This is a genomic window from Streptomyces sp. Tek67B01, from assembly GCF_055231995.1.
In genome coordinates, this window is record NZ_JBUYUY010000001.1 from 1986000 (window position 1) to 2043670 (window position 57671).

43 protein-coding genes (2 of these 43 cut by a window edge) are annotated in these 57671 nt (G+C 71.9%); 10 read left to right on the forward strand and 33 right to left on the reverse strand.

Translation table 11 applies throughout. From position 1 onward, the window contains the following. Nucleotides 1-984: the 3' portion of a sensor histidine kinase gene (locus ACV7NM_RS08800; protein ID WP_463409775.1), read on the forward strand. It extends 633 nt beyond the left edge of the window; the window shows 984 of its 1617 coding nt (coding positions 634-1617); its start codon lies off the left edge, out of view; its stop codon occupies nucleotides 982-984. Beyond that, nucleotides 981-1685, forward strand: a complete 705-nt coding sequence (locus tag ACV7NM_RS08805; RefSeq protein ID WP_463409776.1) for a DUF7342 family protein — start codon at nucleotides 981-983, stop codon at nucleotides 1683-1685. The genes ACV7NM_RS08800 and ACV7NM_RS08805 overlap by 4 nt, the downstream gene beginning before the upstream one ends. Nucleotides 1686-1690: 5 nt before the next feature. On the opposite strand, the gene ACV7NM_RS08810 is transcribed toward ACV7NM_RS08805, so the two are convergent. The 3 genes from ACV7NM_RS08810 to ACV7NM_RS08820 form a co-directional block, all read right to left on the reverse strand. Beyond that, nucleotides 1691-3283, reverse strand: a complete 1593-nt coding sequence (locus ACV7NM_RS08810; protein ID WP_463409777.1) for a solute symporter family protein — start codon at nucleotides 3281-3283, stop codon at nucleotides 1691-1693. Continuing rightward, a complete protein-coding gene (locus ACV7NM_RS08815; RefSeq protein WP_463409778.1) occupies nucleotides 3280-3765 on the reverse strand; it encodes a DUF485 domain-containing protein in 486 nt (161 codons plus the stop codon). Before ACV7NM_RS08815 ends, ACV7NM_RS08810 begins: the two co-directional genes overlap by 4 nt. 157 nt (nucleotides 3766-3922) lie before the next feature. Next, entirely contained in the window at nucleotides 3923-6043 is a 2121-nt protein-coding gene (locus tag ACV7NM_RS08820; protein ID WP_463409779.1) for a DNA gyrase/topoisomerase IV subunit B, read from the reverse strand. Between the two features lie 446 nt (nucleotides 6044-6489). On the opposite strand from ACV7NM_RS08820, the gene ACV7NM_RS08825 reads away from it, so the two are divergent. After that, nucleotides 6490-6726 carry a DUF7455 domain-containing protein gene (locus tag ACV7NM_RS08825; RefSeq protein ID WP_373914121.1) on the forward strand — a complete coding sequence of 79 codons (237 nt, stop codon included), beginning with the start codon at nucleotides 6490-6492 and terminating at the stop codon, nucleotides 6724-6726. A gap of 158 nt (nucleotides 6727-6884) precedes the next feature. Here the strand turns inward: ACV7NM_RS08825 and ACV7NM_RS08830 are convergent, their stop codons facing one another. The 7 genes from ACV7NM_RS08830 to ACV7NM_RS08860 form a co-directional block, all read right to left on the reverse strand. Continuing rightward, the gene (locus ACV7NM_RS08830; RefSeq protein ID WP_463409780.1) at nucleotides 6885-7802 is read right to left on the reverse strand and encodes a serine protease; all 918 of its coding nucleotides are present in this window, start codon (nucleotides 7800-7802) and stop codon (nucleotides 6885-6887) included. Nucleotides 7803-7914: 112 nt separating this feature from the next. Further along, entirely contained in the window at nucleotides 7915-9489 is a 1575-nt protein-coding gene (locus ACV7NM_RS08835; RefSeq protein ID WP_463409781.1) for an RNA polymerase sigma factor, read from the reverse strand. 353 nt (nucleotides 9490-9842) lie between these two features. Continuing rightward, nucleotides 9843-10784, reverse strand: coding sequence for a FadR/GntR family transcriptional regulator (locus ACV7NM_RS08840; protein WP_463409782.1), 942 nt, complete (start codon nucleotides 10782-10784; stop codon nucleotides 9843-9845). Between the two features lie 151 nt (nucleotides 10785-10935). Further along, the gene (locus ACV7NM_RS08845; RefSeq protein WP_463409783.1) at nucleotides 10936-12909 is read right to left on the reverse strand and encodes an ATP-binding cassette domain-containing protein; all 1974 of its coding nucleotides are present in this window, start codon (nucleotides 12907-12909) and stop codon (nucleotides 10936-10938) included. Between the two features lie 335 nt (nucleotides 12910-13244). After that, on the reverse strand, nucleotides 13245-13991 hold the full coding sequence (locus tag ACV7NM_RS08850) for an NUDIX hydrolase (protein WP_463409784.1): 747 nt from the start codon (nucleotides 13989-13991) through the stop codon (nucleotides 13245-13247). Between the two features lie 69 nt (nucleotides 13992-14060). Next, nucleotides 14061-16028, reverse strand: a complete 1968-nt coding sequence (locus tag ACV7NM_RS08855; RefSeq protein WP_463409785.1) for a glycogen debranching N-terminal domain-containing protein — start codon at nucleotides 16026-16028, stop codon at nucleotides 14061-14063. A 533-nt stretch (nucleotides 16029-16561) separates the two neighbouring features. Next, complete coding sequence (locus ACV7NM_RS08860) at nucleotides 16562-17824, reverse strand: DUF4192 domain-containing protein (RefSeq protein WP_463409786.1); 1263 nt, start codon at nucleotides 17822-17824, stop codon at nucleotides 16562-16564. 124 nt (nucleotides 17825-17948) lie between these two features. On the opposite strand from ACV7NM_RS08860, the gene ACV7NM_RS08865 reads away from it, so the two are divergent. Both ACV7NM_RS08865 and ACV7NM_RS08870 read left to right on the forward strand, forming a co-directional pair. Beyond that, the gene (locus tag ACV7NM_RS08865; RefSeq protein WP_463409787.1) at nucleotides 17949-20108 is read left to right on the forward strand and encodes a RecQ family ATP-dependent DNA helicase; all 2160 of its coding nucleotides are present in this window, start codon (nucleotides 17949-17951) and stop codon (nucleotides 20106-20108) included. A gap of 214 nt (nucleotides 20109-20322) precedes the next feature. After that, nucleotides 20323-20952 carry a hypothetical protein gene (locus ACV7NM_RS08870; protein ID WP_463409788.1) on the forward strand — a complete coding sequence of 210 codons (630 nt, stop codon included), beginning with the start codon at nucleotides 20323-20325 and terminating at the stop codon, nucleotides 20950-20952. Between the two features lie 185 nt (nucleotides 20953-21137). Here ACV7NM_RS08870 and ACV7NM_RS08875 read toward each other — a convergent pair whose 3' ends face one another. The 3 genes from ACV7NM_RS08875 to ACV7NM_RS08885 form a co-directional block, all read right to left on the reverse strand. After that, on the reverse strand, nucleotides 21138-21794 hold the full coding sequence (locus ACV7NM_RS08875; protein ID WP_463409789.1) for a hypothetical protein: 657 nt from the start codon (nucleotides 21792-21794) through the stop codon (nucleotides 21138-21140). Between the two features lie 59 nt (nucleotides 21795-21853). Further along, a complete protein-coding gene (locus ACV7NM_RS08880; protein WP_463409790.1) occupies nucleotides 21854-22561 on the reverse strand; it encodes a ribonuclease HII in 708 nt (235 codons plus the stop codon). Nucleotides 22562-22643: 82 nt separating this feature from the next. Continuing rightward, complete coding sequence (locus ACV7NM_RS08885) at nucleotides 22644-23246, reverse strand: TetR/AcrR family transcriptional regulator (RefSeq protein ID WP_463409791.1); 603 nt, start codon at nucleotides 23244-23246, stop codon at nucleotides 22644-22646. Between the two features lie 106 nt (nucleotides 23247-23352). Between ACV7NM_RS08885 and ACV7NM_RS08890 the strand changes: the two genes are divergently transcribed. Further along, nucleotides 23353-24939, forward strand: coding sequence for an MFS transporter (locus tag ACV7NM_RS08890; RefSeq protein WP_463409792.1), 1587 nt, complete (start codon nucleotides 23353-23355; stop codon nucleotides 24937-24939). Nucleotides 24940-25022: 83 nt separating this feature from the next. On the opposite strand, the gene ACV7NM_RS08895 is transcribed toward ACV7NM_RS08890, so the two are convergent. The 6 genes from ACV7NM_RS08895 to nrdR form a co-directional block, all read right to left on the reverse strand. Next, a complete protein-coding gene (locus ACV7NM_RS08895; protein ID WP_463409793.1) occupies nucleotides 25023-25937 on the reverse strand; it encodes an ADP-ribosylglycohydrolase family protein in 915 nt (304 codons plus the stop codon). Nucleotides 25938-25948: 11 nt separating this feature from the next. Then, the gene (locus tag ACV7NM_RS08900) at nucleotides 25949-26608 is read right to left on the reverse strand and encodes a histidine phosphatase family protein (protein ID WP_463409794.1); all 660 of its coding nucleotides are present in this window, start codon (nucleotides 26606-26608) and stop codon (nucleotides 25949-25951) included. A gap of 72 nt (nucleotides 26609-26680) precedes the next feature. Beyond that, on the reverse strand, nucleotides 26681-27286 hold the full coding sequence (locus tag ACV7NM_RS08905; RefSeq protein WP_136212557.1) for a YdbC family protein: 606 nt from the start codon (nucleotides 27284-27286) through the stop codon (nucleotides 26681-26683). Between the two features lie 32 nt (nucleotides 27287-27318). After that, on the reverse strand, nucleotides 27319-28167 hold the full coding sequence (locus ACV7NM_RS08910) for an arylamine N-acetyltransferase family protein (protein WP_463409795.1): 849 nt from the start codon (nucleotides 28165-28167) through the stop codon (nucleotides 27319-27321). Between the two features lie 216 nt (nucleotides 28168-28383). Continuing rightward, nucleotides 28384-31281: a vitamin B12-dependent ribonucleotide reductase gene (locus ACV7NM_RS08915; protein WP_463409796.1), complete on the reverse strand. Its 2898-nt coding sequence runs from the start codon at nucleotides 31279-31281 to the stop codon at nucleotides 28384-28386. Between the two features lie 144 nt (nucleotides 31282-31425). Then, entirely contained in the window at nucleotides 31426-31941 is a 516-nt protein-coding gene (gene nrdR / locus ACV7NM_RS08920; RefSeq protein ID WP_136212708.1) for a transcriptional regulator NrdR, read from the reverse strand. A 469-nt stretch (nucleotides 31942-32410) separates the two neighbouring features. Here nrdR and lexA point away from each other — a divergent pair, with 469 nt between their 5' ends. After that, nucleotides 32411-33202, forward strand: coding sequence for a transcriptional repressor LexA (gene lexA / locus ACV7NM_RS08925; RefSeq protein WP_463409797.1), 792 nt, complete (start codon nucleotides 32411-32413; stop codon nucleotides 33200-33202). A 78-nt stretch (nucleotides 33203-33280) separates the two neighbouring features. Here lexA and ACV7NM_RS08930 read toward each other — a convergent pair whose 3' ends face one another. The 5 genes from ACV7NM_RS08930 to ACV7NM_RS08950 all read right to left on the reverse strand — a co-directional run bounded on the left by ACV7NM_RS08930 (nucleotide 33281) and on the right by ACV7NM_RS08950 (nucleotide 42361). After that, nucleotides 33281-35251 (reverse strand): ATP-dependent DNA helicase, encoded by a 1971-nt coding sequence (locus tag ACV7NM_RS08930; RefSeq protein ID WP_463409798.1) that lies wholly within the window; start codon nucleotides 35249-35251, stop codon nucleotides 33281-33283. Between the two features lie 52 nt (nucleotides 35252-35303). Further along, nucleotides 35304-37286, reverse strand: a complete 1983-nt coding sequence (locus ACV7NM_RS08935; protein WP_463409799.1) for an IucA/IucC family protein — start codon at nucleotides 37284-37286, stop codon at nucleotides 35304-35306. A 96-nt stretch (nucleotides 37287-37382) separates the two neighbouring features. Continuing rightward, entirely contained in the window at nucleotides 37383-38072 is a 690-nt protein-coding gene (locus ACV7NM_RS08940) for a GNAT family N-acetyltransferase (protein ID WP_463409800.1), read from the reverse strand. A gap of 213 nt (nucleotides 38073-38285) precedes the next feature. After that, complete coding sequence (locus tag ACV7NM_RS08945) at nucleotides 38286-40391, reverse strand: IucA/IucC family protein (protein ID WP_463413876.1); 2106 nt, start codon at nucleotides 40389-40391, stop codon at nucleotides 38286-38288. A gap of 680 nt (nucleotides 40392-41071) precedes the next feature. Continuing rightward, on the reverse strand, nucleotides 41072-42361 hold the full coding sequence (locus ACV7NM_RS08950) for a diaminobutyrate--2-oxoglutarate transaminase family protein (RefSeq protein WP_463413877.1): 1290 nt from the start codon (nucleotides 42359-42361) through the stop codon (nucleotides 41072-41074). Between the two features lie 428 nt (nucleotides 42362-42789). On the opposite strand from ACV7NM_RS08950, the gene ACV7NM_RS08955 reads away from it, so the two are divergent. Beyond that, nucleotides 42790-43968 carry a trypsin-like serine peptidase gene (locus tag ACV7NM_RS08955; protein WP_463409801.1) on the forward strand — a complete coding sequence of 393 codons (1179 nt, stop codon included), beginning with the start codon at nucleotides 42790-42792 and terminating at the stop codon, nucleotides 43966-43968. Between the two features lie 103 nt (nucleotides 43969-44071). Here the strand turns inward: ACV7NM_RS08955 and hflX are convergent, their stop codons facing one another. From hflX to miaA, 6 genes are all read right to left on the reverse strand, one after another. Next, nucleotides 44072-45577, reverse strand: a complete 1506-nt coding sequence (gene hflX, locus ACV7NM_RS08960; RefSeq protein WP_463409802.1) for a GTPase HflX — start codon at nucleotides 45575-45577, stop codon at nucleotides 44072-44074. Nucleotides 45578-45802: 225 nt separating this feature from the next. After that, complete coding sequence (locus ACV7NM_RS08965) at nucleotides 45803-47395, reverse strand: M1 family metallopeptidase (RefSeq protein ID WP_463409803.1); 1593 nt, start codon at nucleotides 47393-47395, stop codon at nucleotides 45803-45805. A gap of 192 nt (nucleotides 47396-47587) precedes the next feature. Beyond that, nucleotides 47588-49675 carry a RelA/SpoT family protein gene (locus ACV7NM_RS08970; protein WP_463409804.1) on the reverse strand — a complete coding sequence of 696 codons (2088 nt, stop codon included), beginning with the start codon at nucleotides 49673-49675 and terminating at the stop codon, nucleotides 47588-47590. A 140-nt stretch (nucleotides 49676-49815) separates the two neighbouring features. Next, complete coding sequence (dapF, locus tag ACV7NM_RS08975) at nucleotides 49816-50691, reverse strand: diaminopimelate epimerase (RefSeq protein WP_463409805.1); 876 nt, start codon at nucleotides 50689-50691, stop codon at nucleotides 49816-49818. Nucleotides 50692-50714: 23 nt separating this feature from the next. Next, nucleotides 50715-51362 (reverse strand): hypothetical protein, encoded by a 648-nt coding sequence (locus ACV7NM_RS08980; protein ID WP_463413878.1) that lies wholly within the window; start codon nucleotides 51360-51362, stop codon nucleotides 50715-50717. 111 nt (nucleotides 51363-51473) lie between these two features. Beyond that, nucleotides 51474-52412, reverse strand: coding sequence for a tRNA (adenosine(37)-N6)-dimethylallyltransferase MiaA (gene miaA / locus ACV7NM_RS08985; RefSeq protein WP_463409806.1), 939 nt, complete (start codon nucleotides 52410-52412; stop codon nucleotides 51474-51476). A 395-nt stretch (nucleotides 52413-52807) separates the two neighbouring features. Between miaA and ACV7NM_RS08990 the strand changes: the two genes are divergently transcribed. Continuing rightward, complete coding sequence (locus ACV7NM_RS08990; RefSeq protein WP_463409807.1) at nucleotides 52808-53053, forward strand: antitoxin; 246 nt, start codon at nucleotides 52808-52810, stop codon at nucleotides 53051-53053. Nucleotides 53054-53227: 174 nt separating this feature from the next. On the opposite strand, the gene ACV7NM_RS08995 is transcribed toward ACV7NM_RS08990, so the two are convergent. Next, nucleotides 53228-53953, reverse strand: a complete 726-nt coding sequence (locus ACV7NM_RS08995) for a class III extradiol ring-cleavage dioxygenase family protein (protein ID WP_463409808.1) — start codon at nucleotides 53951-53953, stop codon at nucleotides 53228-53230. Between the two features lie 144 nt (nucleotides 53954-54097). Further along, on the reverse strand, nucleotides 54098-55621 hold the full coding sequence (gene miaB, locus ACV7NM_RS09000; RefSeq protein WP_463409809.1) for a tRNA (N6-isopentenyl adenosine(37)-C2)-methylthiotransferase MiaB: 1524 nt from the start codon (nucleotides 55619-55621) through the stop codon (nucleotides 54098-54100). Between the two features lie 122 nt (nucleotides 55622-55743). On the opposite strand from miaB, the gene ACV7NM_RS09005 reads away from it, so the two are divergent. Further along, nucleotides 55744-56739 carry a TAXI family TRAP transporter solute-binding subunit gene (locus ACV7NM_RS09005; RefSeq protein WP_463409810.1) on the forward strand — a complete coding sequence of 332 codons (996 nt, stop codon included), beginning with the start codon at nucleotides 55744-55746 and terminating at the stop codon, nucleotides 56737-56739. Here the strand turns inward: ACV7NM_RS09005 and ACV7NM_RS09010 are convergent. Next, nucleotides 56729-57671 carry the 3' portion of an ROK family protein gene (locus tag ACV7NM_RS09010; protein WP_463409811.1) on the reverse strand. It continues 68 nt past the right edge of the window, so the window shows 943 of its 1011 coding nt (coding positions 69-1011); its start codon lies off the right edge, out of view; it ends in the stop codon at nucleotides 56729-56731. The two genes, ACV7NM_RS09005 and ACV7NM_RS09010, sit on opposite strands and share 11 nt — an antisense overlap.

Below are 57671 nucleotides of genomic sequence, written 5' to 3' on the forward strand. Positions count from 1 at the left end.
GACCTGGCCTTCTCCGATATCTCCGCCCTGCTCGCCGAGCGCGAGGCGATGCTGCACTCCATCCGCGAAGGCGTGATCGCCCTCGACCGCGCCGGCCGTGTACGCCTGGTCAACGACGAGGCCGCCCGGCTGCTGGGCCTCTCGCCGCACTCCGTCGACGCCTTGGCGGGACACGCTCTGGACGACGTACTCGGCGCCGGCCGCACCACCGACGTCCTCGCCGGCCGCGTCACCGGCCGCGACCTGCTGACCGTGCAGGGCGCCCGGGTGCTCGTGGCCAACCGGATGCCGACCGAGGACGGCGGCGCCGTCGCCACCCTGCGGGACCGCACCGAGCTGGAGCACCTCGCCCGGGAGCTCGACTCCACCCAGGGCCTGATCGAAGCCCTGCGCGCGCAGGACCACGAGCACGCCAACCGGCTCCACACCCTCCTCGGCCTGCTGGAGCTCGGCCTCCACGACGAGGCAGCACAGTTCGTGACCGAGGTCGCCGGAGTGCACCGCAGCACCGCCGAACAGGTCACGGAGAAGGTCCGCGACCCGCTGCTGGCCGCGCTCCTCGTGGGCAAGGGGGCGGTCGCCGCCGAGCGGGGCGTCTCCCTGCGCCTCGCCGACCGCACCTTGCTCCCGGACCGCCTCGTCGATCCGGGCGGCCTCGTCACCATCACGGGCAATCTGGTGGACAACGCCCTGGACGCCGCCGCCGGCTCGACAGCGCCCTGGGTCGAGGTCGAGCTGCGCGCCGAGGGGCGTTCGGCGCTGCTCCACGTCCGGGACAGCGGCCCCGGCATCCCCGCCGGCCACAGCGAGGAGATATTCACCGAGGGCTGGTCGACCAAGCAGCCCTCGGCCCACCGCGAGCGCGGACTCGGGCTCGCCTTGGTGCGCCGTCTGGCGGAGCGGCAGGGTGGCGCGGTCCGGGCCGGCGGGACAGCGGACGGAGGGGCGGAGTTCTCCGTCGTACTCCCGGAGGCCCTGCGATGAACGAGACCCCGATGCACGTATTGGTCGTCGACGACGACGTGCGTGTTGCCCTGATCAACGCGGCGTACGTGGCGAAGGTTCCCGGGTTCCGGGTGTCCGCCCACGTCCATTCGGCGGCCGAGGCCCTGGAGTTCCTGGAGTCCCATCCGGTCGATCTGATCCTCCTCGACCACTACCTCCCCGACGAGAACGGCCTGGACCTGGTGCGCCGCCTGCGCCAGCACGGCCACCGCACCGACGTCATCATGGTCACCGCTGCCCGTGACCTGGCCACCGTCCAGGCGGCCATGCGCCTCGGCGCCCTCCAGTACCTCGTCAAACCCTTCACATTCGCCGGGCTTCGCACCCGGCTGGAGGCGTACCGGGCCCTGCGGCGCGCCCTGGAGGCCGGTGGCGAGGCCGAACAGGCTGAGGTGGACCGCCTCTTCGGCGCCCTGGCCGCGGCCGAGAGCCCCAACGACCTCCCCAAGGGCCACTCCCCCACCACCGCCGAACTCGTCCGGCAGGTGCTGCGCACCGCAGCCGGACCGCTGTCCACCCAACAGATCGCCGACCGCGCGGGCATCAGCCGCCAGACCGCCCAGCGCTACCTCAAGCTGCTGGACCGCTCAGGCCGGGTCACGCTCGCCCTGCGCTACGGCGAGACGGGCCGCCCCGAGCACCGCTACAGCTGGCGCCCTCAAGACCCCGGCCCGACGTGAGCGCGTCACACGGCGCCGGCACCGGTCAGCGACCGGACCTCCGTCTCCGCGTGCTTCGCCGCGTCCGGTGCCTCCGCCGAGGTGAGCGTGCCCAGCCAGCCCGCGAGGAACCCGAGCGGGATCGACACGATCCCCGGGTTCTGGAGCGGGAAGTACTGGAAGTCCACTCCGGGGAACAGGGACTGCGGGCTGCCCGAGACCACCGGGGACAGCACGACCAGCAGCACCGCCGGCACCAGCCCCCCGTAAACGGACCAGACCGCCCCTCGCGTGGTGAACTCGCGCCAGAACAGGGAGTACAACAGCACGGGTAGGTTCGCGGACGCGGCCACCGCGAAGGCCAACCCGACCAGGAACGCCACGTTCAGGTCCTGGGCCAGCAGTCCCAGGCCGATCGCCACCGCTCCGATCCCGACGGCCGCGACCTTGGCCACCGCCACCTCGCCGCGCTGCCGGGCGTGAGGGCGCTTGAGCGAGGCGTACAGGTCGTGTGCCACGGAGGCCGAGGACGCGAGGGTGATCCCGGCGACCACCGCGAGGATGGTCGCGAAGGCGATGGCGGCGACGAAGGCGAACAGCACCGCGCCCCCGGTGGAATCGGTTCCCCCGCCCAGGAAACCCGCGAGCAGCGGAACCGCCGTGTTTCCCGAGGCGTTGGACGCGCGGACCTGTTCGGGCCCCAGCAGCGCCGCCGCGCCGAACCCGAGGACGATGGTCATCAGGTAGAAACCACCGATCAGGGCGATGGCCCAGACGACGGACCGGCGCGCCGCCCGCGCCGTCGGCACGGTGTAGAAACGCGACAGGATGTGCGGGAGTCCGGCCGTGCCGAGGACGAGCGCGAGGCCCAGGCTCATGAAGTCGAAGCGGGCGGTCCAGTCGGCCCCGTACTTGAGGCCCGGGCCCAGGAACCGGGCGCCTTGTCCGCTGCGCTCGGCCGCGGTGGTCAGCAGTTGGTTGACGTCGCCGTGGAAACGCAGCAGCACCAGCACGGTCAGCGTGATCGCGCCGCCCATCAACAGCACGGCCTTGACGATCTGGATCCAGGTGGTGGCCCGCATGCCGCCGAACGACACGTAGACCACCATGAGCGCGCCGACCCCGATCACGGTCAGGGTCCTGGCGGCGGTGCCCGAGCCCCCGATCAGCAGCCCGACCAGACTGCCCGCGCCGACCATCTGCGCGACGAGGTACAGCACGGAGACCACGACCGAGGAGGTACCGGCCGCGATCCGGACCGGCCGCTGGCTCATCCGGGCCGCGACCACGTCGGCGAGGGTGAACCGTCCGCAGTTGCGGACCAGTTCCGCGACCAGGAAGAGGACCACCAGCCATGCGACGAGGAAGCCCACCGAATAGAGCATGCCGTCGTAGCCGAACAGGGCGATGAGGCCTGAGATGCCGAGGAAGGAGGCGGCCGACATGTAGTCACCGGCGATGGCGAACCCGTTCTCCAACGGGGAGAAGAGGCGGCCTCCGGCGTAGAACTCCTCGGCCGAGCCGCGCCGGTTGCGGCTGACCCATGTGGTGATGCCCAGGGTGATCGCGATGAAGACGCTGAACAGGATCAGCGCGAGGGCCTGGTGTTCGGTGCTCAACGCTCCTCCCCCCGCGCCCGGTTGCGCTCCTGGCCCCGTTCCTGCTCGAAGACCGTCCAACGCAGGTCGAGCGCGGCCCGGTCCCGGCGCAGCCGCGCGTGGCGTGCGTAGGCCCAGGTCAGGAGGAACGTGCTGAGGAACTGCGCGAGGCCAGCGAGCAGAGCCACATTGACCGCGCCGACGACGGGTCGGGCCATCAGGCCGGGCGCCGCCGTGGCGGCGACCATGTAAGCGACGTACCAGAGGAAGAAGCCGGCGGTCGCGGGGACGACGAACCTCCGGTAGCGGCCCCGCACTTCCTGGAAGGCCGCGCTGCGCTGCACCTCGAGGTAGATGTCCGACGGCCCGGGCGCGGGCCCGTCACCGGCCGGCGGGCGCGCCGGACCCGTCGCGGCACCCTCACCCCAGCCGACCGCCAACGCGTCGTACCAGGGGTCGTCCAGCCGGATCGTTCCGGCATCACGACCTTCGCGCTTGTCCACCGAACTCTCCTTGTCCGCAACCGCATTGGCCGCGCGGCACAAGGATGTGGGCAATGAGGGCTTTCCGGACTGCCGTACCGGCGCTCTTCACTCGTTCAGGTGAGGCGAAAGAGTGAAGGGCGCCGGTATGCCGGGATCCGCCGGAACCCCGGTCGGCTCAGGCGTCGATGCGCGAGCGGTCCAGGGTGGCGGCGGAGCCGGTGATGAACTCCTTGCGCGGGGCTACCTCGTTGCCCATGAGGAGGTCGAAGACCGACTCGGCGGAGTCCAGGTCCCCGATGTTGATCCGGCGCAGCGTCCGGTGCCGCGGGTCCATGGTCGTCTCGGCCAGTTGGTCGGCGTCCATTTCGCCCAGACCCTTGTAACGCTGGATGGCGTCCTTGTAGCGGATGTTCTTGCGCTGGTACTCCAGCAGGGTGTGGCGCAGCTCGTTGTCCGAGTAGGTGTAGACGTACTTGTCCTGGCCCTTCTTCGGCTGGACGAGTTCGATCCGGTGCAGCGGCGGCACGGCGGCGAAGACCCGGCCCGCCTCCACCATCGGCCGCATGTACCGCTGGAAGAGCGTGAGCAGCAGGCACCTGATGTGCGCGCCGTCCACATCGGCGTCGACGAGCAGGACGATCTTGCCGTAGCGGGCGGCGTCGAGGTCGAAGGTCCGGCCCGAGCCGGCTCCTATGACCTGGATGATCGCGCCGCACTCGGTGTTCTTGAGCATGTCCGAGACCGAGGACTTCTGGACGTTGAGGATCTTGCCGCGGATCGGCAGGAGCGCCTGGAACTCGGAGTTGCGGGCGAGCTTGGCGGTACCGAGGGCCGAATCGCCCTCGACGATGAACAGCTCGCTGCGTTCGACGTCGTCGCTGCGGCAGTCCGCCAGCTTGGCCGGCAGGGAGGAGGACTCCAGCGCGGTCTTCCGGCGCTGCGCCTCCTTGTGCTGGCGGGCCGCGATCCGGGTACGGGCGGCCGCGACGATCTTCTCCATGACGGCGCGGGCCTGCTGCTTGTCGTCGCGCTTGGTGGAGGTCAGGAAGGCCTTGAGCTCCTTGGCGACCACGGCGGCGACGATCCGGGTGGCCGCGGAGGTACCGAGGACCTCCTTGGTCTGGCCTTCGAACTGCGGCTCGGCGAGGCGGACGGTGACGACCGCCGTCATGCCCTCCAACGCGTCGTCCTTGACCACGTCGTCCTCGGCTACGCGCAGCAGCTTCGCCGAGCGCAGCACCTCGTTGACGGTCTTGGTGACCGATCGCTCGAAGCCGGAGACGTGGGTTCCGCCCTTGGGCGTGGCGATGATGTTCACGAAGGACTTGAGGTTGGTCTCGTACCCCGTGCCCCAGCGCAGGGCGATGTCGACGCCGAGCTCACGGGTGACCTCGGTGGGGGTCATGTGGCCGCGGTCGTCCAGGACGGGGACGGTCTCCTTGAAGGTCCCGGTGCCGCTCAGCCGCAGCACGTCGCAGACGCCCTTGTCCTGCGCGAGGTACTCGCAGAACTCGCTGATGCCCCCGTCGAAGCGGAAGACCTCCTCGGTCTTGCCCGCGCCGTCGAGGGCCCGCTCGTCGCGGACGACGAGCGTCAGGCCGGGAACGAGGAAGGCCGTCTGGCGGGCGCGCTGGTAGAGCGTCTCCAGGTTGAGCCGGGCGTCCTTGAGGAAGATCTGGCGGTCGGCCCAGTAACGGACCCGGGTGCCGGTCTTGCCCTTGGCGATCCGCTTGATCTTGCGCAGGCCGTTGGCGGGGTCGAAGGGGCTGTCCGGGTCCTGCTCGGTGAACATCCCGGGCACCCCGCGGCGGAAGCTGATCGCGTGGGTCGAGCTGCCGCGGTCGACCTCGACGTCGAGTCGGGCGGAGAGCGCGTTGACGACCGACGCGCCGACGCCGTGCAGGCCGCCGGAGGCCGCGTAGGAGCCGCCGCCGAACTTGCCGCCGGCGTGCAGCTTGGTCATGACGACCTCGACACCGGAGAGGCCGGTCTTGGGTTCGACGTCGACGGGGATGCCGCGGCCGTTGTCGCGGACCTCGACGGAGGAGTCCTCGTGGAGGATCACCTCGATGTGGTCGCAGTAGCCGCCCAGGGCCTCGTCGACGGAATTGTCGATGATCTCCCAGAGGCAGTGCATCAGGCCTCGGCTGTCGGTCGAGCCGATATACATGCCGGGGCGCTTGCGAACGGCCTCAAGACCTTCGAGGACGAGCAGGTGCCGCGCGGTGTAGTTGGAGCCGTCCCGGTCTGCTCCGGACAGCAGCGCGCTGGAAGGCACGGACGTGTCGGCGGTCACGCAGTTCGCTCCTCGCTGAATTTCTTTTCTGGCCCGGTTGGGCGCAGGGGTGGCTCGGTCGCCCGTCAGAGGGTACCGAGGCCTGGTAGAGCGGATGCAACGCCACCCTCGTCGCTTGCCCAGCCTAGTGCAGATCCGCACGGATGTTCGATCCCCCGTGGGGGTGACGCAAACATCACGTTCCCTTCCACGCATGAACCATTTAGGGTTCGGGCACGTCCTCATGAACAACCCGGCGCTCATGTCGGGGAGGATGGAACCGCAACAAGCGAACGACTGCAACGCGAAACCGTAAAGCAACGCAATACGGCTCCTTCGCCGCCAACCGGCAACAGCCGGCCAGCTTCGGAAGGAAGTTTCGAAAGAAAGCCGCGAGCGGGAACGTTTTCGGCCTGGTTGGATGTTGACCCTGGTACGACAGCTCGTCGAGCTAGAGAAGAGGCGACGTGACTACTGTTCTGACACCCGCGACCCCGCTGACGGCCGCTGACCGATGCGACCGTTGCGGCGCCCAGGCATATCTGCGCGTCGTCCTGCTGAGCGGCGGTGAACTGCTCTTCTGCGCCCACCACGGGCGTAAGTTCGAGCCGGAACTCAAGAAGATCGCCGCGGAAATACAGGATGAGACCGAGCGGCTTACGTCCGCTCCGGCTGCCGATGCCGCCGACACCGAGGACCGCTGACACAGGCCTACCCTCGCATCCGACGAGCCAGGACCGGCCAGGCCGGTCGACGGGCGGCTCCCCCTGAGACCCGGGGGGAGCCGCCCGTCCTCATTTTTAGACGTCCGTCCCCGCCCCTCTCGAAGGGCCTGTAGGGGCCGGGGGCGGACGCGCGGCCCCTACAGGCCTTCGAGAGGGCCTGCGCGACGCGCTGAGGCCCTGGGGGGACCCATCGCGGGCTGCTGCTCGGTCGCCGGCGGTACGGCCCTCTCCGGGCTGCTCACGAAGCCGACCACCGCGGCCACCCGCGTGTACACCCCCGGACTGTCGGCGCGCCCGCAGCCCCTCCCCCAGGACACCAGGCCGATGAGTCGCCCCTGGGCGACGAGCGGGCCGCCGCTGTCCCCCTGGCAGGCGTCCTTGCCGCCCTCCTGCTCCCCCGCGCACACCATGGACTCCGGCCGGAACTGCCCGTCCGCGTCCCCCGGGTACGCCTTCGCGCAGACCTCGTCGGCCAGCACGGTGACGTGGGCCGCCCGCAGCCCGTAGGCGTAGTCGCCGAACCCGCTCGTGTCGCCCCAGCCGTATACGGCCGCCCGCGTGCCCGGCTCGTACGCCGGGTGCCCCGGTTCCGCCATGGGCAGGACGTAGTGGGCCGGCACCGCTTCGGCCAGTTCGAGCACCGCGATGTCCCCCGCGTTGGTCTTGGGGTCGTACTCCGGGTTCACCCGGGCCGACCGCACCGCGATCTCGCGTCCGTCCGAGGCGCGCAGCTCCGTGCGTCCCGTGATCACCCGCAGGTCGGGCACGGCCTCGACGGGGCCGCCCAGCACCTGCCGCCCCAGGCAGTGGGCGGCGGTCACGACCGTGGCGGGAGCGACGAGGACGCCTCCGCAGAACTGGCCACCCCGCGTACCCCCGAACCGGTCACGGCTGGCCAGGGCCACGACCCACGGACTGTCGGCCACCTTCACGGGCCGGCCGCCGATCACCACACCGTCCGCGGCCGCCCGGGGCAACTGGGCCGGATGCGCCGCGGCCGCTCCCGCCGCCAGCGTCAACGCGCCCGACAGCACGCGGGCAAAGAAACGACGCATGAGGCCTCCTGACTCTGGGTGTGCATGACTCCACCCAGAGTGGGACGCCCGGTGGTCGTGCGCACCCGCGCGACCACCGGCGACGCCTTGCCGCCGTCCCTGTGCGGGCCGCTCAGTCGAGGTAGTCGCGCAGGACCTGCGAGCGCGACGGGTGACGCAGCTTCGACATGGTCTTGGACTCGATCTGGCGAATCCGCTCGCGCGTGACCCCGTAGACCTTGCCGATCTCGTCGAGTGTCTTCGGCTGCCCGTCGGTCAGGCCGAAACGCATCGACACCACGCCCGCCTCGCGCTCGCTGAGGGTGTCGAGGACCGAGTGCAGCTGCTCCTGCAACAGCGTGAAGCTGACGGCGTCGGCCGGGACCACGGCCTCGGAGTCCTCGATGAGGTCACCGAACTCGCTGTCGCCGTCCTCGCCGAGCGGGGTGTGCAGGGAGATCGGCTCGCGGCCGTACTTCTGGACCTCGATGACCTTCTCGGGGGTCATGTCGAGTTCCTTCGCCAGTTCCTCCGGAGTGGGCTCGCGGCCCAGGTCCTGGAGCATCTGGCGCTGCACCCGGGCCAGCTTGTTGATCACTTCGACCATGTGCACGGGGATGCGGATGGTGCGGGCCTGGTCGGCCATCGCGCGGGTGATCGCCTGCCGGATCCACCAGGTCGCGTACGTGGAGAACTTGTAGCCCTTGGTGTAGTCGAACTTCTCGACGGCGCGGATCAGGCCCAGGTTCCCCTCCTGGATCAGGTCCAGGAAGAGCATGCCCCGGCCGGTGTAGCGCTTGGCGAGGGAGACCACGAGACGGAGGTTGGCCTCCAGCAGGTGGTTCTTCGCGCGGCGGCCGTCCTCGGCGATGATCTCCAGCTCGCGCTTGAGCTTGGGCGCCAGCTTGTCCGAGTTCGCCAGCTTGTCCTCGGCGAACAGGCCGGCCTCGATGCGCTTGGCGAGCTCGACCTCCTGCTCGGCGTTGAGGAGGGGGACCTTGCCGATCTGCTTGAGGTAGTCCTTGACCGGGTCGGCGGTCGCGCCGGCCACGGCGACCTGCTGGGCCGGGGCGTCGTCCTCGTCGTCCGAGATCACGAAGCCCTTGGCCTCGCCACCGTCCTCTTCCTCCTCGGACTCGGCCTTGGCGACGGGACCCTCCTCGGGGGTCTCCTCGTCGGCTTCGTCCGCGTCCTTCTTGGCCGCCGTCTTCTTCGCCGCCGCCTTCTTGGCGGTGGCCTTTTTGGCGGGCGCGGCCTTCTTCGCCGTCGTCTTCTTCGCCGCGGCCTTCTTCGCGACGGCCTCGGTTCCGGGTTCCTCCACCAGGGCGTCCACGGTGTCCGGCTCGGCGGGCTCGGACTCCGGTGCCACGGGCGCGACGGCCGACGCGGCCTCCGCCTTGGCCGCTACGGTCTTGGTCGCCGTCCGCTTGGCCGGGCTCTTCGCTGCGACGCTCTTGCGGGGGGTGCGCTTGGGCGACTCCGCGGCACTGACCATCAGCGTCACACCCTCTTCCTCGAGGATCTGGTTGAGGCTGCGCAGAACATTCTTCCACTGGGTCGCAGGAATCTGGTCAGCCTCGAAGGCCCGACGCACGTCATCGCCGGCGATCTGCCCCTCGGCCTTGCCCCGCTCGATGAGCGCCATCACAGACTCGGAATCGGCGATCTCCGGCGGGAGCGTACGGGATGTGCTGGCCGACACGAACAACCTCTCGGAACGATGGGAACGGCTTCCGACCCCGGCCTGGTGGTGCTGGACCGTGGCCGACGACCACCGACTGGGGATGGGCCGGGGGCGCGGGCAGGGGCCGGGGAGCTGCACAGCACCCGCAAGGGTTGCTGTCTTCCCTCCGTCGGCCATCACCTCTTAAGTCATCGCGTCACGTCGCGGAGCGTTACGCCCAATCTTCGTGGTCCGAGTCACACCACTTTTACGCCAATGCCGGTCATAGGGTCATACGCGCGGTTCGCGAGGCTGCGACAGGCCCCCACACCGGTGTCGCCGGACCCGCACCGGGTCCGGCGACACGTGTGAACCCCCGCGCCCCCGCGCGTCGCCCGTCAGTGCTCGCGCGGGGCCGGAACCACGCGCTCGACCTCCGGGTGCACGGTGAGCAGCTGGCGCATGGCGTTCTCGGCACCCAGCGCGTCACCGGCCGCGAGCGCCTCGACCATGCGGGCGTGGTGCGCGACGCAGGTCTCGCTGGGACGGTCGCAGGCAGTGACCGGGCTGCCGGAGACCTGGAGGGCGGCGGACACGATGCCGGAGAGGTGCTCCAGCATGCGGTTGCCCGCGACCTGGATCAGCAGCCCGTGGAACTCGTTGTCGGCGCGGGCGAAGGTGATCCCGTCGCCCTGACCGAGGGCGTGGCCCATGATCTCGACCATGTCGGCGAGTCGCTGCTGGATGTCGGGGCGACCGTGGCCGGCGGCGAGGCGGGCGGCCAGCGGTTCGATGGTCCAGCGGAGCTCGTTGAGCTCGCGGCGCTGGTCGTCGCGCTGGGGGCCGAAGGCCCGCCACTCGATGATGTCGGGGTCGAGCAGGTTCCAGTCGGCGACCGGGCGGACCCTGGTCCCCACGTTCGGACGGGCGCTGACGAGGCCCTTGGCCTCCAGGACGCGCAGCGACTCGCGGACGACCGTCCGCGAGACCTCGAAGCGCTGCCCGATCTCCTCGGGGACCAGGGGACGGTCCGCGCCGAGGTCGCCGGAGACGATCATCTGGCCGAGCTGCTGGACGAGTTGGCCGTGCAGCCCGCGGCCCCGGCTGCCCGCCGCGCGGCGGCCCACGCGGCTCAACTCGACGTCGGAGCCCTCCCAGTGGGGTGGCCCGACCCGGTCGGACCCGGAGGTCTCCGCGAAGGGATAGCGGTCGAGTTCGCCCGGGCCTGCGAGACCGGAGTCGGCGTGGCGGGCGGCGGTCATCATGGTGTGCGCAAGGATACTCACGAATCCTTTGTCGGCTGCGCCTCCATCACCCTTGAGGTCTTTGGTGAAAAGCACACGAAAGGGTGATCGGTGCCACCTACGCAATTGACGACTTATCGTAAAGAACCGGGCCTATTGCGGGGAGTTGCGGTCCGTTTCGCGTGACGCGGACGCCAACGATCCCGTTGGCGCCCCGTATCGCACCAAATCGATCAGCACTGGTCTCTCACCAGCGCACCCGGCTCCGCAGTCCTGTGAACCCATAGGCGCACAACAGGACGATCAACGACAACACCAGAGCCGTGCCGACGGGTTGGGCCATCATCCGCAGGGCGCCCAGGACGAAGCGGTCCGCCTCCGGCGGCCAGTGCGCCGCGGACACCCCGCGCAGCCGTGCGGCGATCCCGCCCGCCGGGTAGGCGGACGGTTCCGCGAGCACCTTGCGCACCAGGGGTACGACCGCCACCGGTACGGCGAGCACCGCGGCCAGGCCGGCGGCCGTGGAGCGGAAGACCGCGGAGGCCAGGACACCGGCCCAGGCACAGCCGGTGAGCAGTCCCACCCAGCTCACGGCCGGGATGATCCACTGCGCGGGCGCGCGGAGCGGAGCGGCTCCGAAGACCAGCCCGACGGCGAAGGTGTCGGCCACCAGGGCGAGGGCGCCGATCAGCAGGGCGAGGGCGGAGACGACGCCGAGTTTGGCGGCGAGCAGTCCCAGCCTGCGCGGCACGGTGCCCCGGGCCGCCGCCAGTGCGGGGTAGCGGTACTCCTCGCCGAAGGCCAGGGCTCCGAGGAGCCCCGCGCCGAGGGCCGCGGGCGGTAGGGGCAGGAAGGTGGGCCAAGCGGCGAGCATCCGGTCGCGTGGGGCGGCGCCGGTGCGGGCGAGCAGGACGGCGGTCAGCGCCGAGACGGCGATCACCACGGCCGCCGTGAGCCACGGGGTGGCGGTGCCGAAGACGCGGTGCACCTCATAGCGCAGGGGCCGCAGCGGGCCTCCGACGCGGCGGACCGCCGTGACCGGGAGCCCGCGGCGGCCGTCCGGGGCGTGGCCGGGCACCGGCGAGAGGTGCCGGGCGGTCTCCGCCCCTGACCAGCCGTCCACCCGAGCGGGGAAGGGGAGTTCGTGGCCGCCCGGGCCGCCGGCGGCGGCGTCGCGGGCTTCGGAGGCGATCTGCTGCCCGCCCTCGGTGCGCGTCTCCGCACGGGCGTCGATACGCGCCTGCGCGTGGGCGTCGGCGCTACGGGCCTCCGCGGCGCGGGCCTCGGTACCGGCTTCCGTACGGGCCTGCGGGACCGGCCGGGCCGCCGGCGTCACCTCGGCCGCGTCGCCCGCGTCTCCGATCTCATCGGCGAGCTGGTGGACCAGGACGCCGTTGCGGAAGGCGGCCTCGCCCACCTCCGCGCAGTTGCTGCCGTACACGGACAGACGGGTACCGCTCTCCGCGACGATCTCGACGGCGCGCTGGGCCGCCCGGGCCTCGCGGCCGAGGACGTCGGCGAGCCGGGCCGCGTGCGGGGTGCGTACGGCGACCCTGGGCCGGAGCCGGGTGCGGGCGAAGTCGGCGGCGTCCTGATCGGCGACGAGCCGGCCCGCCTCGATGGAGACGACCCGGTCGGCGCCGCGGGCGGCTTCCTTGGCGTCGTCGGTGGTGAAGAGCACCGCACCACCGAGGGAAGCGTGTCGGCGCAACAGCCCGTACAGCCATTTGCGTTCGCGCGACGACAGTTCGGCGGCGGGTTCGTCGAGCAGCAGCGTGCACGGGTCGGCGAGGAGCGCGGCGGCGAGTGCGAACCGGCGCTCCATCGCGCGCGAGAGCGAGCCGAGCCGGTGGTCGCGCAGGCCGGCGATACCGACGACCTCCAGCATGGTGTCCGCCCGGGAGGACGGCACCCCGGCGGCGGCGCAGAGCATCCGCAGCTGGTTGCGGACGGTCCGCGACGGGTTGCCGGGCACGTCACCGAGCAGTACTCCGACCTCACGGCCCGGCTGCGGGACCCGGTGCAGCGGGCGGCCCCGGAAGTAGGTGACGCCGCGGCCCGGTTCGAGTTCGAGCATGAGCCGCAGTGCGGTGGTCTTGCCCGAGCCCGGTTCGCCCAACAGGGCGGTCACGTACCCGGGGCGGGCCTCGAAGGTGAGGTCGTCCACGACGGGCGGGAGATCTCGACGGGGTGTACTGGTGAGTCCGATGGCCTGGAGCATCGCTTCTCTCGCGGGGGGTGAGACCGCTCTGCGGCAGGGTGAGTACCGAAAGCAAGATAACGCGATATGTCAGATTTTCGGGGCAGGCCGGCCGCGAACTCATCCGTGTCGCCGCGCGGGCGCGACCCGCAGGGAGAGTGCCCGGCGGCCACGGCCGGGATGAGTCGGCCGGGAGCGAGGCGGGCCGGGGTGTGGGCGAACCCGGGCGGACCGGTCCCCGATAGCGGGGTGCCGAACCCCAGGGCATCCGACCTCGGCCATCCGGCCTTGGGGCGCCCGACCTCGGGGCGCCCGGCCTCGGGGCGTCAGACCCCAGGGCGCCGAACCTCGGGGCGTCAGACTTCCGGGCGCAGCATCGGCGGGTTGAGCAGGGTCGCCCCTCCGGCCCTGAAGAGCTGGGCCGGGCGGCCACCCTGACGGGTCGTGGTCCCTCCGGCGGGCACCAGGAACCCGGGCGTGCCGGTGACCTTGCGGTGGAAGTTGCGCGGGTCGAGCGCCACACCCCATACGGCCTCGTAGACCCGGCGCAGCTCTCCGACCGTGAACTCCGGCGGACAGAAGGCGGTGGCCAGGGAGGAGTACTCGATCTTGGACCGGGCCCGCTCCACTCCGTCCGCGAGGATCCGGGCGTGGTCGAAGGCGAGCCCGGAGGAGGCCTGTTCACCTGCGGCGAGGAGCTCGTCGACGGGGGCCCAGCGCGCGCTGTTGGCGTCGCCGCCCGCCCGGGGCGCGGGCAGATCCGGGGCCAGGACCAGGTGCGCCACACTGACCACCCGCATCCGGGGGTCCCGTTTCGGGTCGCCGTAGGTGGCGAGCTGTTCGAGGTGCGCGCCGTTGTCCACGCCGGGAACACCCGGGTCGTGCGCGCACAGGCCGGTTTCCTCGGAGAGTTCCCTGGCCGCGGCCGCCGCCAGGTCCTCCTCGGCGCGCACGAAGCCGCCGGGCAGGGCCCAGCGCCCCTGGAACGGCTGCTCACCCCGTCGGACGACCAACGCGCAGAGCGCGTGGCGCCGCACGGTGAGCACGACCAGGTCGACGGTGACGGCGAAGGGCGGAAAGGCCGACGGGTCGTAGGGCGACATGCCGCGATCATAGTCGTCTGCCTGACGATAAACAGGGCTTTGGTGATGCCGGAGACGGTGATCCGGACCTCAGCCGCCCAGTTGGAGCGCATCGGCCGCCTCCTCCACCATGCCGAGCCCCAGACGGCTGACGCGTACGGCGAACGGTTCCCCGGCCACGCGCAGACCCGAGAGCCGCAGGGCCCCGAGCGGGGCGCCCGAGAAGGGTGCGAGGGCGACCGTCCCGGCGGGAGCGTCGGGGCGGATGCCCACGAGAGCGGTCAGTACGTGGACCCCCGCCGCCGCCGCCACCGCGGCGGGGCGGCATGCGGCCGGGTGCGGGAAGGGGGCACTGCCCGCAGTGCGCTGCTGCGCCGCGTACATCTCCGGCAGCCGGTATCCGAACCTCTCCGCCGCGTCGAGCAGGCCACGCAGCAGCCCGGCGGCCTCCTTCTCGAAGCCGGCCTGGGCCAAGGCCCCGATAGCGACGGCGCTCTCGTAGGCCCGTACGGCCCCGGAGCGGTGGCCGAAGGGGTTGTGGCCCGGTTCCCGGGCCGCCATGCTCCGAAGGCCCCAGCCGGAGTCCATGGCCGGGGCTCCGAGCAGCCGCGCGAGCTGTTCGGTACGGGCCCGGTCGAGCAGGCCGGGGGCCGGGCGGCCACCGCCCGTCAATCCGGTGTCCAGCAGATGCGCCGCCGCCCCGGTCAGCCGGGGCAGCGGCCGACCGTCGGGGTGCAAGGCCGCGGCCGGGCGTCCACCGTCGGGGCCGTCGATCCAGAACCCGGCCTGAAACCTGTCCCGCAGTCCGGCCGCCCACCCCCGCCACTCCTCGGCTCCGTCACGCGCCCACCCGGCGAGCAGGTCGGCGCCGAGCAGCGCGGCCCGGTGCGCGTGGGCCTGCGTTTCGCACCGCCGGGGTCCCGGGTCGGGGTCGGCCAGGAAGCCGTCCCGGCCCATGGCACGGCGCAACCAGCCCAGGCATCGCTCGGCGGTCGGCAGCAGCCGGGCCACCTCCGCCTCGGGCAGCCCCCACCGCCACGCCTCGGCCAGCACCGCCGGGAAGGCGAGGGTGGCCTCGGTCCCGGTGCAGCCCGGCGGCAACTGGGGTCCGGCCCCGCGCAGCGGCCCGGGGATCTTCCCGGCGTCGGGCCCCTGACCCGCGACCTGGGTCCGGGCGAGGGTGCGCAGGGTGGCCCCGGCCAGACCGGTGCCGAGCGGCAGTGCCATCCGGGCGGCCCACAGCGACTCCGCCGGGGCCAGGCCGAGCCGCCACGGGACCCCGGCCGCGGCGTAGGCGTCTGCCGGCTCTGCGGTGTCCCTCAGGAGGAGGGCTGCCAGATCCTCGACGCTGGTCCGGAACCAGACCTCCGCCCTCGGGTCGTCGCCCTCGGCCCGGGCTTCGGACAGCGGATTCGCCACCTGCCCGGCCGGGGCCCGCGCGGTGCGGTCGGCGGTGGTCCGCAGTTCGATGGTGCGGGTTTCGCCCGGCCCGAGTTCGACCTGCCAGCGCAGCAGGCCGGAGGAGGCGAGCGCGTCGTCCGGAGCCGGTTCCGCGGTGGTCACGGCCTGCGCCTCACCGGTGCTCCAGCGCAAGCCGGCGGCGTGCACCGCGGCGGGCAGTTCCGCTCCGGCCCGGCCGCCCGCCACAGCGGCAAGCTCCGCCAGGTCGGTGCCGAGGGATAGTTCCACGGGCAGGCGCACCGGCCGGGCCGCATAGCTGCGCAGGGTGATGCGTTCGGTGCCGTCCGCGTGGCGCACGCGCTCCACCCCGATGTCGGGGTCGGGCCCGACCTCGGCGCCGGTGCGGACGGTGGCCGTGAAGACCGCCCGGTCCGCCCCCAGGCTGCGCCCTTGGACCGAGATCGGATCGCGGCCCCCGACGCGCAGTACGCATCGGGAGAGCAGCCGGCGCCCCGCGCGGTAGATCCCGTCGAGCCCCCGGCCGGTCAGCTGACCGTGCTCAGGCGAAATGACCAGGCAGGGCGCGGCGACGCAGATGACGGCGTCGTGCACGGGCGGCAGTTCCGGCCTGCGGGCGGGGGGTACGGGGTGGGCCATGCGTCGCCTTGTCTGCGCTCCGGTCGGTTTCGCTGCTCGGCGGCGGCGCCGGTCACCCACCACCCCCCAGCTGAACGTGCCTACCCCCGCCCGAGTCACGGGCTCGTGCGACGGCTGGGCCCGACGACCGGCCCGTGGGCGGCTCACGGGGGTGGCCCCGTTCCCGCACGGGGCACTGCCGAAGACCCCGGCGCTCCTCCGCCCGAGAGGTGAGTCGGCGACCGGCGGAACGACCCCGAGCCCCTTCCGGCGGATGATCCGACCATGTCCCGGCCCATGGCTACGGCAGTGGCTGGGTCCTGCGCGCCGCCCGCTCGCCCGCCCGGGCGACGCCGTCGGTGCTCCCCGTAAGCGGCGACGGACCCGCCCCAGGACCGCACCGGCGACGGCGCTCAGTCGCGCGGGCGGATCCTGCGGGCCTCCCGGCCGCGCTCGCCCGTGCGGGCCGGTGGTCCCCGCGGGCCGGCCCCCACTGTCCGCGCCTTCGCGCGTGACCCCGGGCAACAGCCACAACGATGTCCTCCCGCTCCGGCTCACTGCTCGCTCCCCGCGCTCCGGCGAGGCGCGCGGCGGTTCGACCGCGGACGGCGGCCGGGTGGGCGGGTGCTCGCGCTCGACCGCTTGCGCCGTGGCTCCCGGCGCTTGCGCTCCTGCCGCAGACACTCCCTGAGCCCCTCCGGATCGATGCCCTCGTTGCAGGCATGGTGGAGGAGTTGGGCGAACCGGTAGTCGGCATCGGCTTGGAGGGCGAGCCCGAGCACGATCCGCGCGGTCGGTTCGTCCCCGGTGGACCAGGACACCCAGCCGGCCAGCGTCAACGGGGCGGCCGCGTGCTCCCCGTATGCCCCGACGCAGCGCCTGGCCAGCGCCCGCCACAGTCGCAAGGCGGGCGCCGCCTCCTCGTCCTCCATCCATTCGGCGGCGATGTCGCGGATCTCGCGGTCCTGGAGACCGATGATCAGCGCGGCGGCCTCGTCGTGGGCGAGCAGTGCGTCGTCCCAGTCGTCGGCTCCCGGACCCGTTTCCGCGGGTGGGGCGAGGGTCAGGCGCCGCATCAGGGTCTTGGCCAGAGCGAGCGTCTCCGCCCCGACCTCCTCCCGGCTCGCCCCGTCGAGGATCTTCGGCACCAGGGCGACGGCGGCGCGTTCCAAGGCCTTCTCCTGTTCGACGGCTTGTGCCCCGTCCAGAGGGGCCAGGCGGCGCTCGATCTCCTTGAGGGACCCCCTTACCCGGATTCCGGCGAAGGTGGCCGCGGCGGCCATGACCGAGGTGCCCGGCAAGGCCATCGGATTGCCCTCCGCCGGGCAGCAGCGCTCGTCCGGGCAGGTATAGGACCAGTAGCGGCCGTCGGAGAGGCACAGGGCTTCCATGACGGGTACGTCGAGCGCGCCGCAGGCCAGCCTCAGTCGGTGGGCGAGTGGCCGCAGCCGTGTCATCACCCGCTGCGCGCTCTCCCCCACGAGCGGGTCCTGGCAGAGGTAGACGACGACGCCGTCGGGCTTGCCGCCCCGGCGCTCACTGCCCCGGATCAGGGTTTCGGCGGCCTGCCGGGCGGTGTCCGCCCATTCGGACGGCGCCGAGGGGATGCCGACGCGGAGCCGGCCGCCGAAGCGGCCCCCTTCACCGTGGACGGCGACCAAGACCAGCGAGTCGGTGGGGTGGAAGCCGAGCATGTAGGGCAGGGCGTCGGCCAGCTCGGCCGGACTGCGCAGGGTGATCTGGGACGCCGTGGGTGCTCCGGAGGCGGTGGTGGACCGCTGTCCGGCCGGACGGGGGGATTCGTGGTTCTTCGTCATGCCTCGACGGTCCCGCCTCTGATCGATTCCGGAAAGGCCTGTGGATAACTTCGTAAAGCTTTCAACATCCACAGGCGCAGTGCGGCATTGGCGCGATGTCAGAGGGATCGGGTTGCATGGGGACATGAACGCAGACCTGAGGTCCTCGGCCGATTCCGTACTCGCCCGCCTGGTGGGCGACCCCACGGGCACCGCACGGCTGCGCGAGGACCAGTGGCGGGCGATCGAGGCCCTGGTCGCGCACAAGCGGCGGGCGCTGGTCGTGCAGCGCACGGGGTGGGGCAAGTCCGCGGTCTACTTCGTCGCCACCTCGCTGCTGCGCGCGAACGGGGCCGGTCCCACCGTGATCGTCTCCCCCCTGCTCGCGCTGATGCGCAATCAGGTCGAGGCGGCGGCCCGGGCGGGCATCCACGCCCGCACCATCAACTCGGCCAACCCCGAAGAGTGGGAAGGCATCCAGGCCGAGGTCGCGGCCGGTGAGGTCGATGTCCTCCTGGTGAGTCCGGAGCGGCTCAACAACCCGGACTTCCGCGACCAGGTACTGCCGAAGCTGTCCGCCGCCACGGGCCTCCTCGTGGTCGACGAGGCGCACTGCATCTCCGACTGGGGACACGACTTCCGCCCCGACTACCGACGGCTGCGCACGATGCTGGCCGATCTCCCGCCGGGCGTCCCCGTACTGGCCACCACCGCCACGGCCAACGCCCGGGTGACCGCCGACGTGGCCGAACAGTTGGGCACCGGCGCGGGAACGGACGCCCTGGTGCTGCGCGGCCCGCTGGACCGGGAGAGCCTGAGCCTGTCGGTGCTCGCCCTTCCCGACGCCGCGCACAGGCTGGCCTGGCTCGCCGACCACCTGGGCGACCTCCCCGGCTCCGGCATCATCTACACGCTGACCGTGGCGGCCGCCGAGGAGGTCACCGCCTACCTGCGACACCGGGGGCACACGGTCTCGTCGTACACGGGCAAGACCGAGAACGCCGATCGCGAGCAGGCCGAGAACGACCTCCAGGCCAATCGGGTCAAGGCCCTCGTCGCCACGTCCGCCCTGGGAATGGGCTTCGACAAGCCGGATCTGGGTTTCGTCGTACACCTGGGCTCGCCCTCCTCGCCCATCGCCTACTACCAGCAGGTGGGGCGCGCCGGCCGTGGTGTGGAACACGCCGAGGTGCTGCTGCTGCCCGGCCGCGAAGACGAGGCCATCTGGCAGTACTTCGCCTCCGTCGCCTTCCCGCCCGAGGAGCAGGTGCGCCGCACGCTCGACGTACTGGCCCAAGCGGGGCGGCCGTTGTCGCTCCCCGCGCTGGAACCGCTGGTCGACCTGCGGCGCACCCGCCTGGAGACGATGCTGAAGGTCCTGGATGTGGACGGCGCCGTACACCGCGTCAAGGGCGGTTGGACGTCGACGGGCGAGGCATGGGCCTACGACGCGGAGCGCTACGCGTGGGTGGCCCGACAGCGGGCCGCGGAACAGCAGGCCATGCGCGATTACGCGTCGACCACGGAGTGCCGGATGGAGTTCCTGCGGCGTCAGCTCGACGACGAGGAGGCGGCGCCTTGCGGCCGTTGCGACAACTGCGCGGGAGCGCGCTTCACGGCGGAGGTCTCCCACACCGCCCTGGACACCGCACGAGGGGAATTGGGGCGTCCCGGAGTCGAACTGGAGCCCCGCAAGATGTGGCCGACCGGCCTGTCGGCCGTGGGTGTGGACCTCAAGGGCCGTATCCCGGCCGGGGAGCAGGCTTCCACGGGACGTGCGCTCGGCCGGCTCTCCGACATCGGCTGGGGCAACCGGTTGCGCCCGATGCTCGCGCGCCAGGCACCCGACCAGCCGGTTCCGGACGATGTCGCGCAAGCCGTGGTCGCGGTGCTCGCCGACTGGGCCCGGGGCCCGGGTGGTTGGGCGTCGGGCGCCCCGGACGCTCCCGCACGGCCGGTAGGCGTCGTCGCGTTGCCCTCGCGCAGCCGTCCGCAGTTGGTCGGTTCCCTGGCCGCCCGGATCGCGGAGGTCGGACGGATGCCCCTGCTCGGGACACTCTCGTACACGGACGAGGCACCGGAGTTCGGCCTGCCGTCCTCCAACAGCGCCCAGCGCGTCCGCGGACTCCATCTCGCCTTGACCGTGTCTCCTGCCCTGGCTGCGACGCTGACGCAGGCGGATGGTCCGGTGCTCCTCGTGGACGACCGCGCGGAGAGTGGCTGGACACTCGCTGTGGCTGCCCGATTGCTCCGCCGGGCAGGCGCGAAGGAGGTGTTTCCCCTGGTGCTGGCGCTCCAGCCATAACGAATGCGTCATGCACGGCGTGGCGGGGCAAGGATATGAACGGCATACCGGCGAATTCCGGTCGGCGGCCCCAAATGCTCATTGCCCCACGCTCGCGGGCCACGCGAGAATCGGAGAGCTCCCGCTCGGCTCGTCGGCACTCTCCAGGGCCGTGCCGCGGCGCGCCCACATCCCAGCCGTGCCCGTCCGCGGGCGTGTACCCGAAGGGAGGACCGTGACCATCGGATTCGCCCCACCCTCCACCACATCCCTGAGCACGGCCACCGGTGGCGCCAGTCGGCACGGCAGACTGCTGGAACCGGCCGAGTGGTCGGCGGCGGGTGTACCCCTGCTGAGCAATCCGCGCGAGGTCGTCAGCGGGCTGCACTCGCGACACCATCCCGTGGCGTCGACGGCCGTGATCGCCGTGCTCGACCCGGAGGAACGGCTCGTGGCGAGCGCCTCGTTCGTGCAACGGTCCGTATCGGCCGACGGCTGGGAGTACCGCAACGCCCTGCTGTCGCGACTACGCCGGGTGCTGCCGCACGACCTGCGCCGCCGGACCCCCGTACGCACCGCGGTGCTGCTGTACTGCCGCGAGGGCGACGAGCGGTGGACCGAGGAGGACGGCGCCTGGATGTGGGGGCTGCGGGACGCCTGCACCCTTCACGGGCTGCGCTGCGGTGCGTACATCACGCTCACGCGCGGAGGTTGGCAGGTGCTCGGCGAAGGCCGCGGCGGACGCAGACCCAGCTCGGACTCCCGTCCCGAGCTCCTCGGCGCCGTCTCCGCCGATCCGTTGCAGGTGCCGCTGCGCACCGGTGGCGGTGCGGCCGAGGCGCTGCGCCACACCGCCGCCCGCTGAGCGCCGAGCCGCAGCGGGAACCCGGCCCGACCGCGCTCCACCGGCCCCTCCCTCCCACCCGGCACACCGGCCCGACCGCGCTCCGCCGAGCCGCGGCGCGCGGCACGGTCGGAGCGACTGGGGGCCGCAGCGGGGCCGACGCCCGGCCCGCCCCGCACTCCCCGCCCGTACCGGAGTACAGGCCGTCAGACGCTCGCGCCGAGCACGGAGTTGATCTGCTGCGCGTCGCCGCACACGATCAACAGCGCACCGGCCCGGGCCAAGGCCGCCGGCAACGCGCCGGCCACCGCGTCGACGGGACCGCCGTTGGCCGCGAAGACCACGACGGGGCGACCCGACGCCCGCTTCGCCTGCGCCGCGTCCGCGTAGAACACGTCGTCCCCTGCATCGTGCTGGGCCCAGTACGCGGCCTCGCCGAAGGACAGTTCGTGCGCGGCCCACGGGTGCGGGTCGCCGGTGGTGAGCACCAGGATGTCACCGGGCGCGCGCCCGGTGTCGAGCAGCAGGTCGACGGCCTCTTCGGCCGCGTCCAGCGCGCCCTCGACGGACGCCGGGATCAGCTGGACCTGGGGCACCGCCGCCGAGACGGACGGTGCGGTGGGGGCGACGGGAACTCCCGCGGTGGCCTGCGCCGCACGCTGCACGGGCGGAGCGGGCCTGGGGGCACTTCCCGCGCGGATCGCCGCCGCGGGGGAGGGCCCGGGGCGGCCGGGTCGGGGTACGACCGCGGGACGCGGACCAGGTACGGGGCGGGGGGTCTGCGCGGTGCGGCTCGCGGCCGGCGTAACGCGGGGACCCTGGACACTCTCGTGAATCTGAGGCTCCTCGGGGGTGAGAGGCATGAGTTGACATCTATCAAACACCGGTACGAAACGTACCGGCGGATGGCACGTGGACGCGATCAGAAATCGAAGCCGAGTTGGCCTCCGTTTTCCAGCTCCGCCGATTCCTCGCTGCGGCGCACCTTCTTGAGGTGCCGCCACTGGGGCAGCGCGTCGAGGTACGACCACGAGAGCCGGTGGTACGGGGTGGGTCCCAGCTCCTCCAGTGCCGCCCGGTGCACGGGCGAGGGGTAGCCGGCGTTCGCGGCGAACGCGAAGTCCTCGATGGAGGCGCCTGCGCCGAGTTCGGCCATCATCCGGTCCCGCCGGACCTTGGCGATCACGGAGGCCGCGGCGACCGCGACACAGGACTGATCGCCCTTGATCACCGTACGGACCCGCCACGGCGCGCCGAGATAGTCGTGCTTGCCGTCGAGGATCACCGCGTCGGGCCGCACCGGCAGGGCCTCCAGGGCGCGTACCGCCGCGAGCCGCAGCGCGGCGGTCATACCCAGCTCGTCGATCTCCTCCGGCGAAGCGTGCCCGAGGGCGTGGGCGGTGACCCAGCCCTCCAGGATGTCGAGCAGCGCGTCCCGGCGCTTGGGGGTGAGGAGTTTGGAGTCGGTGAGTCCCGCGGGCGGCCGGCGCAAACCGGTGATCGCCGCGCAAACGGTGACCGGACCGGCCCAGGCCCCTCGTCCGACCTCGTCGACCCCGGCGATGACCTTGGCGCCGGTGGTTGCACGGAGGGAGCGCTCGACGGTGTGGGTGGGTGCTTCGTACGGCATGGCGCCAGCAAGGGTACGCCGCCCCGCGCCACCTGCACACCCCGGCCCGGGCCGGGAGCCGCGGCCGGGGCCCGGCGCGGGCTCACACCCGGAGCATCGGCACCATCACCCCGTCGATGAGCTGCGCGACGTCCCGGTCGTCCCATTCGCTTCCGTACATCTTCGCGCGATACATCAACATGGCGGGAATGACGTCGACAAGGAACGGAGTGTCCGCGTCCGGTCTGACTTCTCCCCGCTCGATCCCACGCCGCACAAGCGCCCTGATCACCGCTTGCGACGGTTCGTGCAGGCCGTTCCAGATCACTCCGCGGAACCGGTCCGCATGGTCGTGGTCGCATTCGTGAAGGACCGCGCGCAGAGCCACGCCGGCGCGTGAACGCATCACCTCACACATCCGCGCGCACAATCCGAAGAGGTCGTCGCGGATCGAACCGGTGTCGGGGATCCGGTCCAGCGGCGGCAGTCCGGCCCGCAGCACCTCGGCCACGAGCGCGGCCTTCGACGGCCAACGCCGGTAGAGCGCCGCCTTGCCGGTCCGCGCGGCGGTCGCGACGCCCTCCATCGTGAGCGCGTTCCAACCAACGGTGCTCAACTGCTCCAGGGCCGCGTCCAGGATGGCCCGTTCGAGCTCCGGACCCCTCCTGCGCCCAGGCGGCGGCTCCGACCAGCGGGTATCCGTCATGCCCCACACCTCCGACCGGCCCGCGTGCCCATCGCACGTATTTTCAGGCTTAGTGAACGCTTGCGTTCACTAAATGTAGCTCTTACCGTGGGTCGCCAGTGAACGGATGCGTTCACTATTTCACTTCGGGGGATCCTCAGTGACAAGCGTTCAACTCGACAAACCACGGATACCGGGAGCGGCGCGCCACCCGAACCGGCCCGGCGTGGCGCTCACGGTGATCGCCGCGTGCCAGCTGATGGTCGTGCTGGACGCGACGATCGTGAACATCGCGCTCCCGCACATCCAAACGGCGCTCGCCTTCTCCACCACCGACCTGTCCTGGGTGCTCAGCGCCTACACCCTCACCTTCGGCGGCCTGCTCCTGCTCGGGGGCCGGGCCGGAGACATCCTCGGTCGCCGTCGGGTCTTCATGACCGGCATCCTGATCTTCACCCTCGCCTCCCTCTTCGGCGGATTCGCCCAGGAGCCCTGGCAGCTCCTGGCCGCCCGGGCCCTCCAGGGGGTCGGCGGCGCCATAGCCTCGCCGACCTCATTGGCGCTGATCACCACGACGTTCGCGGAAGGGCCCGAACGCAACCGGGCGTTCGGCGTGTTCGCCGCCGTCTCGGCCGGAGGCGGCGCGCTCGGGTTGCTGGCCGGCGGCATGTTGACGGAGTGGCTCGACTGGCGCTGGGTCCTCTTCGTCAACGTGCCGATCGGTGTCCTGATCGCCGTCCTCGCCCCGCTGTTCATCAGTGAGTCCGAACGCCATCCGGGCCGGTTCGACATCGCCGGGGCGCTCGCCTCCACCGGCGGCATGGCCTCGCTGGTCTACGGGTTCATCCGCGCGTCCGAGGACGGGTGGCGCGACTCGCTCACCATCGGCTCCTTCGCCGCCGCGCTGGTGCTGCTCGCCCTGTTCGTCGTCATCGAGTCCCGGGCGCGCGAGCCGATCATCCCGCTGCGCATGTTCGCCGACCGTAACCGCGCCGGCACCTACCTGATCATGCTCGGGCTGGCCGCAGCGATGTTCGGCATGTTCTTCTTCATCGTCCAGTTCGTGCAGAACGTGCTCGGCTTCACGCCGATCCAGTCCGGTCTCGGCTTCCTGCCCGTGACCGTCGCCATCGGCACGGCCGCCGGGCTCTCCCAGCGGTTCCTGCCCCGCTTCGGACCCAAGCCCTTCATGGTCGCCGGGTCCGCCCTCACCGGTTCGGGGTTGGCCTGGCTCAGCTTCATCGAGACCGACAGCTCGTACGTGTCCGGGGTGCTCGGGCCGATGGTGTTGTTCGGTTTCGGCATGGGTCTGAACTTCGTGACCCTCACCCTCACCGCCGTCTCCGGGGTGGCGCCGCGCGAGGCGGGCGCGGCCTCGGGGCTGCTCAACGCCAGCCAGCAGGTCGGGGGTTCGCTCGGTCTGTCGATCCTGGTCACCGTCTTCGGCACCGCGAGCCGCGACGAGGCCGCCAAGCAGGTCCCGGATTTCCTGGCGAAGGCGGACCCCGATCAGCTGGCCGCCTTCAAGGCGACCGGCCGGCTGCCCGACCCGTGGGGCGACATCGTCCTCACCCAGGGCATCTCCACCGCCTTCCTGGCCGCCGTGGCGATGGCGGGGCTCGCCCTGGCCACCGCGCTGCTGGTGATTCGGGTGCGCAAGAGCGACCTGGAGGCCCTCAACGGAGCCGCCGCCGAGGCCGGTCCGGCGGCCTGAGCGGGCAAGACCGTACGCGGACCCGGGCGCCCGGAGTATCCGGCGCCCGGGCCGCGCCCCGTCAATGTCTCCCGGCCCGGCTTTCAGCGGGGCGCCCCGGGCAACCACTCCGGAAGGGCCTCGGTCCGCGCCAGCCACGCCTGCGGCAGCACCGCGTCGCCGCGCGCCCCCAACACCCCGCCCACGATCGCGCAGGTCGTGTCCACGTCCCCGCCCACCTGGGCGGTGGTCCAGAACGCCCGCTCGTAGTCGTCCAGCGAGCGCGCCGCCGACCACAGGGCGAACGGCACGGTGTCATGGGCGCTGGTGCGCCGGCCGCAGCCCAACACCGCCGCGACGGTGGTGGCGTCGCCGTAGTCCAGCATGTCCCGCGCCCGCCGCAACCCGGCGCCCACCGCGCTGCGCGGCACCAGCGCGATGACCCCGTCCAACAGGTCCGCGGCCTTCGGCGGCCCCGCGGCAGCCGCCGCGAGCGCGGCCGCGGCGGCGACGGCCATCGCACCGCACACCGCCTCACGGTGCTGGTGCGTGGTGTACGCGGAGATCTCCGCCTGGTGCGTGGCCTGCTCGGGATCGTCCGCGTACCAGGCGCCCAACGGCGCGATGCGCATCGCGGCGCCGTTGCCCCACGAGCCCTGTCCGTTGAACAGCTCGGCGGCCAGGGTGCGCCAGTCCTCACCCTCCCGGATCAGACGCAGCATCCGGTTGACGGCAGGGCCGTAGCCGCGGTCGAAGTCGTGGTGGTGGGCGAACGAGGCGGCCAGCGCGTCCTGGTCCATCCGGCCGTGGTCGGCGAGGACGGCCAGCACGGAGCAGGCCATCTCGGTGTCGTCGGTCCACTGCCAGGTGTCGCCGCCGGCCGGCAGCTCGCGCCGCTTGAGCAGCGGGTAGTTCACGGGAACGAAGTACTGGGAGCCCAGGGCGTCCCCCAGGGCCAGCCCGCGAAGGCTGGACAGGGCGCGTGCGTAGCGCGTCTCGGGAGTGGAGTCAGCGGTCATCCCACGTCACTCTAGTCGTCCAGGTCGTAAGGCTCAGGTGTGGTCCACCGCTCAAACGGGCGGTCCAGGCGGTAGCGACCGTCCGGGCCCAGCAGGAGTGTCCTGAACTCACCGTTGCCCGGGTTGGACAGGGCCTCGAACTCGGCCACCGACCAGTGGAACCAGCGCATGCAGAACAACCGCATCGTCAGTCCGTGTGTCACGAGCAGCACGTTCTCCGGATGGTCCGGGGCCTCGAAACTGCGGTACAGGCTCTCCAGGAAGGAGCCGACCCGGTCGTACACGTCGGCGCCCGACTCGCCCTGCGCGAAGCGGTAGAAGAAGTGCCCGTACGCGTCCCGGTACGCCTTCTGCAGGCGCACGTCGTCGTGGTCCTGCCAGTTCCCCCAGTCCTGCTCGCGCAGCCTCGGTTCCTCGCGCATGCGGACCCGAGTGGGGTCCAGCCGCAGCTCGCGGAAGGTCTGCAGGGTGCGGCGGTACGGGGAGACGTACGCGCTGATGCGTTCGTCCCCGAACAGTTCGCGCAGCCGCGCGCCCGCCTCCCGGGCCTGCTCCCGCCCCGCCCGCGTCAGCCGCAGGGCGTGGTCGGGCTCCCGCTCGTACACCGTGTCATCGGCATTGCCCTGGGACTCCCCGTGCCGGACGAGGACGATGCGCCGTGGTCGTACCATTCCACGACCCTATTCGGCCACCGGTGCGCGGCTCGAACGGGCTCGCCGATCAGGCAACCGATCGTCTTACCGTCATACCGTCCAGGAGGGTTCGAGGTCGACGACGTCACCGGTGAGCGCCTCCACGTCGGCCTCGGTCTGTGCGCGCAACGACAGCCGCTCGACCCGCTCCTGCCGGTACTTGCCGTGCTCGGCGGCCGCTCGCCACATCGACAGCACCAGGAACTCCCGACCCGGGGCTTCCCCGAAAAGACCTCGGATCATGCCGGGCGACCCGGCCATGGCCGGGTTCCAGACCTTCTCCTGCATCAGGGCGAAGTGCTCCACGCGGCCCTCCCGCACCCGCGTATGGGCGACCCGGACCACGTCGGCATCGGAGAACCTGGGCTCGAACCCGGTCTTCACATCGAAGCGGTAGTCGAAGAGCGTGACCCGCGCGTCGGTGAACGTGCCGTTCTGGGAGGCGGCCAGGCGATCGTACGAGCGCGCCATGAAGGAGTCATAGAAGGAACGGCTCTCCCAGAACGCGAAGACGTGCGCCACCCCCTGCCGGCCACGGCTCCATCCGCCGCCCTGCCCCCGGAATCCGGGCTCGCCCGGTAGCCCCGCCCATTTGCGCTGCCCACGCTCGAACCCGCGTCGGTCCGTCACCGTGCAGCGAATCCACTTGACCAGCACCGCGCCATCGTACGGGCCCGGCGCGGCCCGGGTCAGTCCTCGGCGCGGAAGATCCGCACGAGATCAGCCTCGTCCCGCTCGGACAGCCGAAGGCCGAACTCGCGGTCGAGCAGGGCGATCAGCTCTTTCGGAGCCACGGTCCTGCGATCCACCCGGCCGTCCGGGTACCAGTGGGTCAGCTCGCGCCCGAGGAGTGCCACCCGGACGTCCCCGCCGGGCCGTTGGACGATGACCTTGCCGAGAAAGGCGGAGCGGGGGTGGGAGGAGCTGTAATGGTTCAGCACCACGTAGTCGACCGGGTGGTAGGGCTGCGGGGTGAAGGCGTAGAGGTCTTGCCCGGTGCCCTCGCGCAGCCGGCGCAGGACGAGAACGTCCCCCTCCTCGCGGTGGACGGCGTACGTCGAGTCCCCCTGCCGCACTTCGGCTCCGGGCCGCGCGAGCGGGACGGGCTCGAACGGCCCGGGATGCCCGAACCCGGCGTCACACAGCCAGGGTTCACCCGCGACGGTGACGACGAGGACGGCGTGCGTCACCGGCAGCAGGGTGTCCCCGCGGGCCCGGTTGCGGGCACCGCGCCCCGACACCTCGAACCCGATCCGCTGGAGGGCGGCCGCCAGCAGCGAGTTCTGCTCGTAGCAGTAGCCGCCGCGGCGGCGGTGCACGAGCTTGTCCTGCAGTGACTTGATGTCCAGCACGACGGGGCGGCCGAGCGTGACGTCAAGGCTCTCGAAGGGGATGGCCGCGATATGGGCCCTGTGCACTGCGTACAACGTCGCGAGGTCGGGCCGGAGTTCCCGCGCCTTGTCCGCCCCCGCGCCATCTCCCCCCAAGCCGATCCGCGCCAGATACGCGTCGAGGTCAAGCTCGTCACCGCTCCACATGGCTCCCCCACTCCCCACTCCCCCAGTGACATCCGGGGCTCGCGGCGGTGGCCCCGCCCCCGGCACCATGATCGTCTCGGGGGACCGGTCAAGCCAACCCTTGCCGCCCCGACACGTTCACGTGACGGCCGCGGTGGCGAAACGCCTGGTGGGGTGTCGACATGATCGTCGACACCCCACCCGAGTTCTCAACTCACGCCCGCCGGGGGCTCACGGTCAGCTGCAACCGCTGGTCGAGCCGCATCCCTCGCAGATGTAGCAGGAACCGGCGCGCTGCATCTTCGTACCGCAGGAGAAGCAGAGCGGGGCGTCGGCGGAGACGCCGAGCTGCATCTCGACGAGTTCGGCGCTGGAGTGCGCCGTCTTCGGGGCGGGAACCGAGACCGGGGCGGCCGCGAGCGGCTTCGGCTCCGACGGGACCGCCGCGAGCGGCGCCGACTGGGCCAGCGCCTCCGTGTCCAGCTCCTCCTCTTCCAGCGGCTCGTACGAACCTGTGTCGAGGTGGCGCTGACGCTCGTCGGCGGTGTGGATGCCGAGCGCCGAGCGGGTCTCGAACGGCAGGAAGTCGAGCGCCAGGCGACGGAAGATGTAGTCGACGATCGACTGCGCCATCCGCACATCGGGGTCGTCCGTCATACCGGCCGGCTCGAAGCGCATGTTCGTGAACTTCGAGACGTAGGTCTCCAGCGGCACGCCGTACTGGAGGCCGACGGACACGGCGATGGAGAAGGCGTCCATCATGCCCGCGAGGGTGGAGCCCTGCTTGGACATCTTCAGGAAGACCTCGCCCAGGCCGTCGTCCGGGTAGGAGTTCGCCGTCATGTAGCCCTCGGCGCCACCGACCGTGAACGAGGTGGTGATCCCCGGGCGCCCCTTCGGCAGGCGCTTGCGGACCGGGCGGTACTCGATGACCTTCTCGACCGCGGCGCGGATGGTGTCCTCCGCCTTGGCGGTGACCTCCTCCTTCTCCTCTTCCTTCTTCTTCGCGGAGAGGGGCTGGCCGACCTTGCAGTTGTCGCGGTAGATCGCCAGCGCCTTGACGCCCATCTTCCACGCCTCGAAGTAGATCTCCTCGATCTCCTCGACGGTGGCCGACTCCGGCATGTTGACCGTCTTCGAGATCGCGCCGGAGATCCACGGCTGGATCGCGGCCATCATGCGCACGTGACCCATCGGGGAGATGGAACGCTCGCCCATGGCGCAGTCGAAGATCGAGTAGTGCTCGGTCTTGAGGCCCGGGGCGTCGACGACCACACCGTGCTCGGCGATGTGGGAGACGATCGCCTCGATCTGCTCCTCCTGGTAGCCCAGGCGGCGCAGGGCCTGCGGGACGGTGCCGTTGACGATCTGCATCGAGCCGCCGCCGACGAGCTTCTTGAACTTGACCAGGGCCAGGTCCGGCTCGACACCAGTGGTGTCGCAGGACATCGCCAGACCGATGGTGCCGGTCGGGGCGAGGACGGAGGCCTGGGAGTTGCGGAAGCCGTTCTTCTCGCCGAGGCGCAGGACGTCCTGCCAGGCCTCGGTGGCCGCAGCCCAGATCGCGTTGTCCAGGTCCTCGGTGCGCGGCGCGACGGCGTTGGCGTCGGCGTGCTGCTTCATGACGCGCTTGTGCGAGTCGGCGTTGCGGGCGTAGCCGTCGTAGGGACCGACGATCGCGGCCAACTCGGCGGAGCGCCGGTACGCCGTACCGGTCATCAGCGAGGTGATCGAGGCGGCGAGCGTGCGGCCGCCGTCCGAGTCGTAGGCGTGGCCCGTGGCCATCAGCAGGGCGCCGAGGTTGGCGTAGCCGATGCCGAGCTGACGGAACGCGCGGGTGTTCTCACCGATCTTCTGCGTCGGGAAGTCCGCGAAGCAGATGGAGATGTCCATCGCGGTGATGACCAGCTCGACGACCTTGGCGAAGCGCTCCGCGTCGAAGGACTGGTTGCCCTTGCCGTCGTCGTTGAGGAACTTCATGAGGTTCAGCGACGCGAGGTTGCAGGACGTGTTGTCCAGGTGCATGTACTCGCTGCACGGGTTGGACGCGGTGATGCGACCGGACTCGGGGCAGGTGTGCCAGTTGTTGATCACACCGTCGTACTGGATGCCCGGGTCGGCACACGCCCACGCGGCCTCGGCGAGCTTGCGGAAGAGCGCCTTGGCGTCGACCTTCTCGATGACCTCGCCGGTCATGCGGGCGCGCAGGCCGAACTCGGTGCCGTTCTCGACGGCCGTCATGAACTCGTCGTTCACGCGGACGGAGTTGTTGGCGTTCTGGTACTGGACGGACGTGATGTCGTCGCCGCCCAGGTCCATGTCGAAGCCCGCGTCACGCAGGGCGCGGATCTTCTCCTCTTCCTTCACCTTGGTCGCGATGAAGTCCTCGACGTCCGGGTGGTCCACGTCCAGGACGACCATCTTGGCCGCACGGCGGGTGGCGCCGCCCGACTTGATCGTTCCTGCGGACGCGTCGGCGCCGCGCATGAAGGAGACCGGGCCGGAGGCGTTGCCGCCGGAGGAGAGGAGCTCCTTGGAGGAGCGGATGCGGGAGAGGTTCAGGCCGGCGCCGGAGCCGCCCTTGAAGATCATGCCCTCTTCCTTGTACCAGTCGAGGATCGACTCCATGGAGTCGTCGACGGCCAGGATGAAGCAGGCGGAGACCTGCTGCGGCTGGGGCGTTCCGACGTTGAACCACACCGGGGAGTTGAAGCTGAAGATCTGGTGCAGGAGGGCGTAAGTCAGCTCGTGCTCGAAGATCTCGGCATCCGCCGGGGAAGCGAAGTAGTCGTAATCCTCGCCGGCCTTGGTGTAGGTCTTCACGATCCGGTCGATGAGCTGCTTCAGACCGGTCTCGCGCTGCGGGGTGCCGACCGCGCCGCGGAAGTACTTGCTGGTGACGATGTTGACCGCGTTCACCGACCAGAAGTCGGGGAACTCGACGCCACGCTGCTCGAAGTTGACCGAGCCGTCGCGCCAGTTGGTCATGACGACGTCACGGCGCTCCCAGCTCACCTCGTCATACGGGTGCACGCCCGGGGTGGTGTGGATGCGCTCGATACGCAGGCCGCTCTTGGCAGCCTTGGTCCCCTTGGCGCGGGAACCTCGTGCCGAGCCGCTCGCCGTCTCTGTCATGCTCCGCCTCCCATATGCGGGCAAAAACGCCCTAAAGTGCCAGCGATATTCCGCAGCACGGTGCCCTGTGTCTGTATCTACGAAATCTACGAACTTACGAATCTCGCCTGCCCGACCGGCCCGACCGCTTCGCGGCCCGTCCGGTCAGTCGGCGGCGGAGGCGGGCACGGGAACGACCGCAGGGGTCCCACCCGGCTCGCACTCATGGGGGTGAGGCCGTCCGTCGCGGAGCTCCGCGATGGCGGTCTCGAAGTCTTCAAGGGTGTCGAACGCTTTGTACACGGACGCGAACCGCAGGTATGCGACCAGGTCGAGTTCCTGCAGGGGACCGAGTATGGCCAGGCCCACGTCATGGGTGGTCAGCTCGGCGCTTCCGGTGGCGCGCAGCGCCTCCTCGACCCGCTGGCCGAGCTTGGCGAGGGCGTCCTCGGTGACCGGCCGCCCCTGGCACGCCTTGCGGACGCCAGAGATGACCTTGGAGCGGCTGAAGGGTTCGGTCACCCCACTGCGCTTGATCACCATCAGTGAGGCCGTTTCCACCGTCGTGAAACGACGGGAGCAGTCGGGGCACTGACGGCGCCGGCGGATCGACGTGCCGTCGTCGGTGGTGCGACTGTCGACGACCCGGCTGTCGGGGTGCCTGCAGAAGGGGCAGTGCATGGTTCCCTCACCCTCCCTCTTTGGCGCGACTGATCACCTCACGGGCCCCTGAGCGGCAGGAACGAGGCCCTGCCGGGGGCTCGTGAAGCAGCCACAAGCATATGCGATGTCGGGACCTGCGACGGACCCGGGACCACAACTTCTGGGTGGCAGCGCTCATCCAACCACTAGATCTTGGGTTGTGGTGGATTTACGACCCGCCGCGTGTCGCGGTGCCCGATGTCCGGATACCGGGGTCGGCGGTGCCACACTGAACGCCGGCCCGCACGGCGACGATCCGACCCGGAAGGGTACCGTAGGCGGCATGGGGGCGGCCGAACCCGCGTTCGGTCAGACTGTCGGTCCATACACCTCTGGCACTGCTCCAGGTGAACGATCTGCGATATTTCACTCGAACGTGTGTTTGGCGCAACCTTTCGAAAGCTACTACCGTTGTCCAGCTAGGGAGAACATTTCGAGAGGGGCCGACGTGACCACGACCGCAGACAGTGCCACCATCACTGCCCAGAACCGCTCCCAGAGCCGACTTGAGCCGGTGCATGCCATGAATGACGCACGTCAGAACCCGGAGGCGGAGTCCGTGCGGCCCGCACGCTCGCTGCCCGGGCGACCTCCAGGCATCCGCGCCGACAGCTCCGGGCTCACGGACCGGCAGCGGAGGGTCATCGAAGTCATCCGTGATTCGGTCCAGCGCCGGGGCTACCCGCCGTCGATGCGCGAGATCGGTCAGGCGGTCGGCCTGTCGAGCACGTCGTCGGTCGCCCATCAGCTGATGGCGCTGGAACGCAAGGGCTTCCTACGGCGCGACCCGCACCGCCCCCGGGCCTACGAGGTGCGTGGCTCGGACCAGCCCAGCTCGCAGCCCACGGACACCACCGGCAAGCCCGCCGCCTCGTACGTGCCCCTGGTCGGCCGAATCGCGGCCGGCGGCCCCATCCTCGCCGAGGAGTCGGTGGAGGACGTCTTCCCGCTCCCCCGCCAGCTGGTCGGCGACGGCGAACTCTTCATCCTCAAGGTCGTCGGTGACTCGATGATCGAGGCGGCGATCTGCGACGGCGACTGGGTCACCGTCCGCCGTCAGCCCGTCGCGGAGAACGGCGACATCGTCGCCGCCATGCTCGACGGCGAAGCCACGGTCAAGCGGTTCAAGCGCGAGGACGGCCACGTCTGGCTGCTTCCGCACAACGCCGCGTACCAGCCGATCCCCGGAGACGAGGCGACCATCCTCGGCAAGGTCGTCGCCGTACTGCGCCGGGTCTGACACCCGTCGCCCCCATCCAGCTCCGGGACCCCTGCGCCGGTCCCGGAGCTGCTTTGTGCCGTCACGGCCCGCCGGCCGCTACTTGCCGTCCGCCTGGGCCGAGGCGTCGATCGCGGCGAGCGAGCGGCGGACCTGGTTGCGGTCCGTGGTGTACCAGAAGTCAGGCAGCGTGGCGCGGAGGAAGGTCCCGTAGCGAGCCGTGGCCAGGCGCGGGTCGAGAACGGCGACGACACCCCGATCGCCGGTCGCCCGTACGAGCCGGCCCGCACCCTGGGCCATCAGCAGGGCGGCGTGGGTGGCGGCGACCGCCATGAAGCCGTTGCCGCCGTGCTCCTCCACCGACTTCTGCCGGGCGCTCATCAGCGGGTCGTCGGGGCGGGGGAACGGGATCCGGTCCATGATCACCAGCTGGCAGCTGGGCCCCGGTACGTCGACTCCCTGCCACAGCGACAGCGTCCCGAAGAGACACGTCTTCGGGTCCGCCGCGAACGCCTTGATCAACTCGCCGAGCGTCTCCTCCCCCTGGAGCAGGATCGGGTTGTCCAGCCGCCCGCGCAGCTCCTCGGCAGCGGCCTTGGCCCCGCGCATGGAGGAGAACAGGCCGAGGGTCCGGCCGCCGGCCGCTTCGATCAGCTCCGCGAGCTCGTCCATCATGTCGCCGCGCGTTCCCTCACGGCCGGGGGTGGCCAGGTGCTTGGCTACGTAGAGGATGCCCTGCTTGGGGTAGTCGAACGGCGAGCCGACGTCCAGGCCCTTCCAGACGGGCACGTCGTCGCCGGCCACGCCTTCCGGTGACAGGCCGAGCGAACCCGCGACACCGTTGAAGTCTCCACCGAGTTTGAGCGTTGCGGAGGTGAGCACCACCGAGCGGTCCTCGAACAGCTTCTCGCGCAGCAGGCCGGAAACCGAGAGGGGGGCGACCCGCAGGGTGGCGCCGAACCGGTCATGGCGTTCGTACCAGACGACGTCGTACTCAGAGCCGAGCACGATCCGCTCCGCCACCCCGTGGATGCTCTCCACCGCGGCCAGGGCCTGCTTGCGGACGGCGTCCTCGTCCTGGACGGACTTGTCACGCGTGGAACCGATCGCCGAGATCACGTTGCGCGCCGCGTCACGCAGGGACATCAACGCGTACCCGAGGTCTTCGGGAACCTCCTCCAGACGACCCGGCAACGCCAGTTCCATGACGCGTTCGAAAGACTCGGAGGCGGTCTGGAGGGCGTCGGCGGTCTTCTCGTCGACGAGTTTGGCGGCGCGCTTGACGGCCCGGTTGACCTGGCCCGGGGTGAGTTCGCCGGTGGCGACGCCGGTGACGCGGGAGACCAGCTCGTGCGCCTCGTCCACGATCAGCACCTCGTGCTGGGGCAGCACGGGGGCGCCTTCGATCGCGTCGATCGCGAGCAGGGCGTGGTTGGTGACGACGACGTCCGCGAGCTTGGCCCGCTCACGGGCGGCCTCGGCGAAGCACTCGGCTCCGTACGCGCACTTCGTCGCGCCCAGGCATTCGCGGGAGGAGACCGAGATCTGGCCCCAGGCCTTGTCGGAGACACCGGGCGTGAGGTCGTCCCGGTCTCCGGTCTCGGTCTCGTCCGCCCAGTCCCGCAGACGCAGCAGGTCCTGGCCCAGCTTGCTGGTGGGCGCGGCCGCTTCGAACTGGTCGAAGAGGCCCTCCTCCTCGTCCTGTGGCGCGCCCTCGTGGAGGCGGTGCAGACACAGGTAGTTGGATCGCCCCTTGAGCATGGCGAACTGCGGGCGGCGGCGGAGCTGCGGATGCAGCGCCTCCACCGTCCGGGGCAGGTCGCGTTCGACGAGCTGCCGCTGGAGGGCCAGCGTCGCGGTGGCGACGACGACGCGTTCGCCGTGGGCGAGGGCCGGCACCAGGTAGCCGAGGGACTTACCGGTGCCTGTGCCGGCCTGGATCAGCCGGTGGGAGTTCTCGTCGATCGCTTCGGCGACGGCTTCGGCCATGGCCACCTGGCCGGGCCGCTCCGTACCGCCGACGGCGGAGACGGCGGCGTGCAGCAGGTCGGGGAGGGAGGGCTTCGTCATAGCACTGCCAACCCTACGGGGCCGCACCGACAGGAACCGCATCGTTGACGGATCACGGACGGTGGAGGGGGTTCTCGACGGTGCCGTGGGTGACCGCGTGCGGGCGGTCCGGGCGGTCCCGGTAGCCGTCCTCGTGGAGCCGGTTCCGGTTGAGGCAGAGCCGGTCGATCCGCTCGCTGAGCAGGTCGAACAGCTCGTAGCGGTCCTTGAGCTCGGGGAAGCGTGCCTGGTGGCGCAAGATCTCCGCCCGCACGAGGGACCAGAAGTCGTCCTCCGGGACTCCCATCCGGTCCTCGCAGATCGCGGACAGGTAGCGGAAGACTCCGACGAAGAGACCGGAGTGGATGAATTGCGTGAGGTAGGCGGGTGGCTCCGTCAGCAGGGCGGCTCGGACCTCGTCCGGCATCGCGTCGTGTTCGGGCAGCGGTTCCCGGCTGATGTTGACGTCGTCCACGAAGTCCTTGACCGCCATCCGGACGGGGACGTCACCCTCGTCGAAGATCACGATGGTGTTCTCGCCGTGCGGGGAGAAGACGGTGCCGTAGCGGTACAGGAAGTGGAGCAGCGGCGGCAGCAGCGCGGCGAAGAGCCGTTGGAGCCACACGACGGGGGCCAGCCCGGACCGGGCGACGAGCTCGGCGGCGAAGGAACGCCCGCGCGGGTCGGTGTGCAGGAGGGAGGCGAGCGTACGGGCCCGCTCACCGGGGGCGAGGCGACCGGTCAGGGGCTCGCGCCAGATCGCCCCGAGCAGTTCCTTGTACTGGTACGGGACCTCGGGGAGCCGGTCGTAGACGGGGTGGCGCACGGTCACGGAGGCCACCTCGCCGAGGAGGAGCACCCGGCACTCGTCCCGCAGGAAGGGGTCGTTGTCTCGCAGGGAGTGGATCCAGGCGGTGACGGCGGGGGCGGCGAGGGTGAGGTCGCAGGGCAACCCGCGCCACACCATGGTGTTGAGGACGGAGAGCGGCAGCTTGACGCTGTGCCGCTCGGGCCGCGTCAGGTTGAGGAAGGTACGGATCGACTGCTGTGGCAGTCGTACGTCGGGATCGGCGGGCAGTGGCACCAGCGCGCCCGAGGCGAGGGCGGGTGCGAACAGAGGGAGAACTATCTCGTCCCACTGCCAGGGGTGCACCGGGAGGTAGAGGTAGCCGCTGGGGTCGAGGCCGAGGTCGCGCAGGGTGCGGTCGAAGGCGGCCCGGGTGACGGCGTCCAGCTCGGCGGAGTAGAGGCGGGCGGGGTTTTCCATCCCGGCGGTTCCGCGGTACTCGGCCAGGGAGGTGTGGGCGGCGAGCCAGGGCAGCCGTTGGCGGACGCGGGACTCGGGTGCCCAGGCGGCCGTGTCGGCCGCCGACATCCCGACACGGCCCTTGTTGAGGACGAGCCAGGGGTGGCCGGTCTGGTGGCCTTCCAGATCGGCGTAGTCGAGGTCGGCGAGGACGTCGGCGGTGAGCGCGTGGTGGTCGAGGTGGGCGTCGGCGGAGAGGGTGGCGCTGAGTTCACGGACGAGGTGGCCGAGGGTCCCGCCGTCGAGGCCCAGGAGCGTGCGGGCGCGGATCAGGAACTCGAACGGGTCGCCGAAGGCGGTCGGGGGCCGGGTGGAGGGGGGTGGCGGGCTGAGGGTGATGGTGCGGGCGTCGACGTGCCAGCTGCCGTAGGAGCGACGGCGGGCGCGGAAGCCGAGGATGCTGCCGTCGTCCAGCGGGAGGCTCCAGACGTCACCGGCGGGCGTGGGGGGTGTGGGGGCCGGGGTCTCGGAGGTGTGGGCGATCGGGGCCGGCGTTGCGGAGGTGGCGGCAGCGGTCGGGGGTGTGGGGGCCGGGGCGGTGGGTGGTGCGGGGGCCGGGGCGGTCGGGACGGGGCTGATGATCTCTTCGTACGCGAATTCCCCGAGCATTTTGGCGAGCAGTCGGCGGGTGGCGGCCGCCCAGGTCACGCCGTTGATCTCGGGCGGCGTGCAGGGGTCCTGGGGCGAGGAGGCCACCACCTCCGGGAAATGGGGGCCTGTGGAGCCTGAGGCGGTGGGGAAATTCGACACGGGACTCCTCGGGTATCGGGAACTTCGGTCCACAGCGCGGAGTTTTCAATTGCAGAAGCGTCGAGCGATGGCGATGCGGGGACTGCGGGGCGGCAATCAGAGGAGATTGCGCAGCGCCCGCTCACGGATCATCAGCGCGGCGCGCTTCTCGGGAAGGTCGATTTCCGCGGAACAGCGGAAACCGGAGTTCAGGAAGGCTGATACGGAGGGGGTGTTGCGAATGTCCGGTTCGGCGATCACGCGAGCGCAGCGTGGCCGATTGTCGAACACCAGGTCGGCTACGGCGCGGAGCAGTGTGGTGCCCAGGCCGCGGCCGCGGTTCGTGCCGTCCCCGATCAGCAGGTGGATACCCGTGTCGTGGGGGCGCGCCGGGTAGTGGTGGGCGAGCGGGTCGAGGTCGGCCCGGTAGACCTCCCAGTAGCTCATCGGCGTGCCGTCGAGGAGGCCCAGGCAGGGAATGCTGCGGCCGTCGCTGTCGAGCTGGGCCCTTAGGTGTGCGGCCGTGACGGTGGCGGGCCCCGCGAGTTCCCAGAAGGCGGCCACCTCGGGGTCGTTCATCCAGCGGGCGAGGAGTTCCAGGTCGCGGTGCAGTCGTACGGGTTCCAGGCGGAAGGCCCCGACCGGTGTGGCTGCGGCGCTCCAGGCAGCCGGTGAGTCGAGCAGGTCCGCCTCCGCGAGCAACGGCAACCGCTGGGCGTTGAGCCGCGGTTGGACGGCTTCTCCGATGACCGTGACGGTGGCCGCGGCCGTGCGGGTGGGTCCGATGGGGGTGCGGGTGGAGGGCATCGGGCTCTTCTCCGAGTCGGTGGGGCGCGTCGGTCTTTCAGTCGTTCCGGCGTATGGGCGTCGAGTGATGGAGCCGTTGAACGGTGCGGTCGTTTCGTCGTGCGGTCGTTTCTTCGTGCGGTCGTGGCGTTGTCCAGGCGTACAGGCGTGCAGGCGTGCAGGCGTGCAGGCGTGCAGGCGTGCAGGCGTGCAGGCGGTCGAGGGGGCCGGCGTTCAGGCGTTCACGACGTGAAGGGGGTTGGTGATGGTGACGTAGACGGACTGGGTGTCGACGGGGCCGACGAGCTCGTCCAGGCCGCCCAGGCGGGTGAGCAGGTTCGCCTTGCAGCGCAGGGTGGGCGAATCCAGCAGCAGCGCGGGCAGCGGACCGAGGTGTGACGCCTTGCCGAGGAACCGGCGGAAGGCGGCGAGCAGGACTCGTTCGTCCGCCAAGCGCTGTGCTCCGAAGGCTCCGATGAGGCCGAAGACGTTGTTGATGCCCAGGTAGTAGGCGAAGCGTTCGTCGGTGACGGCGTCGGAGACGAAGGTGTCGCCGGCGTCGCCGACGCCGGGCAACCGGGATTGCAGTTCCGCACGGCGGGAGGCGCGGAAGTAGTAGCCCTGGTTGTCGCGGTAACGGCCTCCGGTCGGCCAGCCGGCCGGGTCGAGGAGCACCAGGGTGTTCTGTTGGTGGGCTTCGAGGGCGATGCCTGCGAGCGCGTCGAAGGCGAGAACAGGTAGGACGACCTGGTCGAGGTAGCGCAGGAACCACTCGGCGGCGACCGCGGGGAGGGGGCGACTGGTGGATACGGCGAGCCGGGAGATCGTCTCGGCGAGCCGGCTGCACATCGTGGTCCGGCCGGGCCACGGCCGGGGAGCGGTCAGTGCGGCGATGCAGACGGCGTCGTCGCCGGAGCGGAAGGGGTTGTGGCGCAGCAGGACGTCGAGGCCTTGGACGGGCGTGCCGTCGGGACTGTCGACGGCGGCCCAGGCGGGGTCGCGGACGATGTCGAATCCGGGGTGGGCCGCCTGCCACTGTTCGGCAAGACCCGTACGCAGGAGCCGGTGTACCTCGACCCCGCGGTGGAGTTCCTTGCGGAGGTTCTCTCGGCGGGAGTTGGTGATGCGCAGGCCGAGGGACAGCTTGAGCATCGCGGGGGCGCCGGGGCGGTGGACGGTGCGGACGGAGGAGGTGGGGTACCAGGGGTCGCCGTAGGGGCCCAGGTCGGTCAGGAGTCCCGCGTCGCGCAGGGCGGCGACTGTGGGACGGTCGAGCAGGTCGCGGGCCTGCCAGGGGTGAAGGGGCAAGGGGGTGGTTCCGGCGGGCAGCGGCAGGCCGGGGGCGAGGCGGGTCAGGAGCCGGGCGGCGGGGACGAGCCGACCGCGTTCGGTCCAGGCGGATTCGGTGGCGAGCACGGAGGGGTCGATGGCGAACCAGTGCAGGGGGAAGGAGCCGTGCAGTTCGGGTGAGTAGCGGCGTACGTCGGCTTCCGAGAGTCCCTCGCGGCTCTTGGGATCGGGTTGGAGGGGGTGACCGAGGAGGAGGGACTGTTCGGCGGTCAGGAAGCGGTCCGCGGCGATGGGGGCGGGCGCGGTGGGGCGTCGACGCCGGTCGGCGATGAACTCGGCGGTGCGGCGCACCGAGTCGGCGACCCGGCCGACGAGGTCTGCGGCGCGGCCGGTGCCCTCTCGGGCGATCAGGGCGGCGAGTGTGACGGCGTCCAGCGCCGGGGCGTCGGCGGGGGCACCTTCGAGGCGGGCGGGGGCGAAGCGGTGCCAGCCGGCCGGGGACCAGTGACGGACGGCGACGAGCAGCGTCACGCCGGAAGCGGGAAGGGGGATGCGCAGGAGGGTGCCGACCGGCCCGTTGGGCCGGCCGAGGCCGCTTTCGCGGACCCAGCACCGCAGCAGGTTCTCCACCGTCGCGGCCTCGGCGGCGATGCCGGGGTCGGGGTGGTCCAGCAGGTCGGGCAGAGCCTCCGGGTCGGGACCGAGAAGGCCGGCTCCGGCCGGGCGGGGCCTCAGGGTTGGCCGTTTCTGCCGCGGCACGCCGACCGCGGCGGGAGCCGCCGGTCGCTGACGCTCGCCCGGTAGGTGCGCTGCCTGCGCCTCGTGGGCTGTGGGGCCGGCCTCGGACGGGGGCGGTGCGGTGGCGCCGGCCCGCTCGGGGACGGGCGTGGGGGGCGGGCCCGGGTGGCTGACCGACGGCGCGACCTCCCTCGAACCCGGCCCGGGGGCGGCCCCGCCGCCAGGGAGGTCGGCAGGGGGCCCAACCGGGTCGGGCTGGGGCGGCTCGGCGGGGACGGTGGCCGCGGTGGGGGTGCCGCAGGGCCAAGGCAAGGTGCCCGGCGCGGGCGCCTGAGCAGGCCCGGGGTCCAGGCTGACGGCCAGCGCGGAACCGGCCCCGAAGCCCTGGTCCCGGCCCGGGGCTCCGCCGGGGCTCTGGGCGGTGGCCTGGGGCGTGCCCAGCGGGACGCCCGGGGCGGGGTCGGCCCCCGGGGACGCGGTGCCGCCCTGGGTCGCGGCGGTGGGAGTGGTGGGGCCGACCTGCTCGTACGCAGAGCCCGGCACGGGCGCCTGGCCGGGAGCGGTGCCCCGGCTGAGGGCCGATACCCGATCGCTCCCGAAGCCCAGGCCACCGTCCGGCCAGGTGCCCGGGGCCGCGCCCGGGCCCGCGGCGGGAGGCATGACGGTGTCCGGCTCGGGGGGCGGGGGCGGGACGGCGCCCGGGGACGGGGTGCCGCCCTGAACGCCGACTGCGTCCCCGATCCGGGCGGCGTCGGAGGTGGCGCCCCAAGCCGGGCCCGGGGCGGTGGGCACGGGCGGGGCGCTTGGGGCTGCGGCGGCGCCGAGGGGGCGGGTGGGTGGCGGTGGCGAGGCCGGGGTGGTGGGCGGGACCGGGTTCGGCCCCGGGGCCGGAGGCGGGGTGCTGTCCTGGGGGGCGGCCGGGCTGGGGGGCGGGGTGGGGGTGGGGGTGGGGGTGGGGGTGGGGTCGGGCATCGGGCGGTCCTTGGGGTAGGTCAGCGGGGCCGGCGGGCGGCGGCGGGGATGGCGTCGGTCAACCGGTCCAGGACGGCTCCGGCCTGCTCGTCGCTCAGCGTCAACGGAGGCAGGAGCCGCACGACGCTGGAGTGACGGCCTCCGAGCTCCACGATCAGGCCCCGGTCCAGGCACTCCTGACGGACGGCCGCGGCGAGCTCCGGGGCGGCGGCTCCGGTGTCGGGGTCGACGACTTCAACGCCGATCATCAGACCGCGGCCCCGGACGTCCCCCACGCACGGCTGGGCGGCGGCGAGTTCGCGCAGCACCGTCAGCATCCGCTCCCCCAACACGGCGGCCCGCTCGGCGAGACCGTTGCGTCGGACGTAGGCCAGGGTGGCGGTTCCCGCCGCCATGGCCAGCTGGTTGCCGCGGAAGGTGCCCGCGTGGGCGCCGGGCGCCCAGACGTCCAGCTTCGCCCGGTACACGATCACGGCCAGGGGCAGGCTGCCCCCGATCGCCTTGGACAGCACCATCACGTCGGGCACCACCCCGGAGTGGTCGACTCCCCAGAAGGCGCCGGTGCGCCCCACCCCCGTCTGTACCTCGTCCGCGATCAGCGGGATGCCCCGTGCGGCGGTGATCTCCCGCATCCGGCGCAGCCACCCGTCCGGAGCCGGGTGGACGCCCCCCTCGCCCTGGACCGGTTCGACGATCATCCCGGCGGGCGCCGGCACCCCGCCCTTGGGGTCGTCCAGCAGGCTCTCGGTCCACCGCGCCGCCAGCCGCTCCCCTTCGGCCCCGCCGACCCCGAACGGGCAACGGTGGTCCTGCGGGAACGGCAATCGGGCGACCCGTACGTCGCAGGCTCCCCCCGAAACCTCCAGCGCCCCGGCCGTCATGCCGTGGTACGCCCCGGTGAAGGCCAGCAGCCCCGACTTCCCGGTGGCGGTGCGGACCAGCTTGAGCGCCGCTTCGACCGCGTCCGTCCCCGCGGGACCGCAGAACTGGATCCGGGCGTCCGCCGCCAGTGCGGGCGGCAGGGTCGAGAACAGTTCGGTGGTGAACGCGTCCTTGACCGGGGTCGCCAGGTCCAGCACGTGCAGCGGAGCGCCGGAGTCGAGCACCGACCGGATGGCTTCCAGCACCACGGGGTGGTTGTGTCCCAGCGCGAGCGTGCCCGCGCCGGAGAGGCAGTCGAGGTAACGCCGCCCGTCGGCCCCCTCGATCGTCAGCCCCCGGGCGCGTACCGGGACGATGGGCAGGGAGCGCGCGTACGTCCGCGCGGCGGACTCCCTCAAGGCCTGCCGGCGCAGGATGCCCTCGGCCATCGCGTCGTGCCCCACCCCGTCCTGCTTCACCGCGTCCTGCCCCACGCCGCCCTGCTTCACCGCGTCCGGCCTCACCACCGCGCTCCGAGTCTCGGCCTCGGTTGCGGCCGGCTCGGTCAAAGGCTCGCTCCACGCCACGAGTGTCGGTCCTTCCGCCCGGAACTCTCGTCCGGATTGCGTCTCGAACAGGAACGCTGCTCCCCCATCCCCCGTACGTACCAACGACGGTGACGGCGACGGATCACGGGTGGGCGGAAGATCCTTGCCCGCGCGGCAGCCGACGGCCCGAGAAGTGGAACCGCGGCCCCGGCCTGTGTCGTCCTGAACCGCAGCGGCATAGTGGGGTGCTGTGCCGGCGGCGCGCGAAGGGGCGTGCCGGGAGCACCGCACCCCGTTCAACGCCTCGAACCACCAGGGGGACTTACGACATGCGACCGAACCGACCGGTCACCGCGACGCTGTGCGCGGTCGCGCTCGTGTGGACGGCCGCGGCCTGCGGGCCCGGCGACGACCAGGCCGGCGGCGACGCCAAGCCGAGCGTGGCGGCCAGCCTGCCGTCCGGTTCCACCGACGGGATCAAGATCCCGGACGACATCAAGGACAAGCTGAAGCAGCACGGCATAGACATGGAGAAGTGGAAGGGGGGTGCGTGGAAGAACTGGAAGCGGGAGGACTGGCTCCGCGAGGCGGGCGACTACATCAACCCGGTCATCGAGGGCCTGTGGGACCCGGACCGGATGCGTGACGCCGACAAGACGCCGCAGCCCCCGGCCGTCGACCCGGACGCCGGCAAGGACCAGGGCGTCACCGACCCCACCCCCGCACCGGTGGCGGCGAAGCAGGCGGACGCTCCGTACCACGCCAACGTCCCGGCGTCCGGCAAGGTCTTCTTCGACGGGCCGGAAGGCTCGATGGTCTGCTCGGCGACGGTCGTGAAGGACCCGGCCCACCCCGGCAAGTCCAACCTGGTGTGGACGGCGGGCCACTGCGTGCACGCCGGCAAGGCCGGCGGTTGGTACCGCAACATCGCCTTCGTCCCCTCCTACAACAACGCGGGCAAGACCGCGGCGCAGCTCAAGGGGGCGCCGCGGGACCAGGTGGCTCCGTACGGCGTGTGGTGGAGCGACTGGGCGCAGACCTCGGACCAGTGGATCGCGACGGGCGGCCCGACGGGCGGGGCGGGCGCCCCGTACGACTTCGCGGTGCTGCACGTGACCCCGGAGAAGGGATCGGGCAAGTCTCTGGAGGAGACGGTCGGTTCGGCGCTGCCGGTGGAGTTCGCGGCTCCGGCGGTGCAGAAGGTCGCGAGCATCACGGCGACGGGTTACCCGGCGGCGGCCCCGTTCGACGGTCAGCGGGCGTTCCAGTGCACGGACAAGCCCGGTCGGCTGTCACTGACGGCGGCGGCCCCGGTGATGTACCGCATCGGCTGCACGATGACCGGCGGTTCCTCGGGTGGCGGCTGGATCGCGGCGGGCGCGGACGGCAAGCCCGCGCTGGTGTCGAACACGTCGATCGGTCCGGCGAAGGCGGGTTGGTTGGCCGGTCCGCGGCTGGGCCCGGAGGCCAAGGGCGTCTACACCGCGGTGAGCAGCAAGTTCAAGTAGGCCAAGACGGCAAGTAGGCCAAGACGGAGAGGGCCCCCGCCTCGGGCGGGGGCCCTCTCTCATGTCGTGCGGCCGGTGGGGCCGTCCGGTCCGGTCGGCGGCGTCAGTGCTTCGCCGGCACGTACGGTGCGAGGTCCGCGGCCAGCTCCTGGTGGACCCGTGCCTTGAGCAGGGTGCCCTCCGGGGTGTGCTCCTCGGAGATGACCTCGCCCTCGGCGTGTGCCCGGGCGATCAGCGAGCCGCGGGTGTACGGCACCAGGGCCTCGACCTCGACCTCCGGGCGGGGCAGCTCGGTGTCGATGAGCGCGAGGAGTTCCTCGATGCCCATGCCGGTCCGCGCGGAGACCGCGATGGAGTGCCGCTCGATGCGCAGCAGGCGCTGGAGGACCAACGGGTCCGCTGCGTCCGCCTTGTTGATCACCACGATCTCGGGCACGTTGACCGCGCCGACCTCGCGGATGACCTCGCGGACCGCCGCCAGCTGCTCCTCCGGGGCCGGGTGCGAGCCGTCCACGATGTGCAGGATGAGGTCGGAGTCGCCGACCTCCTCCATCGTGGAACGGAACGCCTCGACCAGGTGGTGGGGCAGGTGCCGGACGAAGCCCACGGTGTCGGCCAGGGTGTAGACCCGGCCCGAGGGCGTCTCGGCCCGGCGCACGGTCGGGTCGAGGGTGGCGAACAGCGCGTTCTCCACCAGCACGCCCGCGCCCGTGAGGCGGTTGAGCAGCGATGACTTGCCCGCGTTGGTGTAGCCGGCGATGGCGACCGAGGGCACCTTGTTGCGACGCCGTTCCTGCCGCTTGATGTCGCGGCCGGTCTTCATCTCCGCGATCTCCCGGCGCATCTTCGCCATCTTCTCGCGGATGCGTCGCCGGTCGGTCTCGATCTTGGTCTCACCGGGGCCTCGGGTGGCCATGCCGCCACCGCCGCCGCCACCCATCTGCCGGGACAGCGACGCACCCCAGCCGCGCAGCCGCGGCAGCATGTACTGCATCTGCGCGAGCGCGACCTGCGCCTTGCCCTCTCGGGACTTGGCGTGCTGGGCGAAGATGTCGAGGATGAGGGCGGTCCGGTCGACGACCTTCACCTTGACGACGTCTTCGAGGGCGATGAGCTGGCCGGGGCTGAGCTCGCCGTCGCACACAACGGTGTCCGCGCCGGTCTCCATGACGATGTCGCGCAGTTCGCGGGCCTTGCCGGAACCGATGAAGGTGGCCGGGTCGGGCTTGTCGCGGCGCTGGATCACGCCGTCGAGTACGAGAGCACCTGCCGTCTCGGCGAGCGCCGCGAGCTCCGCGAGGGAGTTCTCGGCGTCGTCCACGGTGCCGGAGGTCCAGACACCGACGAGTACGACGCGCTCCAGGCGGAGCTGTCGGTACTCGACCTCGGTGACGTCCTCGAGTTCGGTGGAGAGGCCGACGACGCGGCGCAGGGCCGCGCGCTCGGAGCGCTCGAACTGCTCGCCGTCGCGGTCTCCGTCGATGTCGTGGCTCCAGGCGACGTCCTCTTCCATCAGGGCATCGGCCCGAAGGCTCTCGGTGAAGCTCGGCGAGTCCTGCACGTCCTGTGCGTCCCGCGCGTCCTGGGAAGGGGAAGAAGAGGAGGTCATTGGATCCTTACGTCGATTCGGATGCGTCCGCGCGCGGCGGTTGCCGGGGCTGCCGCCATGCGTGACATGACACGGTCGTGACATGTCACTGTGAGGTTCAACGTGTCACACCGCCCGGAGATTCCCGGACCCGGGGGCCTGGCGGACCCGGGGGCCGGCGGCCCCGCGGACCGGCCTGTCGATGGTGACATGCCCGTTCGGCGCCCGTCACACGCTTTTCGGGTCTCAGGCCTTCTTCCCCGCTCCGGCCGTCTTTCCCGTCTCGCCCTTCTTCCCGACCTCGGCCGTCTTCCCCGTTTCGGCCGTCTTCCCCTCCCCTGCCGTCTTCCCCGCCCCGGCCGTCTTCGGAGCTTCGGCCGTCTTCGGAGCTTCGGGCGCGCTCCACTCCGGGTGTCCGGGCATCGGCGGGGTCGTGGCGCCGTACAGCCACGGCTTGAGGAAGGCTTCGAGGTCCCGCCCGGCCTCCCGTGAGGCGAGGCGTACGAAGTCGTCCGTGCCGGCGGTGGAGTCCGCGTGCTCGGCGACCCAGCGCCGCTCGACCCGGTCGAAGGCGTCGGCGCCGATCTCCTGGCGCAGGGCGTAGAGGATCAGCGCGGAGCCGTCGTAGACCACCGGCCGGAACAGTCCGATCTTCTCCCCGGGCGGGGCCGGCTTGGGCGCCGCCGGAGGGCCGCCGGCCGCACGCCACTGGTCGGAGCGCTGGTACGCCTCGCGCATGCGCCGCTCCAGGGAGTACTTGCCGAGGCCGTCCGCGTACAGCGCCTCGTACCAGGTCGCGTGACCTTCGTTGAGCCACAGGTCGGACCAGGTGCGCGGGGTCACGCTGTCGCCGAACCACTGGTGGGCGAGCTCGTGGACCATGACGGACTCGACGTACCACTGGGGGTAGGTGTTGGCCGTGAACAAACCGCTCTCGAAGAGGGAGAGGGTCTGGGTCTCCAGCTCGAAGCCGGTCTTGGCGCGCGCGATGAGCACGCCGTAGTTCTCGAAGGGGTAGCGGCCGACGCGCTTCTCCATCCACGCGATGTGCTCGGGGGTCTTCTTGAGCCAGGGCTCCAGTCGCTGCCGGTCCGCGGCCGGCACCACGTCGCGCAGCGGCAGCCCGTGCGGTCCGGTGCCGGAGGTCACCGCCGAGGTGCCGATGGAGACCTGGGCGAGCTCGGTCGCCATGGGGTGCACGGTCCGGTAGGTCCAGGTGGTGGGCGCTCCGGAGCTCCGGGCGGGGAGGGTGGCGGGCAGGGCGGCGGGCAGGCCGTTGGCGACGGCGGTGAGACCGGCCGGGGCGGTGATCCGGAAGGTGAAGAACGCCTTGTCGGCGGGGTGGTCGTTGCTCGGGAAGACCCGGTGGGCCGCGTCGGCCTGGTTGGCCATGGCGAGCCCGTCGTCGGTCGTCACCCAGCCGCCGTCGTCGCGGCCGCGCGGGTCGCTGGTGTGCCGGACGACGATGCGCAGCGGCGTGTGGGCCGCCACGGGGCGCGCGGGGGTCAGTACGAGGTCCTCCCCGGCGCTCTCGAAGCGCGCGGGTTCCCCGTTGACCTCGGCGGAGGCCACGGTGCCGTGGGTGAAGTCCAGGTTGACCCGCTGGAGGTCTTCCAGGGCCCGGGCGTCGATGACGGTGACGGCGTCGAGCGGGCTGTGGTTGTCCTTGTACGTGAAGGACAGGTCGTACGAGAGGACGTCATAGCCGGGGTTGCCGAGTTCCGGGAACAGGCGGTCGCCGATGCCGAGCGCCTTCGGCGGCGGCAGTACCGCGGCGACGAGGGTGAGGGAGGCCGCGGCGAGCAGCGCGGCGCGTAGGCGGGGGGAGGTGAGCTGCATCCACCATCGCTTACCAGTGCCCGGCGTCCCGTTGCGACCGGCGCGCGACGGGGCCACCCGAACGAGGCCGCCGGGCCGGGGACCGGCCTACGCGCGCACGGGCGCCCGTGAACGACGGGCCCCCGGGTACCCCCGAGAAGCGTGATGACCCGCGGGGCCGGGAACCCTGGAGCCCTGGAGCGCTCGGGCGGGCTATGCCCGGCTGACGTCGTAGACGCCCGGCACGTCGCGCATCGCCCGCATCAGCGCCGGCAGTCCGGCCGCGTCGGGGAGCTGGAGGGTGTAGGTGTGTCGGACCCTCTGTTCGACGGGCGGTTCCACGGTCGCGGAGACCACCTCGACCCCCTCCCGGGCGATCGCTTCGGTCAGATCGGCCAGCAGGTGCGGGCGGCCGAACGATTCGGCGACCAGGGTGACGCGGCAGTCCGCGGTGGCCCGCCAGTGCACGGCGACCGAGGTGCGGCCCACGGCGCGCATCTGGGCCACGGCCGGGCAGTGCACGCGGTGCACGGTGACCGCCCCGCCCCGTACGACGAATCCTGCGACGGCGTCCGGCGGCACGGGGGTGCAGCAGCCGGCGAGTCGTACGTGCGCGTTCGGCAGGTCGGCGACGGCGTTGCCGCCGCCTCCGCGCGCGCCCACGACGGACAGGGGGGCCCGCGCGGCGGTGGTGGTGGCCGTGGCGTCGTCGGGGTGGGCTTCGAGCCAGCTGCTGATGGCGATCCGGGCGGCGGGGGTGGTGGCGTGCTCCAGCCAGTCGGCGGCCGGCCCGGAGGACGCGTCGTGGGCGAGCAGCGGTTGCACGGCGTCGCCGTCGGAGAGCGGGGAGGACAGCGAGGTGAGGCGCCCGTTGACGCGGGCTCCGATACAGCCGTGGGCCGCCTCGCCGTACTGGGCGTAGGCGGCGTCGATACAGCTGGCGCCGGCGGGCAGGGTCAGGGCGCGCGGCGAGGTGGCGGCGGCGTCCACGCCGAACACGGTGATCTCCCGGTCCTGGGCGAGTTCGGCGCGCAGGACGGTCCAGAAGGTGTCGGGGTCGGGCGCGGACTGCTGCCAGTCGAGGAGGCGGGACAGCCAGCCGGGGCGGGTGGGGTCGATGCGTTCCTCGTCGCTGTCGGCGGCTTCGCCGGTGGTGTACGGGTTGCCGAGTGCCACTACGCCGGCCTCCGCGACGCGGTGCATCTGCCGGGTGCGGACGATGACTTCGGCGACGTGCCCGTCGGGCGTGGCGACGGCGGTGTGCAGCGATTGGTAGAGGTTGAACTTCGGGACGGCGATGAAGTCCTTGAACTCGGATACCACCGGTGTGAAGCAGGTGTGCAGTTCGCCGAGCACCCCGTAGCAGTCGGCGTTCTCGGCGACGAGGACGAGGATGCGCCCGAAGTCGGAGCCGCGCAGGTCGCCGCGTTTGCGGGAGATGCGGTGGACCGAGACGAAGTGGCGCGGGCGGACGACGACTTCGGCGGCGATGCCGGCGTCGCGCAGGACGGCGCGCACGGAGTCGGCGATGGCGGGCAGCGGGTCGTTCTCGCCGGTGTGCGCGGCGATGAGCGCGCGGGTGTGCTCGTACTCCTCGGGGTGCAGGATCGCGAAGACGAGGTCTTCCAGTTCGGTCTTCAGGGCCTGGACGCCGAGCCGTTCGGCGAGCGGGATGAGGACGTCGCGGGTGACCTTGGCGATGCGGGCCTGTTTGTCGGGGCGCATCACGCCGAGGGTGCGCATGTTGTGGAGCCGGTCGGCGAGTTTGATGGACATGACCCGGACGTCGTTGCCGGTGGCGACGAGCATCTTGCGGAAGGTCTCGGGTTCGGCGGCCGCCCCGTAGTCGATCTTCTCGACTTTGGTGACGCCGTCGACGATGAAGCAGACCTCGTCGCCGAACTCCGCGCGGACCTGTTCGAGGGTCACCTCGGTGTCCTCGACGGTGTCGTGCAGCAGGGACGCCGTCAACGTGGTGGTCTCCGCCCCGAGTTCGGCGAGGATGAGGGTGACGGCGAGCGGGTGTGTGATGTACGGCTCACCGCTCTTGCGCATCTGACCGCGGTGGGAGGTCTCCGCGAGGAGGTAGGCGCGCCGCAGGATGGACAGATCGGCGTCCGGATGGTGGGCACGGTGGGCCTCCGCGACGTGCCCGATGGCGTCCGGGAGCCGGTCGCGGGACGGCGGACCGAGCAGGGCGGCGCGCCCGAGCCGACGCAGGTCAAGCCTGGTTCGGCTCCGTCTGCGCAGCTCAGGGCGCGCTTCGGGATGTGCTTCGGGGTTCGTGGCCTCTGCACTCATGGGAACCTCCGGCGGCTTCGACCGGCGGTGGTGGGCATGGGGTGAGCCCTCAGGGCCGGTGCCTGATGTTACCGACCCCACCACGTGGCGCAGTCCACCTCTCGCACAGCGTGAAACGGATCACCCATTAGAGGGAAGCTTCAGGCGAAAGCCGTTTCGGCGAGCCAGGCCGCGTCGAACTCTCCGGAGGCCACGATGACGGCCGGTCCGGTCATGTCGATCCGCCCGTCGGGGTGTTCGGTGATGAGGAGCGTGCCGCCGGGGAGGTCGACGGTGTACGTGACCGGCTGCCCGGTGAGGGCCGGGTCGGCGCCGTCCCTGCGGATGGCGGCCACGGCGACGGCGCAGGCGCCGGTGCCGCAGGAGCGGGTCTCGCCGGAGCCGCGCTCGTGGACGCGCATGGCGACGTGCCGCGGGCCGCGGTCGACGACGAACTCGACGTTGGCCCCCGTGGGGTAGGCGGACGCCGGGCTGTACGGCGGGGCGGTGTGCAGGTTCCCGGCGTCGTCGAGGCTCTCGACGAAGGCCACGGCGTGCGGGTTCCCCATGTTCACGTTCCGCGCGGGCCAGGTGCGCTCGCCCACGGAGACGGTGACCTCGCCTTCGGGCAGTTCCGCGCGGCCCATGGACACGGTGACGTCGCCGGTCTTGTCGAGGTGCACGTGCTTGACGCCTCCGCGCGTGGCGACGGCGAGGTCGCCGGGCTCGACGTGGCCGGCGTGCTGGAGGTAGCGGGCGAAGACGCGCACGCCGTTGCCACACATCTCGGCGACGGAGCCGTCGCTGTTGCGGTAGTCCATGAACCATTCGGCTTCGCCGGCCATGTGCGAGGCCTCGGGGTGGGACGCGGACCGCACCACGTGCAGCACTCCGTCCGCGCCGATGCCGGCCCGCCGGTCGCAGAGCTTGGCGACGGCGCCCTCGGGCAGCTCGATGGCGTTGTCCGGGTCCGGGACGATCACGAAGTCGTTCTCGGTCCCGTGGCCCTTGAGGAAGGAGAGGGTGGTGTGCGTCACCGGCCCATCGTAAAGGACGGCCCTTACCGCAGTCGGGCCACCCGGTACACGGCCAGCGCCACGACGGCCAGCGCGACCAGCGCGTAGAGCGCGACCATGCGCCAGTCGGGGCCGCGGCCGCTGCCCCGCGGCGGAAGCCCGGGCAGGGAGTACCCGACCCGGCGCGCGGCCATCATCCCCCAGCCACCGGCGCAGGCACTGATGAGGAAGCCGAGCATCGCGACCACGGCTCCGCCGTCGCCGAACTCGAAGGCGAGCGGGAAGGCGAACATCAACGAGCCGGAGGCGGCCAGCATCACGATGGGCGTGATCTGCCAGATGCGCAGGCGGCGCTGCGGGCGCAGTTCGACCTCGAACTCGGGGCCGGTGGCGCCCTCCGCGACGGGGTCCGGGGCGTCCGGGCCGTCGGGGGTCAGGCGCGCGGGATCGGCGGGCAACCCGAGCACACCGGGAGCGTCGGGCCCGGCGGGCCGCGGCGGTCCGGGTTCCTGGCGCGGCACCGGCCCGGAGGCAGGGTCCGGCGCGGGCCCGGCAGACCCCGCGGGCCCGGCAGACCCCGCGGGCCCGGCAGACTCCGCGGACCCGGCGAACCGCGCGGGCCCGCTGTGAAGCATCGGGTCCGCTTCTCGCCCGGTGTCGTCCCGCCCAGTGTCACGAGGGCCGGCCTCCATAGCCACGCGCCCTCCCCACTCGGACTTCGTACGCCGCTGTTCAGCAGTTTGATGATGGCACGGTCCAGAGGCCGAGACGGGCGCGCGGGGCGTCCCGATGCCATCACGTGATCAGGCTGTGACCGCTCGTTCGATCAACGACTGCGCGAGTCCGGGGAGTTCCCCCCGGTCCGCGGCCGCTCCGCTGAGCCAGTGCACGCGCGGGTCCCTGCGGAACCACGAGTCCTGGCGGCGGGCGAAGCGCTTGGTGGCGCGGACGGTCTCGGCCCTCGCCTCGTCCTCGGTGCACTCGCCCGCGAGGGCCGCCAGCACCTGCTGGTAACCGAGCGCGCGGGAGGCGGTGATCCCGTCGCGCAGCCCCCTCGCCTCCAGCGCCCGGACCTCGTCGACCAGCCCCGCCTCCCACATCCGGTCCACGCGCAGGGCGATCCGCTCGTCCAGCTCCGGCCGGGCCACGTCGACGCCGATCTGGACGGTGTCGTAGACGGACTCATGGCCGGGCAGGTTGGCGGTGTACGGCTGCCCGGTGATCTCGATGACTTCCAGGGCCCGGACGATCCGGCGTCCGTTGCTGGGCAGGATGGCGTGGGCCGCGTCGGGGTCGACGGCGGCCAGCCGGGCGTGCAGGGCGCCGGGACCGCGCAGCGTGAGCTCGTCCTCCAGCCGGGCCCGTACGACCGGGTCGGTGCCGGGGAAGTCCATGGCGTCGAGCGCGGCGCGGACGTACAGCCCGGAGCCTCCGACGAGGACCGGCGTGCGGCCCTCGGCGAGCAGGTCGTCGATCTCCGCGCGGGCGAGGCGCTGGTACTCGGCGACGCTCGCGGTCTCGGTGACGTCCCAGACGTCGAGGAGGTGGTGCGGAACGCCTTCGCGTTCCTCCGGCGTCAGCTTGGCGGTGCCGATGTCCATCCCCCGGTACAACTGCATGGAGTCGGCGTTGACGACCTCCCCGCCGAAGTGGTGGGCCAGGGCTACGCCCAGGTCGGACTTTCCGGCCGCGGTGGGACCGACGACGGCGATGACCCGCGGGGCGGGGGCTGCATTCCTCACTGCCACAGTCTCGCAAACCCTGCGGCGGATACCCGATCGAGTGACGTGTCGGGATGCGGTCGGGGTCGTTGCCTTGGCGGGGTTCCGGGCCCGGCGCGCCCGGGAACGGCCGATCGGGTCGAGGCGGAACTCCACTCGCACGAGTAACGTTTATGGGAGTAGACATGGGTGTTTTTGGCCGGTTTTTTGGCCGTAAGGATCAGGGTTCGACCGAAGAGGCCGTTCCCGAGGCTTTGACGGCCACGCCCGAGGAAGCGGAGGCCGTGCCCGCTGAGGCGGAGGATCAGGCGGCGGAGGCCGTTGAGATCCCGAAGCAGCAGTCGGTGGAGGCCGCCGCGGACAGCGAGACCGGCGAGGGCGCCCGTACGTAGCCACCGGCGAGGGAAAGGTGACCCATGGGCCTCCTGGACAATCTGAAGGCCAAGCTCGGGCCGGCGAAGGAGAAGGTCGGCGACCTCGCCCAGCAGCACGAAGGCAAGATCGGCGAGGGTCTGGACAAGGTGGCCCAGGTCGTGGACTCCAAGACCAAGGGCAAGTACAGCGACCGGATCACGAGTGGCACGAGCAAGGCCAAGGGCGCCCTGGGCAAGATCGCCCACCAGGACGGTCCCGGCGGGCCGACGCCGCCGCAGGCTCCCTGACGCGGTCCGTGAAGGGGTGCGTGGTCCTGAGGGCCGCGCACCCCTTCCGCGCGGGGCCGGGCGGGTACCGGGAACAGGTCGCGACGGCCAGGGGCTTCAGGCGCCTTCAGGCAGCTTGAGGATCAGGCGCGGGCTTCCGGCGCCAGGGCGAGGTCGCGCGGCGAGTGTGAGGTTTCAGGACCAGGCGGCGACGAAGTAACCCACCCCGTACGGGGCGTCCTCGTACAACAGCCGCCCGTCGAGCCCCGCACCCTGCGCGGCGCCCGCGAGAACCTGCCAGGGCGCCCGGCCGGCGGCTTTGAGTTCGGCGGCGAGCGTCACGTCGAGGGCTGCGAGGGCGGCGGTGTCCGCGGCGCCGAGGGCCGCCGCGGCGGCTGCGTCGAAGCCTTCGGCCCGCTCGTCGAGGTAGCCGGGCGCCTTCACGGTCCGGCAGGCGCTGCCGTCACCCATGACGAGCAGGGCGACCCGGTCCGCCCGGGCGGCGAGGTCCCGGCCCGCGCGCAGCGCCGCCTCGGTCTCCAGGGACTCCGCCACCGCCAGCCCCTCGACGGACGCGCCCCAGCGGGCTCGGCCCAGCAGCCAGGCGCCGACGGCCAGGGCCGGCGGGAGCGGCCGCGCCCCGTCGCCCTCGCCGTCGCCCTCGCCCTCGCCCCCGCCGAGCCGTACGCCGGCGTCGACGCCGAAGGCGTGGAAGCCCCCTCGGGAACCATGCGGATACGGGCCGGTCTGGCCGGCCTCGGCGGCGCCCACGACGACCAGCAGGCCGGGGCGGGACGCGGCCAGCACGGCGAGCGCGTCGGAGCAGGCGGTGCGGGCGCCGTCCAGTTCGGCGGCGGCGCCCGCGGCGACCTCCGGCACGAGGAGCGGCGGGGCGGGACAGACGGCGGCGGCTACGAGCATGATCCGCAGCCTAGCCGTCGCCGGGCGACGCGGGGGGCGGGCCGGCCGTTCTCCTGCCGGAGCCGGAGCCGACCGAAACCGAGCCGGAGCCGATACCGAGCCGACGCCCGAGCCGTGACCGGCGCGGCCGGACCGAACGCCGCGTCAGGCCGAGGGGGCCGCGCAGCCGGAGGTGGCGACCGGGAGGGGGGCCGGGACGCCCAGGGTGGGGATGCCGAGCATGACGCCCGCCGGCTGGGCCGGGGCCGCGTTGCGCTTCTCCCACGCGTCGCCGGCGCGCGTACGGCGCACGGAGCGGGTCGGGCCCTCGGCGAGCAGGTGGTGCGGGGCGGCGTAGGTGATGTCCACGGTCACGACGTCACCGGGGCGCACCTCCTCGTCAGGCTTCGTGAAGTGCACGAGACGGTTGTCGGGGGCCCGGCCGGAGAGCCGGTGCGTGGCGCCGTCCTTGCGGCCCTCGCCCTCCGCGACCATGACCTCCAGCGTGCGGCCGACCTGCTTCTTGTTCTCCTCCCAGGAGATCTCCTCCTGGAGGGCGACCAGACGCATGTAGCGCTCCTGGACGACTTCCTTGGGGATCTGCCCCTCCATCTCCGCGGCGGGGGTGCCGGGGCGCTTGGAGTACTGGAAGGTGAAGGCGTTCGCGAAGCGGGCCTCGCGCACCGTGTGCATCGTCTGCTGGAAGTCCTCCTCGGTCTCGCCGGGGAAGCCCACGATGATGTCGGTGGAGATCGCCGCGTGCGGGATCGCGGCGCGGACCTTCTCGATGATGCCGAGGAAGCGCTCCTGCCGGTACGAGCGGCGCATGGCCTTGAGGATCGGGTCCGAGCCGGACTGGAGCGGCATGTGCAGCTGCGGCATCACGTTCGGGGTCTCGGCCATCGCCGCGATCACGTCGTCCGTGAAGTCGCGCGGGTGCGGGGAGGTGAAGCGGACCCGTTCCAGGCCCTCGATCTGTCCGCAGGCGCGCAGCAGCTTCGAGAAGGCCTCGCGGTCGCCGAGGTCGGAGCCGTAGGCGTTGACGTTCTGGCCGAGCAGGGTGATCTCCGAGACGCCCTCGGCGACCAGGGCTTCCACCTCCGCCAGGATGTCGCCGGGGCGGCGGTCCTCCTCCTTGCCTCGCAGGGCGGGGACGATGCAGAAGGTGCAGGTGTTGTTGCAGCCGACGGAGATCGAGACCCAGGCGGCGTACGCGGACTCGCGGCGGGTCGGCAGCGTCGAGGGGAAGGCCTCCAGCGACTCGGCGATCTCGACCTGCGCCTCTTCCCGTACGCGGGCGCGCTCCAGCAGGACGGGCAGCTTGCCGATGTTGTGCGTGCCGAAGACGACGTCGACCCAGGGAGCCCGCCGGACGATGGTGTCCCGGTCCTTCTGCGCGAGGCAGCCGCCGACGGCGATCTGCATGCCGGGGCGCTTGGTCTTCATCGGGGCGAGCCGGCCGAGGTTGCCGTACAGCTTGTTGTCGGCGTTCTCACGGACCGCGCAGGTGTTGAACACGACGACATCGGCGTCACCGTCGGAGCCCTCGGGCGCCCGCGTGTAGCCGGCGTCCTCCAGCAGACCGGAGAGCCGCTCGGAGTCGTGCACGTTCATCTGGCACCCGTAGGTGCGCACCTCGTAAGTTCCCTTGACGTCCACTGCCGTGCTCCGGTCGCTGCTGCTGGTCATGGAACAAGGGTAGGCGCTCCCCGGCGGCCCTCCGGCCCCGAGGGCCGCCTGGCACCGGTCGGGCCCCGCGCCGTGCCGCCGGGCCGTGACAGGACGCGGGGCGGGGTGGCAGGATCGCCGGCGTGCACCTCGTACCGCCCCGCGTGAGCCGGCGCCGCGCCCTGTGGGGCCTGGCGGCGCTGCTGGCCGTCTTCGCGCTGTCCGTGTGGTGGCTGAGGCCCTTCGGGGAGCCGGAGCCGAGGGGTGAGATCACCTTCAGCACGGGGGTGCCCACCGGGGTCTACCACCGTTACGGGGACCTGTTGCAGCAGGCGCTGGCGACGGACATGCCCGGTATGAAGGTGCGCCTGGAGCCCAGCGAGGGCTCTCAGCAGAACCTGCAGCGGGTGGCCGCCGGGGAGGCCGACTTCACCATCGCGACGGCGGACGCGGTCGCCAAGTACAGGCTCGACGGAAAGCCCGGAGCCGGGCGGCTGCGCGGCGTCGCGCGGCTCTACGACGACTACGTGCAGCTGGTGGTGCCCGCGGGGTCGCCGGTGCAGTCGACGAAGGACCTCAAGGGCAAGCGGGTCGCGGTCGGCCAGGCCGGCTCGGGGGTGCGGTTGATCTCGGACCGGTTGCTGGCGACGGCCGGGTTGGACCCGGAGCGGGACATCACCCCGGTGTCGATAGGCATCGACACCATGCCGGCGGAGATGGAGGCGGGACGGATCGACGCGTTCTTCTGGTCCGGCGGCCTGCCGACCACCGCGGTGCGCGAACTGTCCGAGCGGTTCGAGATCCGGCTCGTGCAGTTGGGCGACCTCGTCGACCGGCTCCAAGGCACGGGGACCCCGTCCCGCTACTACCGATCGGCGGTTATGCCGCAGGACGCGTACGCGCGGGCCCGCAACACCTCGTCGGTGGCCACGCTGGCGGTGCCGAACCTGTTGGTGACCAGGGACGACACCAGTCCGGAGCTGACCGAGCGGTTCACCGGGACGGTGATCTCCAGCCGCGACCGGATCGGCCACGAGGTGCACGCCGCGCAGCTGGTGGACCTGCGGACGGCGATCTACACCGATCCGCTGCCCCTGCACGAGGGCGCGGCCCGGTACTACCGCTCGGTCAAACCGTAGGGCCGCCGACCGGTCCGCCCAGCAGCATCGTCGCCGCGGCGGCCGCGCCGATCAGGCCCGCGTCGGTACCGAGGCTCGCCGGGACCACCTTGAGGTCCCGTACGAAGGACAGGGCCGCGTACGAGGCCAAGTGCCGCCGGATCGGCTCGAAGAGGGTGTCCCCCGAGGCGGCCACCCCGCCGCCGATGACCGTGACGCCCGTCTCCACGAGGGTGGCGGTGGCCGCGATGGCGGCGGCCAGGGCCCGGCCCGCCCGGTCGAAGGCGGCGACGGCGACGGGATCGCCGGTCCGGGCGGCGGCGGCCACTCCCGCCGCGGTGGCGTCCTGGTCCGCGGTGGGGGTCCAGCCCTGGGCGAGGGCCCAGCGGGCGATGGCCGTGCCGGAGGCGATGGATTCGACGCAGCCCCGGCCGCCGCACACGCACGGCTCGCCGTCGAAGGCGACGCTGATGTGTCCGATGTGACCGGCGTTGCCTGTGGGGCCGGGGTGGAGGCGGTTGTTGAGGATGAGGCCGCCGCCGACGCCGGTGGAGACCACCATGCACAGGGCGTCGGCGTGGCCCCGCGCGGCGCCCAGCCAGTGCTCGGCCGCCGTCATGGCCACGCCGTCACCCGCCAGCACGGCCGGGATCCGGGCTCCGTGGGCCGCCAGCTCAGCCGAGACCCGGTCCAGGACGGGGAAGTCGCGCCAGGCACCGATGTTGACCGGGCTCACCGTGCCGCGCGAGGTGTCGACCGGTCCGGCGCTGCCGACGCCGCAGCGGACCACCGAGGGCCACAGGGCGCCGCGCGCGAGATCGGCGAGGACTTCGACGACCGCGGCCATCACCCCTTCGGCGTCGCTCCCGCGCGGGGTCGGACGGCGGGTGGTGGCCGTCATGGCGCCGTCGGGGTGCACCAGCGCGCCGGCGATCTTCGTCCCGCCGATGTCG

Coding starts and splice junctions, on each gene's coding strand:
- ACV7NM_RS08980 (WP_463413878.1), bottom strand. CDS start 51,362: ATGGAGGCCGGCCCTCGTGACACTGGGCGGGACGACACCGGGCGAGAA.
- ACV7NM_RS08860 (WP_463409786.1), bottom strand. CDS start 17,824: ATGACGAAGAACCACGAATCCCCCCGTCCGGCCGGACAGCGGTCCACC.
- ACV7NM_RS08890 (WP_463409792.1), top strand. CDS start 23,353: ATGCGTTCACTATTTCACTTCGGGGGATCCTCAGTGACAAGCGTTCAA.
- ACV7NM_RS08865 (WP_463409787.1), top strand. CDS start 17,949: ATGAACGCAGACCTGAGGTCCTCGGCCGATTCCGTACTCGCCCGCCTG.
- ACV7NM_RS08805 (WP_463409776.1), top strand. CDS start 981: ATGAACGAGACCCCGATGCACGTATTGGTCGTCGACGACGACGTGCGT.
- hflX (WP_463409802.1), bottom strand. CDS start 45,577: ATGACCTCCTCTTCTTCCCCTTCCCAGGACGCGCGGGACGCACAGGAC.
- ACV7NM_RS08990 (WP_463409807.1), top strand. CDS start 52,808: ATGGGCCTCCTGGACAATCTGAAGGCCAAGCTCGGGCCGGCGAAGGAG.
- ACV7NM_RS08955 (WP_463409801.1), top strand. CDS start 42,790: ATGCGACCGAACCGACCGGTCACCGCGACGCTGTGCGCGGTCGCGCTC.
- ACV7NM_RS08895 (WP_463409793.1), bottom strand. CDS start 25,937: ATGACCGCTGACTCCACTCCCGAGACGCGCTACGCACGCGCCCTGTCC.
- ACV7NM_RS08950 (WP_463413877.1), bottom strand. CDS start 42,361: ATGGCCGAGGGCATCCTGCGCCGGCAGGCCTTGAGGGAGTCCGCCGCG.
- ACV7NM_RS08915 (WP_463409796.1), bottom strand. CDS start 31,281: ATGACAGAGACGGCGAGCGGCTCGGCACGAGGTTCCCGCGCCAAGGGG.
- ACV7NM_RS08995 (WP_463409808.1), bottom strand. CDS start 53,953: ATGCTCGTAGCCGCCGCCGTCTGTCCCGCCCCGCCGCTCCTCGTGCCG.
- ACV7NM_RS08900 (WP_463409794.1), bottom strand. CDS start 26,608: ATGGTACGACCACGGCGCATCGTCCTCGTCCGGCACGGGGAGTCCCAG.
- ACV7NM_RS08910 (WP_463409795.1), bottom strand. CDS start 28,167: ATGTGGAGCGGTGACGAGCTTGACCTCGACGCGTATCTGGCGCGGATC.
- ACV7NM_RS08845 (WP_463409783.1), bottom strand. CDS start 12,909: ATGCTCCAGGCCATCGGACTCACCAGTACACCCCGTCGAGATCTCCCG.
- ACV7NM_RS08830 (WP_463409780.1), bottom strand. CDS start 7,802: ATGCGTCGTTTCTTTGCCCGCGTGCTGTCGGGCGCGTTGACGCTGGCG.
- nrdR (WP_136212708.1), bottom strand. CDS start 31,941: ATGCACTGCCCCTTCTGCAGGCACCCCGACAGCCGGGTCGTCGACAGT.
- ACV7NM_RS08850 (WP_463409784.1), bottom strand. CDS start 13,991: ATGTCGCCCTACGACCCGTCGGCCTTTCCGCCCTTCGCCGTCACCGTC.
- ACV7NM_RS08875 (WP_463409789.1), bottom strand. CDS start 21,794: ATGCCTCTCACCCCCGAGGAGCCTCAGATTCACGAGAGTGTCCAGGGT.
- miaB (WP_463409809.1), bottom strand. CDS start 55,621: ATGACCAGCAGCAGCGACCGGAGCACGGCAGTGGACGTCAAGGGAACT.
- ACV7NM_RS08880 (WP_463409790.1), bottom strand. CDS start 22,561: ATGCCGTACGAAGCACCCACCCACACCGTCGAGCGCTCCCTCCGTGCA.
- ACV7NM_RS08965 (WP_463409803.1), bottom strand. CDS start 47,395: ATGCAGCTCACCTCCCCCCGCCTACGCGCCGCGCTGCTCGCCGCGGCC.
- ACV7NM_RS08940 (WP_463409800.1), bottom strand. CDS start 38,072: ATGCCCTCCACCCGCACCCCCATCGGACCCACCCGCACGGCCGCGGCC.
- ACV7NM_RS08885 (WP_463409791.1), bottom strand. CDS start 23,246: ATGACGGATACCCGCTGGTCGGAGCCGCCGCCTGGGCGCAGGAGGGGT.
- ACV7NM_RS08855 (WP_463409785.1), bottom strand. CDS start 16,028: ATGGCCCACCCCGTACCCCCCGCCCGCAGGCCGGAACTGCCGCCCGTG.
- ACV7NM_RS08930 (WP_463409798.1), bottom strand. CDS start 35,251: ATGACGAAGCCCTCCCTCCCCGACCTGCTGCACGCCGCCGTCTCCGCC.
- ACV7NM_RS08970 (WP_463409804.1), bottom strand. CDS start 49,675: ATGAGTGCAGAGGCCACGAACCCCGAAGCACATCCCGAAGCGCGCCCT.